Origin of the sequence: Salmonella sp. NW884 (assembly GCF_051700745.1) — a bacterium.
GTDB classification, from domain to species: domain Bacteria; phylum Pseudomonadota; class Gammaproteobacteria; order Enterobacterales; family Enterobacteriaceae; genus Salmonella; species Salmonella enterica.
Map to the genome: position 1 here is coordinate 114702 of NZ_JAMMDE010000006.1, position 56958 is coordinate 171659.

The 56958-nt window shown below is 50.0% G+C and carries 53 protein-coding genes, 1 tRNA gene and 8 pseudogenes (2 of these 62 running past the window's edge); 26 read left to right on the forward strand and 36 right to left on the reverse strand.

Annotated features, from left to right (window positions below):
* A protein-coding gene (gene argF / locus NA197_RS14755) for an ornithine carbamoyltransferase (protein WP_000103041.1) crosses the window boundary here: on the reverse strand, positions 1-724 show its 5' portion. The gene continues 281 nt to the left of window position 1, outside the view; the window shows 724 of its 1005 coding nt (coding positions 1-724); it begins with the start codon at positions 722-724; its stop codon lies off the left edge, out of view.
* Positions 694-873 carry a putative translational regulatory protein ArgL gene (argL, locus tag NA197_RS14760; protein WP_371045364.1) on the reverse strand — a complete coding sequence of 60 codons (180 nt, stop codon included), beginning with the start codon at positions 871-873 and terminating at the stop codon, positions 694-696. The genes argF and argL overlap by 31 nt, the downstream gene beginning before the upstream one ends.
* Before the next feature lie 16 nt (positions 874-889).
* On the opposite strand from argL, the gene rraB reads away from it, so the two are divergent.
* Together rraB and miaE are read left to right on the forward strand one after the other, a co-directional pair.
* Positions 890-1306 carry a ribonuclease E inhibitor RraB gene (gene rraB / locus NA197_RS14765; protein WP_000002940.1) on the forward strand — a complete coding sequence of 139 codons (417 nt, stop codon included), beginning with the start codon at positions 890-892 and terminating at the stop codon, positions 1304-1306.
* An 11-nt stretch (positions 1307-1317) separates the two neighbouring features.
* Positions 1318-2130 (forward strand): tRNA isopentenyl-2-thiomethyl-A-37 hydroxylase MiaE, encoded by an 813-nt coding sequence (gene miaE / locus NA197_RS14770; RefSeq protein WP_064043032.1) that lies wholly within the window; start codon positions 1318-1320, stop codon positions 2128-2130.
* Positions 2131-2373: 243 nt separating this feature from the next.
* On the opposite strand, the gene NA197_RS14775 is transcribed toward miaE, so the two are convergent.
* Together NA197_RS14775 and NA197_RS14780 are read right to left on the reverse strand one after the other, a co-directional pair.
* Positions 2374-2862, reverse strand: a complete 489-nt coding sequence (locus NA197_RS14775) for a DUF3617 domain-containing protein (protein WP_064043033.1) — start codon at positions 2860-2862, stop codon at positions 2374-2376.
* A 106-nt stretch (positions 2863-2968) separates the two neighbouring features.
* Positions 2969-3472 carry a GNAT family N-acetyltransferase gene (locus NA197_RS14780; protein WP_001519079.1) on the reverse strand — a complete coding sequence of 168 codons (504 nt, stop codon included), beginning with the start codon at positions 3470-3472 and terminating at the stop codon, positions 2969-2971.
* Positions 3473-3666: 194 nt separating this feature from the next.
* Here NA197_RS14780 and NA197_RS14785 point away from each other — a divergent pair, with 194 nt between their 5' ends.
* Positions 3667-4854 carry a YjgN family protein gene (locus NA197_RS14785; RefSeq protein ID WP_064043034.1) on the forward strand — a complete coding sequence of 396 codons (1188 nt, stop codon included), beginning with the start codon at positions 3667-3669 and terminating at the stop codon, positions 4852-4854.
* 44 nt (positions 4855-4898) lie between these two features.
* Here the strand turns inward: NA197_RS14785 and NA197_RS14790 are convergent.
* The 4 genes and pseudogenes from NA197_RS14790 to pepA form a co-directional block, all read right to left on the reverse strand.
* A pseudogene (locus NA197_RS14790) lies at positions 4899-4987 on the reverse strand (hypothetical protein); the annotation flags it as partial.
* Between the two features lie 8 nt (positions 4988-4995).
* Positions 4996-7851 (reverse strand): valine--tRNA ligase, encoded by a 2856-nt coding sequence (locus NA197_RS14795; protein ID WP_064043035.1) that lies wholly within the window; start codon positions 7849-7851, stop codon positions 4996-4998.
* Entirely contained in the window at positions 7851-8294 is a 444-nt protein-coding gene (gene holC, locus NA197_RS14800; RefSeq protein WP_001523689.1) for a DNA polymerase III subunit chi, read from the reverse strand. Before holC ends, NA197_RS14795 begins: the two co-directional genes overlap by 1 nt.
* A 136-nt stretch (positions 8295-8430) precedes the next feature.
* Positions 8431-9942, reverse strand: a complete 1512-nt coding sequence (gene pepA / locus NA197_RS14805) for a leucyl aminopeptidase (RefSeq protein WP_000397158.1) — start codon at positions 9940-9942, stop codon at positions 8431-8433.
* A gap of 280 nt (positions 9943-10222) precedes the next feature.
* Between pepA and NA197_RS14810 the strand changes: the two genes are divergently transcribed.
* The 3 genes from NA197_RS14810 (at position 10223) to lptG (ending at position 12519) form a co-directional block, all read left to right on the forward strand.
* The gene (locus NA197_RS14810) at positions 10223-10273 is read left to right on the forward strand and encodes a hypothetical protein (RefSeq protein WP_212724070.1); all 51 of its coding nucleotides are present in this window, start codon (positions 10223-10225) and stop codon (positions 10271-10273) included.
* 63 nt (positions 10274-10336) lie between these two features.
* Positions 10337-11437, forward strand: a complete 1101-nt coding sequence (gene lptF, locus NA197_RS14815; RefSeq protein ID WP_000584132.1) for an LPS export ABC transporter permease LptF — start codon at positions 10337-10339, stop codon at positions 11435-11437.
* Complete coding sequence (gene lptG, locus NA197_RS14820) at positions 11437-12519, forward strand: LPS export ABC transporter permease LptG (RefSeq protein ID WP_001182242.1); 1083 nt, start codon at positions 11437-11439, stop codon at positions 12517-12519. The genes lptF and lptG overlap by 1 nt, the downstream gene beginning before the upstream one ends.
* A gap of 205 nt (positions 12520-12724) precedes the next feature.
* Here the strand turns inward: lptG and idnR are convergent, their stop codons facing one another.
* From idnR to idnD, 4 genes are all read right to left on the reverse strand, one after another.
* On the reverse strand, positions 12725-13723 hold the full coding sequence (gene idnR / locus NA197_RS14825) for a DNA-binding transcriptional regulator IdnR (protein ID WP_001244060.1): 999 nt from the start codon (positions 13721-13723) through the stop codon (positions 12725-12727).
* A 63-nt stretch (positions 13724-13786) separates the two neighbouring features.
* Complete coding sequence (gene idnT, locus NA197_RS14830; protein WP_001128356.1) at positions 13787-15106, reverse strand: gnt-II system L-idonate transporter; 1320 nt, start codon at positions 15104-15106, stop codon at positions 13787-13789.
* A 61-nt stretch (positions 15107-15167) separates the two neighbouring features.
* On the reverse strand, positions 15168-15932 hold the full coding sequence (gene idnO / locus NA197_RS14835) for a gluconate 5-dehydrogenase (protein ID WP_000998688.1): 765 nt from the start codon (positions 15930-15932) through the stop codon (positions 15168-15170).
* 24 nt (positions 15933-15956) lie between these two features.
* Complete coding sequence (idnD, locus tag NA197_RS14840) at positions 15957-16988, reverse strand: L-idonate 5-dehydrogenase (protein WP_064043036.1); 1032 nt, start codon at positions 16986-16988, stop codon at positions 15957-15959.
* Positions 16989-17204: 216 nt separating this feature from the next.
* On the opposite strand from idnD, the gene idnK reads away from it, so the two are divergent.
* Positions 17205-17735, forward strand: a complete 531-nt coding sequence (gene idnK / locus NA197_RS14845; protein ID WP_000896756.1) for a gluconokinase — start codon at positions 17205-17207, stop codon at positions 17733-17735.
* Between the two features lie 27 nt (positions 17736-17762).
* Here idnK and ahr read toward each other — a convergent pair whose 3' ends face one another.
* Entirely contained in the window at positions 17763-18782 is a 1020-nt protein-coding gene (gene ahr, locus NA197_RS14850; protein WP_064043037.1) for an NADPH-dependent aldehyde reductase Ahr, read from the reverse strand.
* A 222-nt stretch (positions 18783-19004) separates the two neighbouring features.
* Between ahr and NA197_RS14855 the strand changes: the two genes are divergently transcribed.
* The 3 genes and pseudogenes from NA197_RS14855 (at position 19005) to NA197_RS14865 (ending at position 21632) form a co-directional block, all read left to right on the forward strand.
* Positions 19005-19089: transfer RNA gene (locus NA197_RS14855), tRNA-Leu, on the forward strand.
* A 186-nt stretch (positions 19090-19275) separates the two neighbouring features.
* Positions 19276-20540 (forward strand): annotated as a pseudogene (locus NA197_RS14860) (tyrosine-type recombinase/integrase).
* A 215-nt stretch (positions 20541-20755) separates the two neighbouring features.
* Positions 20756-21632 (forward strand): annotated as a pseudogene (locus NA197_RS14865) (phosphorothioated DNA-binding restriction endonuclease).
* Between the two features lie 77 nt (positions 21633-21709).
* Here NA197_RS14865 and NA197_RS14870 read toward each other — a convergent pair.
* A complete protein-coding gene (locus NA197_RS14870) occupies positions 21710-22621 on the reverse strand; it encodes a 5'-nucleotidase (RefSeq protein ID WP_001536490.1) in 912 nt (303 codons plus the stop codon).
* Between the two features lie 18 nt (positions 22622-22639).
* On the opposite strand from NA197_RS14870, the gene NA197_RS14875 reads away from it, so the two are divergent.
* From NA197_RS14875 to NA197_RS14915, 9 genes are all read left to right on the forward strand, one after another.
* Entirely contained in the window at positions 22640-22981 is a 342-nt protein-coding gene (locus NA197_RS14875; protein WP_064043038.1) for a type IV toxin-antitoxin system YeeU family antitoxin, read from the forward strand.
* Between the two features lie 43 nt (positions 22982-23024).
* On the forward strand, positions 23025-23366 hold the full coding sequence (locus tag NA197_RS14880) for a TA system toxin CbtA family protein (protein WP_001194750.1): 342 nt from the start codon (positions 23025-23027) through the stop codon (positions 23364-23366).
* Positions 23367-23481: 115 nt separating this feature from the next.
* Positions 23482-24315 carry a DUF4942 domain-containing protein gene (locus tag NA197_RS14885; protein WP_204902444.1) on the forward strand — a complete coding sequence of 278 codons (834 nt, stop codon included), beginning with the start codon at positions 23482-23484 and terminating at the stop codon, positions 24313-24315.
* Positions 24316-24391: 76 nt separating this feature from the next.
* A complete protein-coding gene (locus NA197_RS14890; protein ID WP_000168386.1) occupies positions 24392-24640 on the forward strand; it encodes a CopG family ribbon-helix-helix protein in 249 nt (82 codons plus the stop codon).
* A 3-nt stretch (positions 24641-24643) separates the two neighbouring features.
* Positions 24644-24919, forward strand: coding sequence for a type II toxin-antitoxin system RelE/ParE family toxin (locus NA197_RS14895; RefSeq protein WP_000409331.1), 276 nt, complete (start codon positions 24644-24646; stop codon positions 24917-24919).
* Positions 24920-25035: 116 nt separating this feature from the next.
* Positions 25036-25833 (forward strand): helix-turn-helix transcriptional regulator, encoded by a 798-nt coding sequence (locus NA197_RS14900; protein WP_000940054.1) that lies wholly within the window; start codon positions 25036-25038, stop codon positions 25831-25833.
* 557 nt (positions 25834-26390) lie between these two features.
* The gene (locus tag NA197_RS14905; RefSeq protein ID WP_229023603.1) at positions 26391-26570 is read left to right on the forward strand and encodes an Arm DNA-binding domain-containing protein; all 180 of its coding nucleotides are present in this window, start codon (positions 26391-26393) and stop codon (positions 26568-26570) included.
* A 181-nt stretch (positions 26571-26751) separates the two neighbouring features.
* A complete protein-coding gene (locus NA197_RS14910) occupies positions 26752-27792 on the forward strand; it encodes a ParB/Srx family N-terminal domain-containing protein (protein WP_000617193.1) in 1041 nt (346 codons plus the stop codon).
* 14 nt (positions 27793-27806) lie between these two features.
* Complete coding sequence (locus NA197_RS14915) at positions 27807-28352, forward strand: hypothetical protein (protein WP_000718702.1); 546 nt, start codon at positions 27807-27809, stop codon at positions 28350-28352.
* A gap of 35 nt (positions 28353-28387) precedes the next feature.
* Here the strand turns inward: NA197_RS14915 and NA197_RS14920 are convergent.
* The 3 genes and pseudogenes from NA197_RS14920 to NA197_RS14930 form a co-directional block, all read right to left on the reverse strand.
* A pseudogene (locus NA197_RS14920) lies at positions 28388-28984 on the reverse strand (Gfo/Idh/MocA family protein); the annotation flags it as partial.
* Positions 28985-29119: pseudogene (locus NA197_RS14925) on the reverse strand (PTS glucitol/sorbitol transporter subunit IIC); the annotation flags it as partial.
* Between the two features lie 112 nt (positions 29120-29231).
* Positions 29232-29507, reverse strand: coding sequence for a helix-turn-helix domain-containing protein (locus tag NA197_RS14930; protein WP_001074456.1), 276 nt, complete (start codon positions 29505-29507; stop codon positions 29232-29234).
* Positions 29508-29583: 76 nt separating this feature from the next.
* On the opposite strand from NA197_RS14930, the gene NA197_RS14935 reads away from it, so the two are divergent.
* Together NA197_RS14935 and NA197_RS14940 are read left to right on the forward strand one after the other, a co-directional pair.
* A complete protein-coding gene (locus NA197_RS14935; RefSeq protein WP_001172095.1) occupies positions 29584-29928 on the forward strand; it encodes a helix-turn-helix domain-containing protein in 345 nt (114 codons plus the stop codon).
* Positions 29929-30011: 83 nt separating this feature from the next.
* On the forward strand, positions 30012-30335 hold the full coding sequence (locus tag NA197_RS14940) for a helix-turn-helix domain-containing protein (protein WP_001098042.1): 324 nt from the start codon (positions 30012-30014) through the stop codon (positions 30333-30335).
* A 352-nt stretch (positions 30336-30687) separates the two neighbouring features.
* Here the strand turns inward: NA197_RS14940 and NA197_RS14945 are convergent, their stop codons facing one another.
* The 14 genes and pseudogenes from NA197_RS14945 to NA197_RS15010 form a co-directional block, all read right to left on the reverse strand.
* Positions 30688-31179, reverse strand: a complete 492-nt coding sequence (locus tag NA197_RS14945; protein ID WP_000404200.1) for a GNAT family N-acetyltransferase — start codon at positions 31177-31179, stop codon at positions 30688-30690.
* 201 nt (positions 31180-31380) lie between these two features.
* Positions 31381-32380 (reverse strand): annotated as a pseudogene (locus NA197_RS14950) (hypothetical protein); the annotation flags it as partial.
* Between the two features lie 16 nt (positions 32381-32396).
* A pseudogene (locus NA197_RS14955) lies at positions 32397-32810 on the reverse strand (PFL_4703 family integrating conjugative element protein); the annotation flags it as partial.
* A 108-nt stretch (positions 32811-32918) separates the two neighbouring features.
* Positions 32919-33158: pseudogene (locus NA197_RS14960) on the reverse strand (TIGR03750 family conjugal transfer protein); the annotation flags it as partial.
* 1 nt (position 33159) lies between these two features.
* Positions 33160-33477: a TIGR03745 family integrating conjugative element membrane protein gene (locus tag NA197_RS14965; protein ID WP_064043279.1), complete on the reverse strand. Its 318-nt coding sequence runs from the start codon at positions 33475-33477 to the stop codon at positions 33160-33162.
* A gap of 9 nt (positions 33478-33486) precedes the next feature.
* Complete coding sequence (locus tag NA197_RS14970; protein WP_000132410.1) at positions 33487-33720, reverse strand: TIGR03758 family integrating conjugative element protein; 234 nt, start codon at positions 33718-33720, stop codon at positions 33487-33489.
* A complete protein-coding gene (locus NA197_RS14975; protein WP_001164828.1) occupies positions 33713-34021 on the reverse strand; it encodes an RAQPRD family integrative conjugative element protein in 309 nt (102 codons plus the stop codon). Before NA197_RS14975 ends, NA197_RS14970 begins: the two co-directional genes overlap by 8 nt.
* A 359-nt stretch (positions 34022-34380) precedes the next feature.
* Positions 34381-35967, reverse strand: coding sequence for a hypothetical protein (locus tag NA197_RS14980; RefSeq protein WP_064043280.1), 1587 nt, complete (start codon positions 35965-35967; stop codon positions 34381-34383).
* Positions 35960-40915 (reverse strand): AAA domain-containing protein, encoded by a 4956-nt coding sequence (locus tag NA197_RS14985; protein WP_064043281.1) that lies wholly within the window; start codon positions 40913-40915, stop codon positions 35960-35962. The genes NA197_RS14980 and NA197_RS14985 overlap by 8 nt, the downstream gene beginning before the upstream one ends.
* Positions 40916-41520: 605 nt before the next feature.
* Positions 41521-42153 (reverse strand): DUF4400 domain-containing protein, encoded by a 633-nt coding sequence (locus NA197_RS14990; RefSeq protein WP_000003623.1) that lies wholly within the window; start codon positions 42151-42153, stop codon positions 41521-41523.
* Positions 42150-44168: a type IV conjugative transfer system coupling protein TraD gene (gene traD / locus NA197_RS14995; RefSeq protein ID WP_064043282.1), complete on the reverse strand. Its 2019-nt coding sequence runs from the start codon at positions 44166-44168 to the stop codon at positions 42150-42152. The genes NA197_RS14990 and traD overlap by 4 nt, the downstream gene beginning before the upstream one ends.
* Positions 44165-44683 carry a transglycosylase SLT domain-containing protein gene (locus NA197_RS15000; RefSeq protein ID WP_064043283.1) on the reverse strand — a complete coding sequence of 173 codons (519 nt, stop codon included), beginning with the start codon at positions 44681-44683 and terminating at the stop codon, positions 44165-44167. The genes traD and NA197_RS15000 overlap by 4 nt, the downstream gene beginning before the upstream one ends.
* Positions 44662-45225 (reverse strand): TIGR03759 family integrating conjugative element protein, encoded by a 564-nt coding sequence (locus NA197_RS15005; protein WP_000825592.1) that lies wholly within the window; start codon positions 45223-45225, stop codon positions 44662-44664. The genes NA197_RS15000 and NA197_RS15005 overlap by 22 nt, the downstream gene beginning before the upstream one ends.
* A 90-nt stretch (positions 45226-45315) precedes the next feature.
* Entirely contained in the window at positions 45316-45879 is a 564-nt protein-coding gene (locus NA197_RS15010; RefSeq protein WP_226996210.1) for a pilus assembly protein PilL, read from the reverse strand.
* Positions 45880-46270: 391 nt separating this feature from the next.
* On the opposite strand from NA197_RS15010, the gene NA197_RS15015 reads away from it, so the two are divergent.
* Positions 46271-48316 (forward strand): hypothetical protein, encoded by a 2046-nt coding sequence (locus tag NA197_RS15015; RefSeq protein ID WP_064043284.1) that lies wholly within the window; start codon positions 46271-46273, stop codon positions 48314-48316.
* A gap of 239 nt (positions 48317-48555) precedes the next feature.
* Here NA197_RS15015 and NA197_RS15020 read toward each other — a convergent pair whose 3' ends face one another.
* From NA197_RS15020 to NA197_RS15030, 3 genes are all read right to left on the reverse strand, one after another.
* Entirely contained in the window at positions 48556-49272 is a 717-nt protein-coding gene (locus NA197_RS15020) for a YebC/PmpR family DNA-binding transcriptional regulator (RefSeq protein WP_000532939.1), read from the reverse strand.
* Between the two features lie 559 nt (positions 49273-49831).
* Positions 49832-51463 (reverse strand): class I SAM-dependent methyltransferase, encoded by a 1632-nt coding sequence (locus NA197_RS15025; protein WP_077950663.1) that lies wholly within the window; start codon positions 51461-51463, stop codon positions 49832-49834.
* A 4-nt stretch (positions 51464-51467) separates the two neighbouring features.
* Positions 51468-51725 carry a YjhX family toxin gene (locus NA197_RS15030; RefSeq protein WP_001054380.1) on the reverse strand — a complete coding sequence of 86 codons (258 nt, stop codon included), beginning with the start codon at positions 51723-51725 and terminating at the stop codon, positions 51468-51470.
* Positions 51726-52212: 487 nt separating this feature from the next.
* Here NA197_RS15030 and NA197_RS15035 point away from each other — a divergent pair, with 487 nt between their 5' ends.
* The 3 genes from NA197_RS15035 (at position 52213) to NA197_RS15045 (ending at position 54751) form a co-directional block, all read left to right on the forward strand.
* Positions 52213-52821: a DUF1062 domain-containing protein gene (locus NA197_RS15035; RefSeq protein ID WP_058116253.1), complete on the forward strand. Its 609-nt coding sequence runs from the start codon at positions 52213-52215 to the stop codon at positions 52819-52821.
* Positions 52822-53173: 352 nt separating this feature from the next.
* Positions 53174-54085: an STM4504/CBY_0614 family protein gene (locus NA197_RS15040; RefSeq protein ID WP_064043138.1), complete on the forward strand. Its 912-nt coding sequence runs from the start codon at positions 53174-53176 to the stop codon at positions 54083-54085.
* Positions 54086-54289: 204 nt separating this feature from the next.
* On the forward strand, positions 54290-54751 hold the full coding sequence (locus tag NA197_RS15045) for a DUF302 domain-containing protein (protein WP_064043139.1): 462 nt from the start codon (positions 54290-54292) through the stop codon (positions 54749-54751).
* A gap of 16 nt (positions 54752-54767) precedes the next feature.
* Here NA197_RS15045 and NA197_RS15050 read toward each other — a convergent pair whose 3' ends face one another.
* Entirely contained in the window at positions 54768-55433 is a 666-nt protein-coding gene (locus NA197_RS15050) for a dienelactone hydrolase family protein (RefSeq protein ID WP_064043140.1), read from the reverse strand.
* A 349-nt stretch (positions 55434-55782) separates the two neighbouring features.
* Between NA197_RS15050 and uxuR the strand changes: the two genes are divergently transcribed.
* Positions 55783-56556: a Uxu operon transcriptional regulator gene (gene uxuR, locus NA197_RS15055; RefSeq protein ID WP_000841654.1), complete on the forward strand. Its 774-nt coding sequence runs from the start codon at positions 55783-55785 to the stop codon at positions 56554-56556.
* Here uxuR and trpS read toward each other — a convergent pair whose 3' ends face one another.
* Positions 56557-56958 carry the 3' portion of a tryptophan--tRNA ligase gene (trpS, locus tag NA197_RS15060; RefSeq protein ID WP_023227010.1) on the reverse strand. It continues 612 nt past the right edge of the window, so only the last 402 of its 1014 coding nucleotides appear in the window; its start codon lies beyond the right edge, outside the window — the gene reads right to left on this strand; it ends in the stop codon at positions 56557-56559.

Sequence of the window (56958 nt, forward strand, 5' to 3'; positions counted from 1 at the left end):
CTTTGGGTTCGCCCATAGAGACCCAAACATCGGTATAGATAAAATCCGCACCTTTTACGCCCGAGGCGATATCTTCGGTCAGGGTGATGGCGCCGCCGTTCTTTTTCGCCATGGCGCTGCACTCCGCCACTAACGCGGCTTGCGGCCAGCAGGCTTTTGGCGCGACCAGACGGAGATCCAATCCTGTTAACGCGGCGGCTTCCAGCATGGAGTTACCCATGTTATTACGCGCGTCTCCGGCATAGACCAACGTCATCTCGTTAAAGGCTTTACCCGGCAGATGTTCCTGCATGGTGAGCAGATCCGCCAGTAATTGCGTTGGGTGATACTCATCGGTTAAACCGTTCCATACCGGCACACCGGAATATTCAGCCAGCGTTTCGACGATCTCCTGGCCATATCCTCGATACTGAATACCGTCAAACATCCGGCCCAGGACGCGGGCAGTATCTTTGATGGACTCTTTATGGCCGATCTGGCTCCCGCTGGAACCCAGGTACGTCACGCGCGCCCCCTGATCGTATGCGGCAACTTCGAAAGAGCATCGTGTCCGGGTCGAGTCTTTTTCGAAGATGAGCGCAATATTCTTACCCACCAGCTTTTGTTCTTCTTTACCGTTTTTCTTATCGGCTTTCAGTTTGGCGGCAAGCTGCAACAGAGCAGTGAGCTCGCTGGCGGTGAAATCAAGTAACTTTAAAAAAGGTTTTTGGTAAAACGTAGACATACTTCCCTCACATGGCTTAGGCCTCTCATTGAATTAAAATTCACTTTATATGGATGATTATTCATTTGCAACCCTGTTTGATAAAACTTTTCTCGATAAGGTGGAGGCAACGTCGGCGGTATGTGACAATAAGAGTATCGGCAGGACATCTATGAGGAACGAGCTATGGCAAACCCGGAATTACTGGAAGAGCAGCGTGAAGAAACGCGGTTAATTATTGAAGAGTTACTTGAGGATGGCAGCGATCCGGATGCGCTGTACACTATCGAGCATCACCTTTCCGCTGACGATTTCGAAACGTTGGAAAAAGCCGCGGTAGAAGCCTTTAAACTCGGCTATGAAGTGACGGAGCCGGAAGAGCTGGAAGTGGAAGAGGGCGATACGGTTATTTGTTGCGACATCCTCAGCGAGTGCGCGTTGAACGCCGAACTCATCGACGCTCAGGTTGAGCAACTGATGAACCTGGCGGAAAAATATGATGTCGAATACGACGGCTGGGGAACCTATTTTGAAGACCCTAATGGCGAAGAGGGTGATGACGACGATTATGTCGATGAAGATGACGACGGCGTGCGTCACTAAAGCTGCATAGTATGACGGTACGGCAGCGTCTGCTGTCGTATTTTTTTAACAGGTTACGTATGAATTACCCGCAAATACTCTCTCCGGTGCTTAATTTCCTGCATTGCCCGACGCCGCAGGCGTGGATTGTCCAGGCCCGCGATCCGCAAAATCTTCCTCTTCTGCTTACCGATCACCTGATCTGCGAACTGAAGGCTGCGCAAACCGCGTTGCTGTTGGTGCGTAAATATGTCGCCGATAAATCGGGCGTCGACGCGCTGCTCTCCTGGCTGCAACCTTACGAGGCGTTCGCGTTTCGTCAGGGGCCGGAGCCGGATTTTGTTGCCCTGCATAAACAGATTAGCAAAAGCGCCATGCCGCAAACTGATGACCCCTGGGGACGTCAGCTTATCGACCGTATGGTGTTATTGATTAAAGAGGAGTTGCACCATTTTTGGCAGGTACGCGAGGTCATGCAGGCCAGAAACATTCCTTATGTGAAAATCACCGCCAGCCGCTACGCGAAAGGAATGTTGAAAGCGGTACGCACGCACGAACCGCTCACCTTAATTGATAAGCTGATTTGCGGGGCGTATATCGAAGCCCGCTCCTGCGAACGTTTTGCCGCTCTGGCGCCCTGGCTGGATGAGGATTTACAGACGTTTTATCTCTCGCTTCTGCGCTCCGAAGCGCGGCATTATCAGGATTACCTGGCGCTGGCGCAGCAGATTTCCGCCGAGGACATTTCTGCGCGCGTGCGCTATTTTGGCGAGGTGGACGCTGACCTTATCTTGTCGCCAGACCGCGAGTTTCGTTTTCATAGCGGCGTGCCAGCCGCCGGATAAAGCGTAAAATTAAAGATTAGCGTTTTTATCTTTTACGCTGTCGCCGTCTGCAAAATTTGTGGTGGTCATCCGCCCGGCATCAAGCTGCTGGCGAGCAGGAAAAGTCATTTTCATGATATTCTGTCCTGAGTAAAGCCTGCCCTGCGGCAGGCAAAAAGAACTCACTCAGTGTTATATTCCCGAAAGGTGACCTTGAACAATGCCATTTTTGCATCATCACTACGGGTTCTTGTGTTGAAATACTTACTGTTTCACGCCTTTTGACGCTTCAGAGCAGGTCTTGCCAACAAAGGTTTGTTTAATTTTGTTGATGGAGGTTGTTTTATTACCTCCTGCATCGACATCCGATTTCATGGTCATCGCAAATTCTGTATCGCTTATTTTCGTCGTTTCTACAATAGAGTGCGATTTGACATCAGGATTATTACAGACAGTCTCATTGATCAGTTTGGTATCCGTACTTTCTACAAATGTTGTCGTGCAACCGCCTGCACTGGTAGAAAAACCCTTCACCATTTTCTTAGAATCTTCAGACATTTTAGGGGTGTAACACATAAGCGTCTCTATGCCCGAATTTTTTTCATCCATTAATACTTCTTTTGTATCTGGATTGATGGTGCGCATTTCTATATTTTCCATTTTCCATTCGCCGGGCTGTATATCTAATGCATATACATTAGAGATACTAATAAACATAGCGGGGAAAACAATTGCTGATAATAGGCGTTTCATTTATAACTTCCTTGAATAATAAGTGATTCCCGGATAACAGGATGTTTCCGGGATTACTTATATCAGCAAAAATAATACCTGGCGAGGATAAATAAACGCCTGGCTTTCAGAGATCCTTTAACATCCTCACTTCGCAATCGACATGTCCGGTGCAGCCGAGCGGTTCGCTAATATGTTCAAATCCTAAACGTTCGTATAGCGCAATCGCCTCGCGTAAAAAAGCCGTTGTTTCCAGATAGCAGCGTTTAAAACCCTGTTCACGGGCATGATCCAGCGCCATCAGCGCCAGCTTTTTCGCCAGCCCCTGACCACGAATCACCGGTAAAAAATACATTTTTTGCAGTTCACAAATGTCTGGTTCGCTACAGGATAACGGCGCCACGCCGCCGCCGCCCACCACACAACCGTTTTGCTCTACCACCCAGTAGGCCGCGCCCGGTTGGCTATAAACCTGATACAGTTCATCCAGATTGGGGTCGGCAACGGTATAACCTTTATCGGCGGTAAGTCCGTATTCCGCTGAAACCTGACGGATGACACGGGCAATAGCGGCATTGTCGGCGGTAGTGATTCGGCGCACCGTGAGCGTTGGCGAGGCGACATTATTCATAATATGGCTCAATTTTTAAAATTTATTTATAGATTACTTTAATACCACCGTCTTGAGTTACGCGCAAGGAGATCCTGAATCAGACAAAATAAAAGGCGGAAAAATTAAACAAAAATAGTATCGTAGTCAAATCAGTAACAATTTACTGGTTTTTATTATTAATTCTAATAGATTGTAATTCAGGGATATGATTCATGAATAACGTTATCAGTAGTAAAGATAACCATAATCACACGTTGGTGTTTACAGGCAAGGGCGGAAAGTATTTTGTTATTTGCCTTGTGAATTTCTTGTTGACGTGTATTACGTTGGGAATCTATGCGCCGTGGGCGATGGTGAAATGTCGACGTTATATTTATACTAATATGACGCTAAACAATCAGCCTTTTGCTTACAAAGCTACGGGCAGCGCATTATTTATTAGTGTGTTGTTAGTTTTTATTATTTATATTGTTAGCCTCTCTCTTATTGAACACGGTCATCCCGGTCTCGGTTTTACGCTATTCGGCTTATTAATTGCGATTATTCCTTTTATGGCGGTGAAAGGATTACAGTATCAGGCGATGATGACTTCGCTTAATGGCGTACATTTTGGATTCCAGTGTTCCATGCGGCGCGCCTGGTGGTACATGTTCGCTCTCCCGGTACTCCTGATGGTGGCGCTTTATATTGTTCTTTATATTATCTCACTGGTAACCATCGCCGTCGGCGGTTTAGTGTTCAATATCGTTTTTCTCGGTTTGCTGGCTATTATTGGGATAGGGGTCATTAACGGTATTACCTACAGCAAATGGATGACCTTGTTTGGCAATGGCGCAAACTTTGGCATTCATCGTTTCTCGATTCAGGTTAATGTTAAAACGTGCATCAGAGGGTGCGTGTTGGCAATGTTGACCCTTTTCCCTTTTGCTGTCGTGATTGGTTATCTAATCGCGCCGGTGTTCACCGACATGATTCTTTTGAGTATGATGGGGAATGCGCAGGCAGGAGGGGCGCTTATTCTGCAATATTATGGCCAGATAATGGCATGTTATTTCCTCTATTTTCTCGCGATTATTGTGGTAACCAGTTACTTATATGTGGCGTTACGCAACCTGTTTTTAAACAATTTGTCACTGGCGAGCGATTCGATTCGTTTTCATTCCTCTGTCACTGCACACGGTATGCTGTGGCGGTTACTGGTGGTGTTTGTGATTTCCGGCGTGACCTTAGGGCTGGCTTATCCGTGGTTGAAAATTTGGCTGGTGAGCTGGCTGGCGCAGAATACACAGGTCCAGGGCGATCTGGATTCGCTTGAGTTAACCAATGATGAGAAGCCGCTGGGAAACAGCCTGCTAATGTGGATTTCTCGTGGCATCATGCCTTACTTCCCGTTTATCTGATGTAAAAAGGCCGACGTTTACGTCGGCCCATAATTCATGTTGTCGGATGGCGGCGTGAATGCCTTATCCGGCCTACCGATCGCGCCATGTCAATAAGCGAACGAGTAGGCCTGATAAGCGACGCGCCATCAGGCTTTCAGATTACAGCGCGCTAATAACCGCCTGCTGCTCAATCAGCTTCGCTTTCGCTTCTGCATAGCCTTCCAGCTTCTCACGCTCTTTGGCAATGACCGCTTCCGGCGCGCGGGCAACGAAACCTTCGTTGGACAGTTTGCCTTCGATACGGGCAATCTCGCCTTCGATTTTCGCCACTTCTTTCGCCAGACGCGCCAGCTCATCGTCTTTGTTGATGAGGCCAGCCATCGGGATCAGCAGTTCAGCGCCGTCGATGATTTTGGTCACGGAAACCGGGCCTTTGTCATCGGCTGGCAGTACGGTGATGCTTTCCAGACGCGCCAGGGTTTGCAGGAAGCTACGGTTGTCGTTAACACGACGAACGGCTTCTTCACTACAGCCGCGCAGCAGCAGTTCCAGCGGTTTGCCCGGGGCGATGTTCATTTCCGCACGAATGTTACGTACCGCGACGATCGCCTGCTTCAGCCACTCGGTATCGGCCAACGCGGCTTCATCCACCTGTGCGGCGTTATATTCCGGGAACGGCTGCAGCATGATGGTGTCGGCGGTAATACCGCAAATGACCTTCACGCGCTGCCAGATGGTTTCGGTGATGAACGGGATGATCGGGTGCGCCAGGCGCAGCAGACCTTCCAGTACGGTGACCAGCGTATGACGGGTGCCGCGCAGTTCAGACTCGGACCCCCCGGTCATTACCGGCTTGGTCAGCTCCAGATACCAGTCGCAGAACTGGTTCCAGGTGAACTCGTACAGAATGCCTGCGGCGATATCGAAGCGGAAGCTATCCAGCGCGTCGCGGTAGGCTTTAACGGTTTGGTTGAATTCCGCCAGGATCCAGCGGTCCGCCAGCGACAGAGTCATTTCGCCGCCGTTGAAGCCGCAATCCTGCTCTTCGGTGTTCATCAGCACAAAGCGGCTGGCGTTCCACAGCTTGTTACAGAAGTTACGGTAACCTTCCAGACGCTTCATATCCCAGTTGATATCGCGACCGGTCGAGGCCAGCGCCGCCAGGGTAAAGCGAAGGGCGTCGGTGCCGTGCGGCTCAATGCCGTTCGGGAACTGCTTCTCGGTACGCTTGCGAATTTTCTCCGCCATCTGCGGCTGCATCATATTGCCGGTGCGTTTTTCCAGCAGTTCCGGCAGGGAGATGCCGTCCACCATATCCAGCGGGTCGATAACGTTACCCTTGGATTTGGACATCTTCTGGCCTTCGTCGTCGCGAATCAGACCGGTCATATAGACGGTATGGAACGGCACCTGCGGCTTGCCGTTTTCATCTTTGATGAAGTGCATGGTCATCATGATCATGCGGGCAATCCAGAAGAAGATGATGTCGAAGCCGGACACCATCACGCTGGTGGGGTGGAACTGACGCAGGGCGTCGGTGTTTTCCGGCCAGCCGAGGGTGGAGAAAGTCCACAGCGCGGAGGAGAACCAGGTATCAAGAACGTCTTCGTCCTGACGAAGCTGAACGTCGGCGCCGAGGTTATTTTCCTGACGCACTTCGTCTTCGGTACGACCAACGTAGACGTTGCCGTCGTTGTCATACCATGCCGGGATACGGTGACCCCACCACAGCTGACGAGAGATACACCAGTCCTGAATATCGCGCATCCAGGAGAAGTACATGTTTTCGTACTGCTTCGGCACGAACTGAATGTCGCCGTTTTCAACCGCTTCCACCGCCGGTTTCGCCAGCACGTCTGCACGGACGTACCACTGGTCGGTCAGCATCGGTTCGATAACTACGCCGCCACGGTCGCCGTAAGGGACGGTCAGATCGTGCGGTTTAATTTCTTCCAGCAGGCCGAGCGCGTCAACCGCAGCAACGATGGCTTTACGGGCAGCAAAGCGTTCCAGCTTCTGGAACTCAGCCGGAATCTCGCTGGAATAAACGTCAGACTCTTCACCTTTGGTATCGAACACTTCCGCGCTTTCACGGATGTCGCCGTCAAAGGTCAGGATGTTGATCATCGGCAGGGCATGACGTTTCCCGACCTCATAGTCGTTAAAGTCGTGCGCCGGGGTGATCTTCACGCAGCCGGTGCCTTTTTCCATATCGGCATGTTCGTCGCCAACGATTGGAATGCGGCGGTTAACCAGCGGCAGAATAACGAATTTGCCAATCAGATCTTTATAACGCGGATCTTCCGGGTTCACGGCCACGCCAGTATCGCCCAGTACGGTTTCCGGACGGGTGGTGGCGACGACCAGGTAATCTTTACCGTCTGCGGTTTTCGCGCCGTCGGCAAGCGGATAGCGGATGTGCCACATCGAGCCTTTGGACTCGCGGTTTTCCACTTCCAGGTCAGAGATGGCGGTGCGCAGTTTCGGATCCCAGTTCACCAGGCGTTTGCCACGGTAAATCAGGTCTTCTTTGTACAGGCGGACAAAGACTTCTTTCACGGCATTGGAAAGACCTTCGTCCATGGTGAAGCGTTCGCGCTCCCAGTCAACGGAGTTGCCGAGACGGCGCATCTGACGGGTAATGGTGCCACCGGATTCCGCTTTCCACTGCCAGATTTTGTCGATAAACGCATCGCGGCCGTAGTCGTGACGGGTTTTACCTTCTTCAGCGGCAATCTTGCGCTCAACCACCATCTGGGTCGCGATCCCGGCGTGGTCGGTGCCGACCTGCCACAGGGTGTTTTTACCCTGCATACGCTGGTAACGGATCATGGTATCCATGATGGTTTGCTGGAAAGCATGTCCCATATGCAAACTGCCGGTGACGTTCGGCGGCGGGATCATGATGCAGAAGGACTCTTTGCTTTCGTCGCCGTTAGGCTTGAAATAGCCCTGCTTTTCCCAGTGCTCGTAAAGCGGCTGTTCGATATCTTGGGGGTTATATGTCTTTTCCATTATTTCCAGGTTGCCGTATTCAGGTTAAAACCAGCCACGCGGTAGGCTTTGTAGCGTTCGCGCGCCAGTTGTTTCAAAGTTTCTTCGTAAGGGACGAAGTCTACCACTTCTGTGAAAGCGGTGGCAAAATCTGCAAAGCTTGTACGCAGGCTGATTAAAATATCGCGCGGGCTGCTGTTGCGTTTTTGCGGCCAGGCGATTTCAACCGGCGCGCCGCCGCGTGGGCCTTCGCCTGCCAGATTGTGCGGGACAAAACTTTCCGCCGGTCTTGCCCACAGCGCTTCATCCAGCCGAATGGCCTGCTTCTCATCTTCGCAGGCGATCAGCACGCGCTTGCCGGCGCGCCAACGTTCTGCGGCAATTTCACACACCAGTTGTTCAACGGCGCTTAAACCATTGACGGTAGTGTCATTATCCAGAAGATAGAACGTCGCATTTTTCATATATGGGGCTTCTTGTGGTGGATTTAAATGCGTTGCCATGATGCCTCCCGTAGGCCGGATAAGCGTGGCGCCATCCGGCAAAACGCCTGATGGCGGCGCTAATGCGCCTTATCAGGCCTACGGGGTAATCTCAAACTTACTCTTCGCCGTTAAAGCCCGCACGATTGAGCAGGAACTGCGACAGCAGCGCTACCGGACGACCCGTCGCGCCTTTCGCTTTGCCGGATCGCCAGGCGGTGCCGGCGATATCCAGGTGCGCCCAGTTGTACTTACGGGTAAAGCGCGACAGGAAGCAGCCCGCGGTGATAGCGCCGCCAGGACGACCACCAATATTCGCCATATCCGCAAAGTTGGACTCCAGTTGTTCCTGGAACTCATCGCCCAGCGGCAGACGCCACGCGCGGTCGCCCGCTTGCTCGGACGCGCCGATCAGTTCATGCGCCAGCGGGTTATGGTTCGACATCAGACCGGTAATGTGATGGCCCAGCGCAATCACGCAGGCGCCAGTTAGCGTCGCGACGTCGATAACCGCTTCCGGTTCGAAGCGCTCAACGTAGGTCAGCACGTCGCACAAAACCAGACGGCCTTCGGCGTCGGTGTTCAGGACTTCAACGGTTTGACCAGACATGGTGGTCAGCACGTCGCCCGGACGATACGCGCGTCCGCCCGGCATGTTTTCACAGCCCGCCAGTACGCCGATAACGTTAATCGGTAGCTGAAGCTCGGCAACCATACGCATCACGCCGTAAACCGCCGCCGCGCCGCACATGTCGTACTTCATCTCGTCCATCCCTTCAGATGGCTTGATGGAGATGCCGCCGGAGTCGAAGGTCAGGCCTTTACCCACCAGCACGATCGGGCGCGCGTCTTCGGATGGATTGCCCTTGTACTCAATCACCGACATCAGCGATTCATTCTGCGAACCGTGGCCGACCGCCAGATAAGCGTTCATACCCAGTTCGCGCATTTGCTGTTCGCCGATTACGCGGGTGATGACATTTTTGCTGTAGCTGTCAGCCAACTGGCGCGCCTGTGACGCCAGGTAGGCGGCGTTACAGATATTGGGCGGCATGTTGCCGAGATCTTTCGCTGCCTTAATCCCGGCGGCGATGGCCAGACCGTGCTGAATGGCGCGTTCGCCGCTGGTGAGCTCACGGCGGGTCGGCACATTAAAGACCATCTTACGTAGCGGGCGGCGCGGCTCGCTCTTGTTGGTCTTGAGTTGATCAAAGCTATAAAGCGTCTCTTTGGCCGTTTCGACGGCCTGACGCACTTTCCAGTAGTTGTTGCGGCCTTTGACGTGCAGTTCGGTCAGGAAACAGACGGCTTCCATCGAACCAGTATCATTCAGAGTATTTATCGTTTTCTGAATAACCTGCTTATACTGACGTTCATCAAGCTCGCGCTCTTTGCCGCAACCAATGAGGAGGATTCGCTCGGAAAGAACGTTAGGAACATGGTGCAGCAACAGAGTCTGCCCCGGTTTTCCTTCCAGTTCGCCGCGACGCAGCAATGCGCTGATGTATCCGTCGCTAATTTTGTCGAGCTGTTCTGCAATCGGAGAAAGGCGACGCGGTTCAAAGACGCCCACGACAATGCAGGCACTCCGCTGTTTCTCCGGGCTACCGCTTTTTACACTGAACTCCATGCACTATGCTCCTGAATCTTAAAGACAACAGTGGTGGCTACAGCTATACTCGTCGTCTTTCAAGTTGCAGATGCGTTGGCTGCGCCTGCTCACCCCTGTCACTTACCTGATGTAAGCTCCGGGGCTTCACAGTCTTGCCGCCTGCCTGCAACTCGAAATCCATTAGAGTATAGAAATTGAAAGCTTTCGTAACTCATGTCCGCTGTTGCGGTGACTTCGTGTTAATCTTAACGTTATTACGGCATTGGCACGTCAGAACAAGTTCTGAGAGGTGAATCCGCTGAGTATAATGATCTTAGCGATGATTTCGACGACTCAAGAGAATAAATGACGTTTAAGCCATGAAACAAGCTAAATTCCAGCAAAAAAATGGGTTTTTACGGGCGTATTTAAAGTGATAATCATAAGATATCTGGTGCGGGAGACGCTCAAAAGCCAGCTGGCGATACTCTTCATCTTACTTTTGATCTTCTTTTGTCAAAAGTTAGTGAGGATTCTCGGCGCGGCGGTTGACGGCGATATTCCCGCAAATCTGGTGCTCTCGCTTCTGGGGCTGGGCGTACCGGAAATGGCGCAGCTCATCCTGCCTTTAAGCCTGTTCCTGGGGCTGCTGATGACGCTGGGCAAACTGTATACCGAAAGTGAAATTACGGTCATGCACGCCTGTGGGTTGAGCAAAGCCGTGCTGGTAAAGGCCGCCATGGTACTGGCGTTATTTACCGGTATCCTTGCGGCGGTTAACGTGATGTGGGCCGGCCCCTGGTCGTCAAAACACCAGGATGAAGTGCTGGCGGAGGCGAAAGCGAACCCCGGTATGGCGGCGTTGGCGCAGGGGCAATTCCAGCAGGCGACTAACGGCAGCTCGGTGCTGTTCATCGAAAGCGTTGACGGCAGCGACTTCCACGATGTTTTCCTGGCGCAAATTCGCCCTAAGGGCAATGCTCGTCCTTCTGTGGTCGTGGCCGATTCCGGACACCTTACTCAGTTGCGCGATGGTTCCCAGGTTGTCACCTTAAACAAAGGGACGCGTTTTGAAGGAACGGCGTTGCTACGCGATTTTCGCATCACCGACTTCCAGAACTATCAGGCGATTATTGGCCATCAGGCCGTGGCGCTGGACCCGAACGATACCGACCAGATGGACATGCGCACGCTGTGGAATACCGACAACGATCGCGCTCGCGCCGAGCTGCACTGGCGTATCACGTTAGTCTTTACCGTATTTATGATGGCGCTGATGGTCGTGCCGCTCAGCGTGGTGAATCCACGTCAGGGGCGCGTCTTGTCTATGTTGCCCGCCATGCTGCTTTATCTGCTGTTCTTCCTGATCCAGACCTCCATTAAATCGAATGGCGGTAAAGGCAAACTGGACCCGGTTATCTGGATGTGGGCGGTCAACCTGATCTATCTGGCGTTGGCGATTGGTTTAAACCTGTGGGATACGGTGCCGGTCCGCCGCCTGCGTGCCCGTTTTCTGCGTAAAGGAGCGGTATAATGCAGCCATTTGGTGTACTTGACCGCTATATCGGTAAAACCATTTTTACCACCATCATGATGACGTTGTTCATGCTGGTGTCGCTCTCCGGGATCATCAAGTTTGTCGATCAGCTGAAAAAAGCGGGGCAGGGTAACTACGACGCGCTGGGCGCGGGTATGTACACCCTGCTCAGCGTACCTAAGGATATCCAGATCTTCTTTCCTATGGCGGCGCTGCTTGGCGCGCTGCTGGGACTGGGGATGCTGGCGCAGCGTAGCGAACTGGTGGTGATGCAGGCATCGGGTTTCACCCGTATGCAGGTGGCGCTGTCGGTGATGAAAACGGCTATCCCCCTGGTGCTGTTAACCATGGCGATCGGCGAATGGGTCGCCCCGCAGGGCGAGCAGATGGCGCGTAACTATCGTGCGCAGGCGATGTATGGCGGTTCGCTGCTTTCCACCCAGCAAGGTCTGTGGGCGAAAGACGGGAATAACTTTGTCTATATTGAACGGGTGAAGGGCGACGAGGAACTGGCCGGCATTAGTATTTACGCTTTCAACGATCAGCGTCGTTTGCAGTCGGTGCGTTACGCCGCTTCGGCAAAATTCGACCCGGAGCATAAGGTCTGGCGTTTGTCGCAGGTGGATGAGTCCGATCTGCAAAACCCGAAACAGATCACCGGTTCGCAGACGGTGAGCGGCACCTGGAAAACGAACCTGACGCCGGATAAGTTAGGCGTGGTGGCGCTGGACCCGGATGCGCTTTCCATCAGCGGTTTGCATAACTACGTTAAATATCTGAAGTCGAGCGGACAGGACGCCGGACGTTATCAGCTCAATATGTGGAGTAAAATCTTCCAGCCGCTCTCCGTGGCGGTGATGATGCTGATGGCGCTGTCGTTTATCTTTGGCCCGCTGCGTAGTGTGCCGATGGGCGTGCGCGTGGTGACGGGGATTAGCTTCGGCTTCGTCTTTTACGTCCTCGACCAGATTTTTGGCCCGCTGACGCTGGTATACGGCATTCCGCCGATTGTCGGCGCGCTGCTGCCGAGCGCGTCTTTCTTCCTGATTAGCCTGTGGCTAATGCTGCGTAAGTCGTAATCACAGTAATCGTAGGCCTGATGGCGCTGTGCTTTTCAGGCCTACTCCGGACCCGTAGGCCGGATAAGGCGTTAGCGCCGCCATCCGGCAGACAGCCTGGTATTCCTCGAATGATGTAGCGCGTAACCTGACACGTGGCGCTTTTGGCTACGCGTTAAGCACAGGCAAGCTGCGGGAAAGAGCATAAGCGCAGTAGTTCAAAAAGTTATAATGTGTTGCCGTGATAAATCTGATAACCCAAATCAATCGTATTATGGTTGAGATCGTTATTTTTAATTTTGTTGAGCAACATCTGCGCGGCTCTGCGCCCGATCTCAAAACGAGGGGTAATTACGCTGGCGAGGCTCGGTATCATTTGCCTGCCCATCTCCAGACCGTGGAAGCCGGCGATGGAGATCTGCTCCGGTACGGCCAGTTGACGCTCGCGGCACCACAGTAGAGCGCCCATTGCGATATCGTCGTTAGTACAAAAGACGCCATCCACGTCCGGGTGTGCAGCAAGCGCATCACGCATTAGCTGTATCCCCAGATGGATAGAGGAGATCGCGCGGGGATTGATGCGCAACGGCGCCAGCCCCCGGCGCGTCATCGCATCGCAGTAGCCATGATAACGCTGCTCATCACGGATATCGTCTTTTGAACCCAGATAGAGAATTTTCCGCCGCTGGCGTTTATCCAGCATGGTGCTGACCATATCAAAGGCGGCCTGACGGTTATCAAACCCCACCTCCATATCTAAGCGATCGCCCTGGATATCCATGAGTTCTACAATCGGAAGGGTAGCTGAGCGCAGGAATTTGACGGTTCTGAGGGTATGATATTTTTCTGAAAGAATAATGCCGTCGATATTGTAGGACAATAAATTGATAACGGACTCTTCTTCCGAATCGCGATTGTAATTGTAATTCGCAATGAGAGTTTGGTAGTTATGACCCGACGTTACGGATTCAATCCCGGCAAGAATGTCGGCAAACAACTGGTTCTGGAAAGAGGGGATCAGCACGCCCAGAGTGTAACTTTGCGCGTTTAACAGCATAGCTGGCGCGCGATTTGGTATGTAGTTAATTTCCTCCATGATCTGCGCAATACGCTCGCCTGTTTCCCTGGCGACTTTTTTCGGCGAGCGGATGTAACGGCTCACCGTCATTTTTGTCACGCCAGCAAGCGTAGCGATATCCTGCAAAGAAATTCTGTGATTCCTCATGTTTTCTCCAGTACCGGGGGCGGGAACGTCGCCCCCATGGTTAATTGGGCTGCGGATGATGAATTAATGCAGAACCGCATTCAGCGCCAGTACGCCCAGCAACCCCATGACAGAAATCAATGTTTCCATAACGGTCCAGGTGCGTAGGGTTTCCCCGACGCTAAGATTAAAATACCCTTTAAACAGCCAAAAACCGGGATCGTTAACATGTGATGCAATAACGCTTCCCGCGCCTGTCGCCAGTACCATTAACGCCGGATCGGCGTGGGTTACGTTAATAATCGGCAATACGACGCCCGCTGTGGTTATCGCGGCCACGGTCGCGGAACCTAACGCAATACGCAGCACGGCGGCTACCGTCCAGCACATTAATAACGGAGATAGCGATGTGCCGGTCATTAATTGCGAGATATATTGGCCCACGCCGCTATCCACCAGCACTTGTTTAAACGCGCCGCCGCCCGCGATGATAAAAACAATCATCGCAATAGCGCCAATGGACTCGCCGACGATATCCATCACCTGCTCAACCGTACGTCCGTTGCGTCGGCCCAGCGTAAAAATGGCGATGATAATGGCAATAAACAACGCCACTGCTGGATTACCGATAAATTCGAAGAAAACCCGCACGGCATTCGTTTTTGGCAGCGTGATTTCACATACCGCTGCGATGGCCATCAGAATGACCGGGATCACGGCGGCAAAAATACTGTTCCAGAATGACGGCATCTCTTCTTCACTGAATAGATGAGGATTAAATAATCCTTCAGGCGGCGCTTTCTCAAAGCGCGCCAGCAATTTTGAAAACAGAGGGCCGGCAACAATCACGGTCGGTATGGTAATGATTAACCCATACAGCAGGGTCGTACCGAGATTTGCCTCAAAAATTGTCGCAATAGCGGTAGGGCCGGGATGCGGCGGCAGGAAGCAGTGCGTAACGGATAAGGCGGCGACCATTGGAACCCCGACATACAGCAAGGGCAGTCCCGATGAGGCCACAATCGTAAAAACGAGCGGCAACAGCAGTACGAATCCGACTTCAAAAAACATTGCCAGGCCGACGATAAGCCCGGTGATCACCAGCGCCCATTGCACGCGTTTTTTGCCGAACGTATTAATGAGCGTCGTCGCAATGCGCTGCGCGGCGCCGGTATCGGAAATTAATCTTCCCAGCATCGCGCCAAAACCGAGGATCATGGCGAGTCCGCCCAGAGTACCGCCAATTCCGTTTTGTATGGAGTGCAGGACGTCTTGCGCGCCCATCCCTTCGGCAAATCCCACCACGGCGGCAACCAGAACAAGGGCGATAAAGCCGTTAACTTTAAAGCCAATCATTAAGACCAACAGCAGCGCAACGCCTGCCGCAATAATTATTAATGGCATATTCGTCTCTCTTATTAGCGCCAAAATAGCAGCGCTTACGCGCTGCGTCGTATTTCCCTGGTCAGACGGCAACCAGCATACCGCCATCGACAAACAGCAGATGTCCGTTAACAAAGTCGGAGGCTTTTGACGAGAGAAACACCGCTGCGCCAATAAGCTCCTGGGGATCGCCCCAGCGTGCGGCAGGCGTACGTTTGCATAGCCAGGAAGTGAAGGCTTCATCTTCAACCAGCGCTTTGGTCATCTCCGTTTTGAAGTATCCCGGCGCAATACCGTTGACCTGGATATTATGACGCGCCAGCTCCACGCACATGCCGCGAGTCAGCATCTTCACGGCACCCTTCGACGCGGCGTATGGCGTAATCGTGTCGCGGCCCAGCTCGCTTTGCATCGAACAGATGTTGATCACTTTTCCTGCCTGACGCGCCACCATACGGCGCGTAACGGCCTGAGAGACGAGAAAAACCGCGGTTTGATTTACGGCGATGACGTCATTCCACTCCTGTTCGGGAAACTCAGTAAACGGATGACGGCGCTGGATACCGGCGTTATTTATCAGGACGTCAATGACGCCGATATCTTTTTCGATATGTTCAACCGCAGCTTCAATATCCTGTTTATGAGTGACATTAAAGGGAGCGGCAATAGCTTTTATCCCTTCCTGCTGAAGTTTCGTCACGGCTGTTTCGGCGCGCTCCGGGGTGATATCGTTAACAATAATGCGCGCGCCATAGCGACCAAGACCGGTCGCCAGCAAATAACCAATTCCCTGAGCGGCTCCGGTGATAAGGATATTTTTACCTGCCAGTGAAAAAAGATCGTTCATGATAGTGTCCCTTATTTTACTTTCTCAGAAAACGAGCTGAACTTTTGCCGCCTGTGTTTTGTCTCCGGCAAAGATCAGCGCCGCTTCCAGGTCGGTAAATGGATATTCCGCGCTCAGTAACGGCAGCGGATTGATAACGCGGTTGGCAAGCCAGGAAACCGCAGTATTAAATTCGGTAGTAAAGCGGAAAGAGCCTTTCAGCGAGATCTCTTTGCTTATTAGCATCATCATCGGGAAGTTGGGGACTGCGCCGCCCATGCCAACCTGCACCATCATGCCTTTGGCCCGTGTGACTTCCAGACACGTTGAGATAGAGGAAGGATGCCCAGAGACTTCAAAACTGATATCGAAATACCCTTTTTCTGCTTTCCAGTCATCGAGAGAATCATGCTGTGGGTTCACCAGCGTATCCGCGCCCATCTGCCGGGCCAGCGAGAGAGAACGGGTACTGATATCGGCACATACCACTTCCGCCGCGCCCAGCGTTTTTACCGCGCTAACAATCAGGCAGCCGATAGGACCAACGCCGGAGATAAAGACGCGTTTGCCCTGCAGATCGCCCGCCTCATGAGCCGCATGAATGGCAACCGCCAGCGGTTCGGCAAAGGCCATGGCTTTTTCGTCCGCCTGTTCCGCCCAGGGAATGCACTGAGCGGTATCGACAGCTTTAAATCGGGTAAAACCGCCATCGACATGCGGAAAATACATGGCGCTGCCAAAGAAACGCATTTCAGTACAGTGGTTTTCTTCATGCTGCAGACAGTATTTGCAATGACCGCAAGGCTTCGATGGATTAATTGCTACCTGTTGTCCTTCACGTAATAAATCTGAGTCGCTATGAACGATTTTGCCAATCACTTCATGACCTAAAATCATTGGCGCTTTTACTGTAAAATTGCCGACTTTGCCTTCCTGATAATAATGTAAGTCAGACCCACAAATGCCGCCACGGGTAATTTGTACGAGTGTTCCTTTATTATTCCATTCAATATTTTGTTCCGTAACGGCAACAGCACGCTTACCCGCAACAACGCAGGATTGAGTTTTTACTTCCATAAATTCCTCACTGGTCAGGTAGTTACCCTGAACGCATTTAAGCGGTTTTATTTGTCATTATTTGTGACTTATGTCACGCTGGAAAATTGTTACACTACAATGTTACGCATAACGTGATGTGCCTTAGAGTTCTTCTCTATGGAAATTAAAAAACGTGAAATTGTCGAACGTAGAGGCGTAATATTGTGGAGTGGAATATGACTCAGAGGTATTTAAATGGCCGGGGAAAGCTATATTTTAATGGGTGTTTCAGGTAGTGGTAAGTCTTTAATAGGCAGCAAAATTGCAACATTATTTTCTGCGAAGTTTATTGACGGCGATGATCTCCATCCGGCGAAAAACATTGATAAAATGTCTCAGGGAATACCGTTAACTGATGAAGACCGCTTACCCTGGCTGGAACGATTAAATGACGCTTCATACAGTCTTTATAAAAAAAATGAGACGGGATTTATTGTCTGCTCATCATTAAAAAAACAGTACCGCGATATTTTACGTAAGAGCAGCCCTAACGTACATTTCCTGTGGCTGGATGGCGATTACGCCACTATTCTGCAGCGAATGCAGCGTCGTGCCGGGCATTTTATGCCGCCAGACCTGCTGCAAAGTCAGTTTGACGCGCTGGAGCGACCGTGTGCCGATGAACATGATATTGCGCGTATCGATGTTAATCATGACATCGAGCACGTGACGGAGCAGTGCCGACTGGCTGTACAGGCTTTTCGTCAGGCACTCAGCGCTTCCTGATCATTGTCAAAGCGCTGAGTCAGGCGGTCAGAAATCAGCTTTTAGCACTACACGATAGCGGGCTTTGCCGTCGCGAACGTGCTGAATAGCTTCGTTGATTTGTGACATTGCGAACAGTTCCGTGGTGGGTGCGACTTTGCTGCGTCCGGCGAATTTCATCAGTTTGCGAAGTTCATATGGTGTTCCGGTTGCCGAGCCTGAGATACTGCGATCGCCGGCAATTAATGTAAACGCCGGTACGGGCAGCGGCTTCAATACCGCCCCAACGGTATGGAAGTTGCCGCCATACGTCAGCGCTTCGAAGTAGGGCTGCCAGTCGAGATCGACGTTGACCGTGTTAATAATGAGATCGAACTGGCCCGCCAGTGCTTTTAACGCTTCCGGATCGCGGCTGTTCACCACGTTATTGGCCCCCATTGCCAGCACTTCCTGCTCTTTCGATGGATTTGAGCTGAACGCGGTGACTTCGCAGCCCATTGCATGTAACAGCTTTATGGCGATATGCCCCAGCCCGCCGATACCGATGACGCCAACGCGGCTGGTAGCAGTAATATGGTGCATCAGTAGCGGTTTAAAGACCGTAATGCCGCCACATAACAGCGGACCTGCGGATGCCATATCTATATTCTCCGGAAGAGGAATTACCCACTGCCAGCCCGCGCGAAGCTTCTCGGCAAAACCGCCACGATTGAGGATAGTGGGCACTGCGCCTTCCTGGCAGTTAATTTGATTGCCGCTGATACAGGCATCGCAGTGTCCGCAGCTGCGCGCCGTCCAGCCGATTCCAACGCGCTGGCCGATTTTTAGCCCCTTATCCTGTGCCGCGCTGCCGAGCGCGGCCACCCGACCGATGACCTCATGTCCGGCAACCAGAGGGTATTGAGAGAACCCCCATTCATTGTCGATCATTGACAGATCGGAATGGCAGATCCCGCAGTAGTCGACCCGTACCTCGACATCTTCCGGTTGGAGTTCTCCCGCGTCATATTCATAGAGTTCGAGCTCGCCGCCCGCCTCTTTGGCGGCGTAGCTTTTTATTATCGTCATTGTGTTTCCCTTAATGTGGTGTTGAACTGAAAAGTGTAGAGCATGGAGGCAAGGGACGCCCGGCGTTAATCTGCTGGAGAAGGCGGGAAGTAGCCTGATTATTCTATTTAATACTCAACGCTGCTGAAATTTTCAGCACTTAGCGAAACAGGTGTATGCTCGTGCTTGCATGGCGGCGTATGACAGGTATAATCCACAACGTTTTCCGCATACCTCTTCAGTGCCGAAGTGGCGAAATCGGTAGACGCAGTTGATTCAAAATCAACCGTAGAAATACGTGCCGGTTCGAGTCCGGCCTTCGGCACCAAAAGCATGTAAATGGACCTCAACTGAGGTCTTTTTTTATGTCTGAAATCCAGTATTTACCCACTTTTCCCGCTATATTAACCCTCTCAAGGTCAACCGACATCAATGTACATCTACCAACACATGTTGGTACAGATGATGGTATTTCCGGTTCGATAATGCTTGTACCAACAGGGAGGGGATAAGCATGGCGTTAACAGATATCAAGGTCAGAACAGCCAAGCCAACGATAAGCAATACAAACTGACCGATGGCAGCGGTATGCACCTTCTTGTCCATCCAAATGGTTCTAAGTACTGGCGTTTGCAGTACCGTTATGACGGCAAGCAAAAGATGTTGGCACTTGGGGTTTACCCTGAAATCACACTGGCGGATGCCAGAGCACGTCGTGACGAAGCGCGTAAGCTACTAGCGAATGGCGTCGATCCGGGAGACAAAAAGAAAAATGATAAGGTTGAACAGAGTAAAGTACGGACCTTCAAAGAGGTGGCGATCGAGTGGCATGGCACCAACCAAAAGTGGTCTGAAGATCACGCCCATCGTGTGCTAAAAAGCCTGGAAGATAATCTCTTTGCAGCGCTTGGTGAACGTAATATCGCTGAGTTAAAAACTCGCGATTTATTAGCGCCCATTAAAGCCGTAGAGATGTCTGGACGTCTTGAGGTTGCTGCCCGTCATCAACAGCGCACTACGGCCATTATGCGTTATGCGGTACAAAGCGGGTTAATTGATTATGACCCGGCACAAGAGATGGCAGGAGCGGCTGCTTCTGGCAATCGACAGCACCGTCCGGCGCTGGCGTTAAAACGCATCCCTGAATTGCTCCAGAAAATAGATGGCTATACCGGAAGACCATTAACCCGCTGGGCAACCGAACTTACCCTACTGATTTTTATTCGATCCAGTGAACTACGTTTTGCTCGTTGGTCGGAGATTGATTTTGAAACGTCAATGTGGACGATTCCACCAGAGAGAGAACCTATCCCTGACGTTAAGCATTCTCACCGAGGATCAAAGATGCATACACCGCATTTGGTGCCGCTTTCTAAGCAAGCACTGGCGATCCTGAAGCAGATAAAACAATTCTGTGGCAAGCATGAACTGATTTTTATTGGCGATCACGATCCGCGTAAGCCGATGAGTGAAAACACGGTGAACAGTGCGCTACGGGTGATGGGGTATGACACCAAGGTTGAGGTTTGTGGTCACGGCTTCCGCACGATGGCCTGTAGCTCATTGATTGAGTCAAGGTTATGGTCAAAGGATGCGGTAGAACGACAGATGAGCCATATGGAACGTAACTCAGTGCGGGCAGCGTATATCCATAAGGCGGAGTTTATCGACGAACGCAAACTGATGCTGCAATGGTGGGCTGATTTCCTGGATGCGAATCGGGAGAAAGGGATCACGCCATTTGACTATGCGAAGATCAACCAGGGGCATGGTGAGTGAGACGAGTGCTTTTATTTCTTGATTGATGTTTAAATTAAAACGCCCAACCAGCTCTATTGGGGCTGGTTGGGCGCTGTATTTTTTACCGTTGTTATCGGGTTTTCATCTGCCAGGTACAGAGCTGACAAATAAAAAAGATATCTGCAATAAAGTCTTGAATGTACATATAGTTGCGAGCATCATCGCAAATATGTGCTCATGGATTCTTCAATGTAATGGCCTCTGACAAAACCCTAAAGCAAGCGATATCAAATAATCACTATGTGGCGCAAAGGCGAACAGCGTGCGCCACATAAGCCATTATTGCTGCTGCACGTCCTCTCACACTATCGGCAGGGTCATGATCGCCTGTTTAACTATGGCTCTGAAATCTACGAGCCCCTGTTGGATCTCCTGGAACGTTATGGACCGCAGCGTCGTGACCAGCGCCCGGACATGCCGTTCTGGCGTCTGAAGGGCGATGGCTTCTGGGAACTACAAAACGCAGAACTGTGCTCAACCAAGGGTAGCCGCCAGCCGCCCCGTCGTGAACTCATCGAATATAATGTCGAGGGTGGATTTGATGCCGATAATTTTGCGTTGGTGGCAAAAAATCACAGGTTAATTGATACGCTGGCGCAGCAGCTCCTGGAGGCGCATTTCCCGGTCAGTATTCAGGAAGACATCGCTGACGAGATGGGTTTTGATATTCGCACCTCTCTCCGTCAACGCGATCCGAAGTTCCGCCAGATGGTGCTACGTGCTTACAATTATCAGTGCGCGATCTGCGGCTTCAACATGCGCCACGACAATGCGCCAATTGCTCTGGAAGCTGCCCATATCAGATGGAAGCAGAACCATGGCCCTTGTGAAGTACCTAATGGCCTGGCATTGTGCGCAATCCATCATAAAGCGTTTGATCGTGGTTCGATTGGTTTGGATGAAAATATGCGTGTGATAGTTTCCGACGCGGTAAATGGTGGTGGGGTGGTACAGCGGCTGTTCTGGGATTTTGCGGGAAAGGCGATTGCGTTGCCCCCGGTTAAAGAAAATTATCCGGGCGAGCGGTTTGTGGAATGGCATAGGAAAGAGGTGTTTAGAGGGGAACATTGAGCTGGGGTAGGGCAGTTATTTTGCGTGTGGCATACAAACCATTCAGCCTTGATGACGAAATGGTTTGTCAGCGATAATTACGATGCTTCACGTTCTGCAAGTTCGGAGTTACTGGCATAAGGGACTTTTCCAGAAGATACAACCTTGGCCGCTGCGATCAAATGCACGTCCTGATCGTCGAAGAAAATATGCGGTTTAAACGCCTTCAGAACTTTTGTTTTCTCTACACCGCCAAGAAAAAAAGCTTCATCGACATATACCCCCCAGCTTCTTAGCGTTTTAATAACGCGCATTTCCGAAGGGCTATTTCTGGCTGTCACCAATGCAATACGAACAGGAGAATACTCAACGCGGGTCGGCAATCGCTCCTGAAGCTTGGCTATTTTTTTTAGCAAAGTGGCATAAGGTCCCTCTTCCATAGGGATATCCTGCTGCGCGTCTTCCTGAGCATGAAAGGCAGCCATTCCTTGGGTCTTATAAACCAGTTCGCTTTGATCGGAAAAAAGTACCGCGTCGCCGTCAAAAGCAATGCGCACTTGCCCTTCCGGGATATCAGATGCGTCAGAAGGTGGATCTTTCAGGATTGCAGCGGCGCAGAATCGGGAATCAATCACCTTTTGCGCATCTTCAACGTTAGTTGTTAAAAACAGATCCACATCAAAGGCATCAAGGTAATCGGCAACGGTTTCGCCTGCGGTAAAAGCTGAACGTGTAATATCGAGTTTGTCATGGCGAATGGTATTCAAAACGCGGATACCTGTATCAGGACTGTTACGCGACATCACAACAACCTCAACCAACGGCGATTTATCATCCGGCTGGCGGTACCGGTTCAGACCCAGCAACGCTTTGACTAAGGGGTAGCCTGTTCCGGGCTGTAAAGGCTGGTTTTCGTGTTCCAGCATATAAGCGCGGTATTTTTCAATGGCGCTGTCCGGATCGGCATGGCCCGTATGCACTCCTGCGCTGTGTGACCCTGAATTAATCATATTTACGGAAAATCCAAAATGGACACAAATGAAACACAATCCACGCCAGTATGGGGACTACGGAACGATGTCTTCCCATCATTTGGCGCCCGGTTAGTTCAGGAAGGTAATCACCTGCACTATCTGGCTGACCGGGCGGGTATTTACGGTGAATTTACCCCGGCGCAACTAAAGACTCTGAATATCGTATTTCCAATGTTTATTAAACGCATGGAGGTCGCTTTACGCACTGGCGCACTCAATCCGCGCGAAGCCAGACGCTTTACGACTGCACTCCGGGGCATAACCTGCGAAGCCGACATTCGCGGATCGTTCGGTTACGTTTATCTTTCGCTTTACCCAACCGTCGTTAAAAACTGACCGGCATCCCCCCTCACTATCTGTTTACCAACGGAATTTCATTATGCAAACCCAATACAACCACCCACACCGGGCGACCCCGTCACAGCCGTCGCCTGTCGAAATCTGGCAAAAACTGCTGACCCATTTACTGGCTAAACATTATGGCCTCGAACTCAGTGACACGCCGTTTAGCGTAGAGAAGGTGATTCAGGAACACATTGACGCCGGTATCACGCTGGCTAATGCCGTGAACTTTATTGTAGAGAAATACGAGCTGGTTCGTATCGATCGCAAGGGATTTAGCTGGCAGGAACAATCACCCTATCTTCGGGCTGTAGACATTCTGCGGGCGCGACAGGCTACGGGTCTGTTGCGACGTCAACGCTATCTCGCGGCACACTGAATCTTGCGAGCAGCCTTCCCATATTACATTCCCGATCTTTCTTCCCTGTTAACTCCCTGCATAATGCGCCTGCCATTCCCGGCAGGCGTGTTTGCTTTTATACGGACGGAAAATTATGCAAACAGAAGCTGAAGTGTTAACTAACCATAACGAACTTATCTGCTCGACAAATATTGAACGGATCGTCACCGGGCGGAATGCGGCGCTGCAACAGATTGAAGCCGTCATCTACCAGCTTGATGAGATTTCCCGCCTGACATCCAGTATTGGCGGCAACACGGCGGAGCACTGGGCGATGCGGCAAGGGCGGGCTTTTGACTGCTGGTTGATGCAGGCAACGGACAAAGCCCTGCCAGTTATCGCCCGCAATATCGATCGCAGCATCTGGCGTGACCTGATGCTGAAATCGGGGATGTTGTCGTTGATGGATGCCGAGGCTCGCAACCAGTGGGCAAAGGATCTGGATGAAGGCGATCTTCCGGCCATCAGTAAAGCCAATATTCTGAGTACCTTTAAACAGTTGCACCATAACAAGCAGGATGTTTTTGAACGCGGCATTATCAATGTGTTCAAAGGGTTGTCGTGGGACTATAAAACCAATAATCCCTGCTACTTCAGCAAGAGGATTATCGTCAACAATCTGGTGAAGCATGACCGATGGGGCTACAGCCTGAACTGGGGCTGGCGACGCGATCAGCTCGCCGATCTGGAGCGGATGCTGTACCTGCTTGACGGGAAGACTATTCCCGACAACCGGCATGATGTATCCATCCGGTTTATGGACTTTGTGCGTGACAATCCGCATCAGCAGGTTTTCGAAGATGATTTGTTCACCATTCGCTATTTTCAGAAGGGCAGCGGGCATATCACGTTTAAGCGTCTGGATCTGGTGGAAAAGATGAATGATATCGTGGCTAAACACTATCCGGGGATGTTGCCTGTGAAATAAGATGTGATGTTTTTATAGGCACCTCTATGCTAATCTTAACAGGAGTTATTAAGTATTATTAAACGAGGTAATCCCTATGGCTTCTTCCGCTAAACAGACCATCAGCGCCCAGATTCCAGTTGAGTTGGCTGCTGCTGTTGAAAATCTGGCAATTGAGTTAGATCGTTCTAAGAGCTGGATTATTAAGGAAGCATTGACCAGTATGCTGGCAGAAAGAGAACGGCGTCATCAGAGTATCCAGGCCGGTCTTGCCGATGTGGATGCTGGTCGTGTGGTGAGTCATTCGGATATGGTAGATTTTGCCAACCGTTTAAAGAAAGCTTGATAAATGGAAATTTACTGGACGCTTAAAGCTCAGGATGACTTGGAGCGTATCTACCGTTTTGCCCTTCAGTATAGCCGCCAGCACGCCGATGACGTTTTGGATCGCCTGATTACTGGATGCGCTGATCTTACAGCACATCCAGCAATTGGCGTACAGCAGACTCGGTATGAACCTCGGCAAGTCCGAAAAGTGTTGTTTGATGACTACGAGGTTCACTACGAACTCCGTGACAATGATATCTATATCGTGGATCTCTGGCATACGAAAGAAGAACGATGAAGGAATTTTCTTTTCGTCCATGAGCGTTGATTACTGAGGAAAAAAACACAATTTTGTGTCTTTACTCATTTATGTGTTTTAATGGCACTCTCTGCCCCTTATGAAGGATGGATGCCATGTTACAGAACAACATCAAACAGCTTCGTACCCAGCTATCTATCACCCAACGCGAACTGGCATTTATGGTTGGCACCAGCCAGCAGCAAATTCAACGTATCGAAACCGGAAAAGTTGCCGCAAAGCTGAGTCTCGCACAGGCAATATGCAATGCCCTGGATAAGCCTCTAAATGTCGTGTTCCCGGAAAGCGATCGGTTGATAAACGACTTCCGCAAGAAGCGTCGTAAAACCGATGAAGATCTTGAAGCGATAGCCACAAGCGGCATTGAAATGGACAGTGGTCTCTGGACCGTAAAACTTTGGCTACAGGGATATCAGGACTATTTGCTGTTGCCCATTTCAGCGGCGGATAAGCGGAGGTTTTATTATTATTTTCAGGAAAAAACCGCCCCAAACACAGAGCGCTTCTTCGTTTTTGATTCTTCCGAGTATCGGTATGCGTTAAATATGCGTGAAGTGGTATTTCACCAGTTTTTGTCTGATGGTCTGCGGCCAATCGTTGACGAAGAGGATGATGACTGCGAAGACGATTATTTTAATGTCCATATCACCCTGGTGAACGGAGGGGGTGAGATTCCACTGTGCGTTGAGACTGATGCGCCGCAAAACGAAGAGACGTGTGAAATCGGTCAGTTGAACGCGTTTTTTGAAATGCTGGATTGTGAACCTGAAACAACGGATCGTTACATGCTGACCGATGAGGATGGTGAAGACGCTTTTGTCCGTATTGGTTCTATCGCGATGGTGAGAGTTGCGCTTGACGTGCTGGAACCAGTGGAAGACGATGATGAGTGATTGGTTTAATAACTCGGGCTGGCATTAATCGTCCGGGTTCGATACCGAAAATCAATGAATTTATGTGTTGGTATCTGTGTTGGTATATTATCAATGATGATATTTAAATTATTTATAAATCATGAGGTTTAATGTAATGTGCGAGTTCGGCGTTCGCACCAAGTGATGTAATAATTAGCTACCTAATGGTGGCTTTTTTTGCGTCCATTTCCGTCCAAATTCTTCCATATCCACCTGTAATTCAAAGATAATTTATTTTTCGATAATAACCATATTTATTTAATGGTCTTTCCGTGTTGGTCATTTTTCATCCATTGACATCCACGTGATTTGGGGGCCAAATTGGGGGCTTAGACGTAGTTCGATAATAGTGAGGCCCCCAAATGGCACTAACAGATCGCGCTATAGTCCACGCCAAGCCTTGTGGCAAGCCGTATAAGTTCAGTGACTCGCATGGACTTTACCTGCTGGTTAACCCTAACGGTTCAAAACGCTAGTACATCAAGTACCGCTTTGTAAACAAAGAAAAAAAGCTCGCTTTAGGCTCTGATCCGCTTTTGACGCTTGCACAGGCAAGACGCATGCGTGAAGAGGCCCAATTACTACTGATTTCCGGCATCGATCCGAGTGCGCACCGAAAGGCTGAACGCCTTGCTATAACGCCGGAACATACGTTTGAGCCTGTGGGTGGCACGCGAATGGGTAACCAGCAACGTGAACTAGTCGGTAGAACATAAGAAGCGGGTGCTGCGTTATTTCGAGCTTTACATCTTTCCCACGAACTGTAGCTGTGACATTACCAAAAGCGCTGGTAGAGTCAGAGCACAGATACCATTTTTACTGTAAAACCGCGGCCAATATTACTTGACCACTACAAAAGGTTTTAGACTAACCCTCTGTTTATCAGGGAAGATGATAATGATCCAATATTGGTGGAAAGATCTTTTTGATCGCAATAATAATTGGCAGGGTCTGGAGTTGACACTCAAGAGCAGCCAGAGGACCGACGTGGCAATGGAAATGCTAAGTGGTCGTTATGGGCGGATGGCGCTACAGGTCTCCGGGAAGACATTATTCTGGGCATCGATGTTGAAAGATCATTCTGGTGTCTGGTTGGTGTTTAATGCCGATCATTCCGCTTGCCAGACATTATTACCGGCTGTCACATCTGAAGATATTGAGGGTATTAAAAACAAAGGCGAACGGGCCTGGACAGGTGAATGGTGTCGCTATTTTTCCCGGCAATTAATGAATGCGCCAGTGCCTCTTCTGTCTCCTCGCCGATGGCTGATAAGGCCGATGGAGGCCAAATATTCATTACCGAAATTATCCGGACAGCGTGTTCCTGCAAATAGCTGGCGTTTTGAATCTCCAGAAAGCAGCGGGAATATCGGTTGTAGCTGGACGCTCTACGGCGGAGATTTTCCTGATTTGGTTAATCCTGCCAAAGTCAGATTAGTGGATTGGTGGTGGGGTGGTAGCCTGCTATTCGGACGTTATCCTATACAACCTGATGCCGGAAGGTTAAAATGGTGGCGTAAAAAATGCCGTGAGGGTGCGCTGCCTCCAGTTCTTGTCTGGTATATAGCAGGGCTGGGTTCATTTGTTATTCTTGATGGTCATTATCGTTTACAGGCAGCGATTGCAGAAGATATCCCTCCTTCATTTCTGGTGCTCAGCGAATTACAGGAACGGGATTTTGCTACCGATCAAGAACATCGGGCCCGTATTGTCCGGGCTTTAGAACAGCAGCTCAAAAATCCGAAGTGCAAAATCGATAGTGTAAATCAGACGCTGATTAATCTTTATGATACACGTTATCTTTATGCCTCAACCCATAGCCGCGCGACGCTCGGCGAAGGAACTCGCTGGGCACAGGAGTTAGAAAGCTATCTGCAGCGGCATCAGCTGGAAGACTATCGGGACAGGGTACTTAATGGCGTTAACGATCAATGTTGAATTAAGGATAACAAATGGCGGCATTTTTTAGGGAATACAGAGATACTCTTCTCGCCTTCACCGGAATTATTATCGCGCTGCTTTCCCTGTGGTTTACCTGGTCGCAAAGGCAGGAGCAAATAAAGCATAACCATATTTCTGTTGAGCCGCGGATGAACGCTTATTTTTCAAATGACGGGCGGGTGAACAAATCGGGTATTTACATCATCAATAATGGAATGGGAACTGCATTTGTCTCTGCTATATCTGTAACGGTCAATGGCAAAAAAGTTGAACCTGTTGCCGGGAATATTTTTGTCGGAGCAGTGCAGGCGTTAGGCCTGGATATCCAGTGCTTTGTGATTGGCGGACCCAGACCTAATGATTCATTTAAAGTTGGCGAGGAGATTTTCTTAATTGAAGCAAGGGGGACTGACGAGCGCTGCTCAGGCGATTCACTTATCCTTCGGTCTGCGGCTTTAGACTCTGCCCGCTTGGATTTTGTCCTGGATATTGAATCAATATACGGGGACAGATTCCGGTATGTTTATTCCCAGAATAAACAAATTAAGCGTGATTAAACGGGCTTGCGGATACCAGCATCCCTGCTGGCCGACTATTTTAATGACATTGGTTTTTGACTATCGAGACTCTGGTGTACCGCCTCGCAGATCCGGCTGACCGCCAGTCCGTCCACCGCGGTGACCGGGTACGGCGCTTTATGTATGACCGCCCGCACAAAGTCGTTTATAGAATCGATACCGAAACCGCTGGCAACGCCGTTGCGGTAGTTGATGAAATAGCTGTTGGGCGTGAGCGTCATGCCCGGTGTGGTGATTTCCAGTCCGCGATGCTGTGAAGTGCTGCGGATATACGTTGCCTTGCAGAGAATATCGATACGCCCGTCGTTGTCTTTCGGAAACCCCTCCGGCAGCACCCACGAGTTTTCCATCACCCACGAACTGCCATCGGCCATTGTCAGCAGGCTTTGCACGCTGTCAAAGGTGTCGAGACCGCATTCGACCATCAGCCGCTTCTGCCCGACGGCGTACACCGACACCACTTCCTGGCCGGAGAGGTGGCGCACCAGGTCAAAGCAGTGGGAACCCAGAAACCACACCGGGGAGCTTGCGCCCGCCCAGTCCAGCCACTCCGTCGGCACGCTAATCACGTCGTCCATGCTGATATGGCCGCGCAGGATGCGCCCGGCTTCCAGCTTCATCAGGAAGTTGATGGCCAGCAGCAGGCAGATGAGCATCGGGATTAGCCCGGTCATCATGTCGAGGAAGATTATGCCTGCGGCCTGGAACAGGTGGATAAAGCCTTCAGCCAGGGAGACCAGAAACATGGCGGCCTCCTGCGAGTGGTGCGATGGTGCATGGTTGTGGTTCGGTGTGCATAAACAACTCTCCTGTCAGGTATCGTTGGTTAATGCGTCCTGCCACTCACAGCGCGGGTCGTTATGTCCCGGAGTTGTCGGTTGTTGTCATGGGGTGAAGCGGTTTACGGGGTTCACGTTTGTTACTGGCATTGAGGTAACGGCCGGGCCAGATTTCTGATGGATGCATTTCCAGCGCGATGGCAATCAGCCACTCGCCTTTCGGCCACGGGCGCGTCAGGGTATTCGACAGTGTTGACGAGGCCGGTCCCGCTTCCCGCGATAGTTTCGCCAGACTGGTACCGCGCTTGTGTAAAGCGGCAACGATGCCGGCGGGGTGCCAGTCTTTTTTAGCCATTTCGTTTATCTCTTCAATCCTTATGCTACGTTTTTCGTAGTAACTAAGTCATTAAAAAACTACGAATCTCGTAGTTATGCAAAAACGACTTAGACAAAGGGATGTTTTCATCCGTCGATTAAAAGAAGCCCGACAGCGCTTAGACATTTCTCAGACTGCTGTGGGGATTGCTGCGGCTGTAGAGCCTTCTGTTGCAAGCACCCGTTTCAATCGCTACGAGAAAGGTGTTCATGGGCCTGATATGGAAACCGTTGCACGGATAGCTGATGTGCTGAATGTTCCCCTTCCATGGCTGTTCACTTCTGATGAGAATCTTGCTGAACTGATTCTCAACTTCGCTGCCCTCTCTCCTGATGCGCAACTCCAGTTGCTAGAAACGTCCCGCCAGATGGTAGGTATCTCCCCTAAAGATGATGCTTAAGATACGGCCTCTTTTAACCTGTTACTGTGATACTACGTTAATCGTAGTATCGGCAGCAAGCAAAAACTACGATTCTCGTAGTTATGAATACAAGTAACCATTACAACGATATTTTTTGCCGTCGCCTGAAGCAGGCGCGACTGGCAAGTGGGCTTTCCCAAAAACGACTGGGGATCGCAGCGGGCATTGATGAATTTGTCGCCAGTACACGCATCAATCGGTATGAAAAGGGTGTACATGAACCGGGAACGGAGATAGTGCAAAAACTGGCCGAGGTTTTACGGGTGCCGTTGGCTTACTTTTATGCTGAAGATGATGATTTGGCGGAGTTGATGCTAGTTTTCTGGGCATTATCCGAATCAGAACGTGTTGATATTATTGCTTATGCGAAGAAAAAGGTTATTTGACAGAAAATTTACAATATAATTTGTCTCAAGGGTTATACAAACGTCTGTGTTTATAGAACAGTAAATTGTCAGATGAGGAATTATTTCTTGAAAAATATCAATGGAGAAGGATGGGAATGACATTTAAAGGCGGTGGCTGATTGTAAAAACAACATATTTTATAATTTTTTTAAACTGTGTGATTATATGATCTTTGGGGGGCTAATTAATGGTGGGCTTATGCAAATCAAGAGAGGTCAGACAAGAAAGTAAAGTGAGCGATTCGTAATCGCTGCGCTTACTTAGTTTAATAACATTTAACAATGTCAACTATGAACCTTTGATTTAAAATATAACTATAACAAAGGCATAGCTATACATAGGGTACGTATAGGACAAGGGAATATTCCCCTCTGGTACTGTTGTATGAATGGCCTACTTTTGAAAAACCATGCTTGGCGAATAAACGTTGCATGCCAGTATTATTTTCGCGAACAGTACCAAAGCAAGCTTTGCTAGATGAGTTATTAGATAAATAATTAGATATGGAATCCATTAACATTCCTCCATATCCATTTTCTCTCTCTTCTTCAATGATATAGATCCAGCCTATTTCGTACTCATACTTATCTTCATCAGAAGAACCTGCTTTATAAAAAACATCTGATTTATAAGATTTTTTCGGTCGTTTAAGTGCAGCAATACCAACATATTTATCTTCTTTGATAAAAAAAAGTTGCTCAGCATTTAATATTCTATCTTTCAGACCGTTGGGATCGACTTCGTCACCCATGAGTACGAGTTCCTCAAATAGTTTCAGTTCATCTGCACTACAATTTTTAGGGCTCTTAGCTAATATTTCCATGTAAACCACTCTTTCTATGTGTTTAATCGATTTTATACATGGATATTATGCTTATTCAAAGTGGTTTTAAACATATAAAGGTAACAGAAGATTAGATTGTTCGGCGTAAAACTAAGCATTTAATTATCAGAGGGTACTTCCATTTAAGTGTAAATCTGAGTTTGCCAAGATTACAATCATAATTGATAAACAAACGAAGTATCATCGATAGGCAAAAGAGGTCTTGGTCATTATTTTTGCTGCCTCCACCTCACTACACCCTATCTCCCGCATAATCCGCATCCGCTCGGCCTTCTCATGCTTCTCGGTTATTGCCAGCGCCAGATAGAGCGCTGGCGGCATCACCCGAAACAGCACTTCAACGCGCGGCGAGAGCACCACACCCTCGGTATACTGCCCCGGTGATTTCACCGCCGAGCGCAGCAGTTACCGCTGTTCTTCCGTCAGCGCCTTAAACCGGCACACCTGATCGATCTCTTCCGGCGGCATCACCAGCAGTTCCCACCACTCGATCATATTGAGCAGCTTCTTCGCCTCATCGGGAAAATCCGCCAGGTTCTGCGTCGCCAGCCACAGCCAGATCCCGAGCTTACGCCACATCTTTGAACATTTAGTCAGAAACCGCGCCAGAAGCGGATTGACGGTAATGATATGCGCCTCATCGGTGATATTGACGATAGGCCTCGCCAGATGCTGGTCGCGCTCGCCGAGGTTATTGATATGGTTAATCAGTGAGATATAGCTGATGGCAAGCTGGGCTTCGTAGCCTTCGAGGGCAAAGGTGGCGAGATCCACCAGGGTGATATCCGCCTCCGGCCACATCTGGCCTTCACGGTTAAATAGTTCGCCTTCAAATCTGGCGCAGCCAGTGGCTGAGTGGGGCGACTTCGTGTTGTTCTTGCACCGGAACCAGTCCGGCGTTGAGCAACAGGCTGTGTAGCTGGCGCTGCTGGCGAAACAGGGCATCGATGTCGGGTGCATGCAGGTAAAACGCCAGCGTGCTGCGGTAGAGCTTATGGCCGTCTTTCAGATAGCTGCGCACTTCGTGGCAGTCGCGGCGGGTGTATTCCGAATCGGTATTGTCGCCAATCGCCCGGTCGGAAAGGTGGCTGATGTGCTGCTCCAGTTTGTCCTGCGGATACACCACCACCGTCAGGTTCATTATAGTGCCTGCTGGTAACAGGTCGAACAGGGCGTTTATCGCCGTCATGCACTAGGTTGCTGTAGCTGTGGCCGGGAAGTTCATACACGCCGCGCGTGCGCTCGCGCAGTTCACCGTTGTTGCGCCGTACCTGAAAATCATGCTCCAGACGGGTGTAACAGGCGGGCGTCAGGTAGGCTCGCTGCGAGCGGAGGTTGCGGGAATAGTCTTCCTCGCCGTTATCCGGCCAGCGGTTCAATTGCTGGAAGATATAAAAGGTGAAGGCGTAGACGCTGGCGGGCGGCACCTCCCACCACGGACGAGTGCTGCCGCTGCGCAGATCCGGCGGGAACCAGAGGGTGAGCTTTTGCGGCGCGCTGTACCAGCCGTAGCCGACGCCAGCCAGACACAGGCACAGCAGAACAATCACGGCCCGTAGCGTCAGGATATGGTTATCGCGCTCGGCCAGCGCATGGCGAAAGCGGCTCATCGCGGACTCCTGCGCACCACCCACACGGTGCTGTGCTGGACTAGGTGTACCCCGAAGATGATGGCGCTCCAGCCAGGAGAGGATCGCCTGTGGCAGCCAGCTATCGGGCTTGCCGCGTTTGGCGCGGGCCAGAATCCGCCCACCGCCCTGAATCAGTAACGCCGCGCCCGCCAGCGCCGAACCGGGGATTAACGGCCAGTAGTGGGTTATCAGGGCCAGCAGAATGCCGAACGCACAGCCACCGCCAAGACCGCTCGCCAGCGCCAGAAACAGTTCGCTGGTGGTGAGGCCGCGCCAGACCACGGGCTCGCGGTTGAGGCGGTCGGGGAGAAAGAGGATGGTCGCCATTTCACAGTACGTCCGAGGCCTGGTTGAGCAGCCAGATGATGACCACCAGAAGAATGCTGCCGATGCCCGCCATCGAGCCCAGATCTTTCCACTGCTTGCGCCCGCTCTGGATCTCCGAGTAGGTGGCAATGCAGTTGTTCGCCACCACCAGAAAACCGACGGCGCAGATGGCCAGCGCCAGCAGCACCACGATGTCAAAACCGTAGTTTTGCAGCGTCTCCATAATGCCCTGACCCTGGCCGCGCGACGGGTCTTCCATCGTCGGCAGGTCGGCGAGGGCGTTAAATGTGGCGAACAGCAGTAACAGAAGCCAGCGCATGATTCCTCCTCAGCTCAGTACCAGCCAGAAGCTGACCAGCACCAGTAACAGTGAACGGGCCGCCACCGCGCCAAAACTCTGCCAGCTCAGGCGCTGGCGGCAGACTCCCTGCCAGGCGACCATTAGCGTCCAGGCGCACCACAGCAGCAGGACGCTGGTAAACAGGCCGAGCACCAGCAGGCTGACGGTCTCCGGTTTGCTCAGGCTGGCGGCCTGAAAGGCGGCGATTTGCGAGTCAGTCATCAGGGTTCTCCCGCTGGTAGCTGGTGCTCAGGGGCTGGATGGCGCGTGGCTGTGCTCTTGCTGGGCTAAGGTAGCGGTGGATGCCTTGTTTAACGGCGGAGATGTCCTGCTGCGCCTGTAAGTAGTCGAAGAAGTAGCGCGATTGTGGATCGGTGCTGGAGCTGGTTTGGGCACGCTCCAGCGAGATTTTCACGCCGTCGAGTTGTTTCAGCGCGAGGGCGAGCTGGGTGGATTCCGGGGAGGCATAGGCCTGTGGCCCTATGAGTAAAGTCAACAGTAGAAATAATGGACTATGTTGCATGGCAGCCTTCTCAGGAAGCGTATTCAGGGCAGGGTAGATGAGAGGCTGGAGAAAGATCAGCGAGGAATTGTTTACATCGAATAAAAATTTTCAGAAGTGGCTAGGTTATCAATGCCACTTCTGAAGAGGGTAATGCACCCTGTGGTATGTATAGGCTCAGGATTCATCCGGCTCTGTTCTGTGGCAACAAACGATCAAACTTCACTGTCTGCTATGAGCGAGAAGACACTATTGCCAAGTGCTGCTAATTTTATTGCCCAAAGAGCAAAAGTGGTCTTTCAAGGTTAATGTATTGGAAAGACCACAAATTAGTTGTCACCATGATGCTTGACAACCGTTAACCATCTGGGCGGGAGACGCTAGTGTTGATTGAATCTTTCCACCAGTTTTTTCAGTTTTTCCTCGGAATTGTCGACTAGCATTTGTGCCAATTCTGCAGGAGCACAACCCAGTAGCTTATTAAGATCATCTGTCGCTACCTCGGGCTGGTCGGCTGACCGAACCGGTGACTGGATTCGTTGCTGTACCTGCATCCACAACTGAGCTACCTGCTCAGGGTCCGTCGTGAAGTAGCCGATTGGCAATGTAAGGCCAGCATACCCAAGAGACGGATCCAAAGCAGCATGGTACTGAACCACTGCCATACCGTACTCGCCAGGGAAAACCAATATTTCCAAGTGCGACTCAGAACGGCCTTTTGGGAAAATTCGTAGGCTACCGTCGGTACGGCTATTAAACTGATTGGTGATTAAACGCTGTGCCCGAAATTCCTCATCGCACTGAAATGCCAAATTGAGGCGACTGTTGCGCTCTCCACTTGCGAGCTCGGTGTTCATTTGTTTGAGGAACGACCCGAGACCTAAACTAGCGCCAAATAACTCGTTGGTAGCACCAAGCCAGATTCCTTGATGTACCTGCTGCTGACGTGGCAACCGTTCAGCCCACTTAATTAAAGTGTTACGATTGGGGGCTGCATAGACAGGCCCAATCATCATACGTTGCGTCGTGCTGTTACCATAGCTGGTTTTTCTGCGCTGGCGATCATGGAGTAAACGCCCTAGTTCCAGCTTACCATCACGTCCGATATATCGGCGGATCACCATATCTTTTGCCAGATCACAATAGTCTTCTAGTGTGGAACTAGCGGCCTCTAACTTGCGCTCGTGCAGCCAGTTAATAGCCTCTGTTTTGAGACCGGAGCTTTCCATCAAGCGTGTATGCTCTAAGCTATAGTCCATCAACCGTGAGTCCAGACGTATCCCGTTCAGAGGATCGGAATGGGCGTGGATATCGAGTGAGATCTGCTGTTTCAACCCCGATTGACCAACAGAGGCCCGATTCACTCGGTAGAGTCGGGCCTTCGAGCTACGCAGTGCGCGCTTGCTCTTGGTATCGGGTAAGCAAATCTGAAAGCGACGAAATTGGCTAGCGATCAAATCGGTGAAGTCACTGCGATTGATCTTACGTGGCAACTCGGGCAAACCTTTCTGCAGGTCCGCATTACACTTAGGCTGAATGTGCCCAGTGCAAAGGTCGATGAAGGTGAAGTCACGGTGATTTTCCACGTCCTCAATTGCAATGCCCTCATCCGATGCGCCTTCTCGGCGCTGCATTGTCAGCTTGACTGTAGTCGCGATATCGCCTTCGTCATTGTATCGCACGAGGCCAGTGTCGATCATTTCATCAACCAGAACCTGACGCTCATGGTCAGCGAGTCCGAAAAAGCCTCCTAACTCAGAAGGAGACACGATTTCGAGTTGCGCCACTAGTAGAAGAGCTGACTCAAGAACCGCTGGTAGCGCTGCTTTATGCGTCACATCAATGTCCAGACTGATCTTCTGTACTGGTGCCAGCACGGTAATACTTTGTAGCAAGCGGTCATAATCAGCCGGCAGTTCCACAGGTTGCTGCGCTGTTCTGTTCAAGGTAAGGGTCTTGTTACACATAGTCACTCTCCTGCACCTCGGCGCAAGCATTATGGATCAGGTCAGCTGAACGAATGATTTGGTACTCACTATTATGGTATGAGTACTGTTGGTGGATATAGTCGAAGACACGGGCCAGCGGCTGACATGCATTCGCCTGTTGCCACATACTCCCTGCACCGATGATTAACAGACGCTCTTTTGCCCGAGACAGGGCCACGTTAACTCGGGCATTATCGGTCATGAATCCGCCCTTTTGCTCAGAGTTATGGCGTACTAAACTTAATAAGATGATACGATTTTCAGAGCCCTGATAGGAATCAATGGTATCAACCTTTATCATTGAGCGGATCGGCGCTGCCCAAGATTCAGATTCCAGCCGCATCTGCAGGAGTTCCACCTGCTTGCGGTAACCGGTAATAACCCCGATGGCTGGCGTAGTATCGTTGTCATTCCACTGACGTAGCTGCCCCATCGCCTGCTCATCGTCGACCAATTGCCGCAGCAAGCTGCACAACAGGTTAACTTCAACTTCATTGGCAATTCCCTTGCCGATATTCGTTTCTTGCAACTTACTGTCAGAGGTATCGATCCAAGACACCGTGCGATTCCACGGGGTGGGCAGGGAGGACATCCACTCGGGAGCAGAAGGCCGACCGGTCGCAAGTGTGCCGTCATAGAAGCAGTGGCTAATAATGTCACCTATCGCGGGTGCCATCCGATATTGCTTCAACAACATGTGGCCATCATTCAAGACGTAAGCTCGCTCAAAATCCGTTCGTTTTACATCGACCTCATTCAGGCCTAGATCACGGGCGACTTGGCGTACATGAGCCACATCATAGCTAGGTGCCAATTGGTTGTAGTCCCCCACTAATAGCACTCGCTTCGCACTCTGCATAGCTATGGCTAGCTCGGAAAACGTAGCGCGCGCAGCCTCATCAATTACCACCAAGTCAAAGGCATTTTTATCCAGTTGATATCCGCCATGCCCGATGCCAACCAATGTGCCAACAACCAATTGACGGGTACGAGCAGCAAAGGCGGCATAGCCGGTTTCGTCTGTGGCTAATCGCTGATACCAGTGGTGGGCTACCTTAATTACCTCAGCCATCCGTTCAATGCGCTGCGGATTATTAATCTGGTGTCGCTCGGCAATCATATTAAGTACCGCGAGCAGCGGTTTATTGTGATGCAATACTTGGTCGGGCATATCGGTAAAAGCTGACAACCTGCCAGTTAAAGCGTTCGTCAAATTATCTAGGCGACGCTCAGCCGCCAAGCGAACTATTCGTTCATTATTTGGCAGGTTATCCATATCGACACTATCTTGCTGGAATTCCCTTACTTCATTTCGGGCAGGGGTGAACTCGAACAATTCACGACCGCAGGAACGATACAGAGCGGCAGATTCCAGCACAAATGCCTCAGGCAATTTCAGGCGTGCTGACAGTGCTAGCAGCCGGACTTCAAGATCGCGGTGAAAGGCCGTACGGGCTTGAGCTTGTAGAGCATTAGTGTGAACATCCAGCATACCTTCGCTGACCCGGCGGCGCTCACCTAAGCGTACAATGCTTGGCAGTTTGAAATCCGGGGATTGTTCCTGGCGCTTAAAGCTCAACTCACGCACACGGTTAGCCACTTCGTCGACCGCAGTATGCGATTGACTCACCACCAGTACGCGGCGTACGTCAGCATCATTCAGCAGATAATCTAGTGTTGCGCTAAGTAGTGTTGTTTTTCCCGTACCCGGCGGGCCCATCAACACACTGAGTGGATTTTGTAGCAAATACAGGAATGCGGCGCGTTTAGACTCATCCAGTCCATAGCGGCTGATTTGTTCGTCGGTCGGCATAGGTAATGCTGGAGGCTGGCAACCTCGAGGGCCAATTACGAAGCGGTCGATTAGATCCCCCATCACTGCATCACCAGCAATAATGCGTGATAGTGCCCGGTCTCGTCGCTCCCAGCTAACATCACTACCCGAATTAGACAGAGTCAGGATTGTATCTTCTCGAATGTTTTGCAGGCGGAAGTTATTCCCGCGGTTGTCATCCGAGAGCACCAGCACACCATTGCCGGACTTAGTAACATCCAGTTGGCCGAAGTGAGTTTCATGATCATCTGCTGTCACGTTGATCACGTCATCATCAGCAAACTCTAAAGCGTCGATATTCTCATTAACCTGTACATGAACGATGCCATCTCGCTCCTTAGGGCTTGCAATCACTTTGACGGTGGGCAGTGCTTCGCGCTCTACTTCTACTAGGCGCAGCCAGAGGCGCTTAAGACTTTCCCCTGGAGCATCGGCAACTGCCGTCGGTGGTTCTTCTGCGGGCTTGATGTCCAGGACATGTTGCACTACATGTAATGTTCTGACAAAGTTTAGTAGTTCAGTATTTGTCGCACCATAAGAACCTTTTTTAAGTAAAAAGGGCTGCTTGACCGACATGGCACGATTATCATTCTTGCGGTTATTACGGGTGTCATACACCATCTCCCCCGTACCTAACCGGTCATAGAACATACGATGCACGGTGAGACTCGGCCCATCTACTTTGAGATTCAGTGTCAATTTATGGGACACACCCAAGAAGAATAATTTTAGAATATTACCCTTAGTATAATTGACCGTCAGGTGGTAGATGCCTGAGTCCATCTCGAACAGTTCGCCCTGCTCGTTGGGGAAATACAAACTCTCGATCACCAAGGGCGTAGCCTCAACCAACTCGGGTTCATTTGCATGTATCATTGTGCGCCGTAACATGTCTAGGTTACGAGGTACAGCGTTATTATCTCCCAACGCATTACGGATCTCCCTACGTATTTTATTGGCGCCAGGATGAATGCAGGCAGCAAATATCTCATCTACAATCATGTATACGGCATAGCGGTCACGCGCCGTGGCGCTGACGTCGGTGGTTGGGGAGTATTCAGAATTTGCCGGAGCAAGGCCATCCAGATCTAAGTCAAACATATCAAGCAGCAGAATGCCCAGCTTGCCTCCTTCCGCCTGGACCAATAAATTTTCGGGTTTCAGATCACCATGACTTAGATCCAGATCGTGTAGGTTATGCACTGCACGAATCAGTGCATCAGCTAATTGGAAGCGCTCCTCATAACTATGGTTGGACAGCACCATCCATTGTTCCAAGCTCTCCCCTAGGGCATAAGACTGAACGACATGTGTTCCCATCATGCCGCAGCCGAATTCAATTAATGGCGGAATCGGCAAAACATTATTGGAGGCGACGGCACAGCGTTCAAGAAAGTGCAGAAGCCGCTGGGACTGACCATGGTTATCCTTGTTGGGGCGTGCATTCAAATATATACGCACAGTACAGGGCTGCCCATCAACAGTTGTGGAGCGGAAAGTCATACGTTGGCGCAGAGGATCAGTACTCGGTGCTTCTACCTGAGGATATTGCGTTATCGGCATAGCATCACTATTGAATGCAGCTAACGCATTGAGCACCCTAACCTTATCTTCGTTAGTATCGAGGTTTTGAAAATTCAGGGTTCGCGTAAGCGCCTCCAGCATTGCACCCGCATCTGTGTGGCGCTCTGATGCATCGTGCTCTAGGCTACGCTGGATAAATCTGTCTAGTTTACCTTCGAAGGGGTCATTTAGAGGCTGCTTCCATTGGGGGGGCTCATCTTGGGATAAGGTTAGATGCTCTCCATAGGCAATTTGGTAACACAGTACTCCCAGTTGGAACACATCCACCGCTTGACCCAATACCTCGGTCTCACCAAAGGCATCTTCTGGCAGCACGATACCCGTTGTATCCAACTCCTGACGCATATCACTGATGCTTTTATGCCCCAAATCCGGAAATTTGGCACTTGTCAGGCCACTGACGATGATGGCATTGCGTTCCCGGTCCCACCACAAGCGTTTAGCACTCAAATCGCGGTGATATACTCCCATGGCATGCATACCGGCCAAGGGAGTTAGCAGAGCTCTTAATAATAATGTACGTTTTTCAATCGACAACGGTGTAGATACTAGGTATTCGTCCAAACGCTCGGCTAGCCTAGGAAGTTGGTAGACTTCGGCCATGTCGACGGTAAGTGTGTCTTCTTGAAGGTTGTGCTTGGGTTCCAATAAATAGTCTTTGCCTAGTTGACTATCGGTTCGACGTATATGCCGCTGCGTTCGGTCCTCACGTAAGCCAAAAAAAACGCGCACAGACATATCTGTGCCGACATGGGCCATCTTAGTGAAGTCCCATATTCGTATCTGGCTTTTGTCGTCCGAATCACGCTCATGTTCGCCGTCAAACTCATTGTAGTAATCGTGGGGGCCCTCTAGATGTGGGGTCTTCTCCGTGATTACATAGCCTGCTTCGAGCTTCTGGCGGATCTGGACATAACTCCCTCCACGTTTCCACTTCTCAAAAATGGCAATTTGCCCGGGGGCACATGGGCGCTTTTCAGGATAGCGGCGAAAATACCCTTCAGCCTTGGTGTGGGGCATTTTGTCAAAATAGGTATCTAGATTCGCGATGGTCAAGAACTCATCAAGCGTTAGCACAAAGCCTTTATCCTTTGGCGATAGCTGTGTAATCTTTGCATCGCCAGAGAGAACTACCAACGCTTGGATTTCGTAGAAAGTATTCCCCCACAGCGCGCGCAGCTCTTCATCGAACATGGACTTGATTCGTTGGGCGTGCTCACGCTTGCGGTCGATGGGAGAGCCATGCTTGATTTTACGCCCACTAGGCGTGGTCTGGATCCACTGGTCGTCTTCCATATGAATTTGGCCGTGGAAGTTCTTAAGTTCTATCATCAAGATGCGATCCTCGGCGAAGATCAATACATCAAATTCTAGACTTTTACGATTTTTGTCGAGCAACAAGATACCCGCATACCCAACCCAGTGTGCAGGAAGGGCTTTCTCAATGGCAAGAATGGCATTGTGCTCGTTTTGGTGTAACCCTTGCGTTGCCGCGATATGTATTTTCATTGAGTTGCCTCCGGTTGTGAGTAAACGGAGACGTATAAGACGAAGGCGTTTGTAAATAGCGATGTGCTATAAATGATATTAGACGGCGACATGAGCGCTGCATAGCAATGGTCTATAAGACCAATTGTGAGAAATTTCATATTTTCGTAGAGTTCATCAGTGGGTACGCCCCACAGCCCTCGCCGAATGCGAGAACCACTGACTTACCCCTAAATAGGACTTTCGACTGTAACATCACATCTGTTGAGTAAAAGTGATGCTTATCAAATGCGAACGGAATATGTCACGACAAATGTATCAGTATAAGAAAGCACAATCAGCGCTAGTGGTCGGCTTCTGATAGTGTAGTAATGTTATAAAGTCCCCTTCTTAAGGTAGTCAGTGCCATATTTTTAATATTGTGCTCGACCCAATTTGCCCTCGGCATGAGAACGTTTAGACCTAATAGAAGTTCGCTATTGGCACGAAACTACCCATGAGCTCAGACTTGATCTAATTCAGTCGATAGATTTACAGCGATTCCTGTTGGTGGAAAAGATCGTCTCTCAGCAAATCGATAAAATTAGACTCTGTGGTTGAAAATGGGAAAGTTAGTATTAAGCGGTTTATAACCAGCGCTTAAAGCTACCAGCCACCATCCATACCGTTATCCCAAACCATATGGTGGCTGGTAATAAAACTAACCTCGCAGGTAGAAACAGCGGCTGCGCCAGATAACACACCCAAATCGTTGTGGCGACTAAACTGCCTGACCTGATGACATAACGGTGGAGAAAAACGGATTCCAGCCCGGAGCCAAACCGCCTTAAATCCCGCCGTACTAGGCCTTCTGTCAGCCCGATTAACACGCACAGACAGAGCAGGGGGAACGTGGCGACCAGCCACGTCAGGCGTAGCATAAAACTGACCAATGTATAAGCCAGAACTGTGAGTGGTTTTTGAATGAGTCTGTTGGTTATAAGCATGTGAGATACCCCGTTCTCCAGCAGCATCACTATTTTTTCCCCCTGCGGATGTGGTTGTAACGCAATAACTAGTTCCGACTGTTCCCGCTTCATCACCTGAAAAACATGCCTGCTGCCTTCCTGCGGCCACCAGAAATAGAGCCCCGCCAGTTCCAGCACCACCCGCAACAACAGTGCGCTGATAACCAGCCCGATAAACCTTCCGGCCAGCGACAGCAGCCAGCCGACCGGCCCCTGAGCCGAACGTGAAGGCGGGGATCGCTGTTCACTCATTCCGCCAGTCCCTGCTGGCGCGCCTGCATCCAGGCCACGAGTTGTGCCACAGACTCCGGCAGCGGGCAGTGTTTATCCGCCACGGGTAGGGGCAGGCGGAGTTTCCACAATTGCCCACCTTCGAGCAGGGCAAAGGCCTGGCCTTTGGGAAGCTGGATCAGCGCGGCGGTATCGAGTAGCGGCACATTACTGGTGGTTACCTGCTCGCGGGTATTGCTGGTAAAGCTGTTGATGCCGCCCGGCGTGTCGGTGACGCCGGAACTCACCTGGCGGCTGCGCACTTCGACCTGTGGCAGTTGCTTTGTCAGCAGTTCGGCGGTGGCGGTTTCGCGCACCCGCAGCATAATCAGATTGTTGAAGTTACCTACCACCTGGCCTGCCTTCGGCGCGCTGCCGATGCGGGCCTGAATATCACTCAGCGTCTGCGTGTAGGCAGTGACCTGAATGCCCGCGCCGCCGCCCTTGTTGACCAGCGGAATAAACTCCTCGCCCATCAGTTCATTAAACTCATCGCAATGCAGGTTGATAGGCGGCGGTTTTTCACTGTTGCCGGGCAGTCCATCATTCAGACCAAACTTGTAGAGATGTCCGGCGACGCTCACCAGGTCAGCAAACATTGAGTTGCCGACGGCGGCAGCGACCACCGCATCGGAGAGCGCGTTCAGCCCGACATAGACTACCGCCTTCTGGCGGATCGCCTGCTGCCAGTCGAGGATCGGTCGCTCGTCGTCCAGATCGTGATAGTCCGGGGCGAGCAGGGCGGCAAGCGTGCCGGTGGTCAGCTTTTCCAGCAGCGGCAGCAGCGAGGCGACAATCTTGTCGAAGTAGGTTTTGTCATAGCGCACCGCCGAGAGCAGCCCGTCTAGGATCGGATCGTATAATTTCTCCGCATTGAGATACTGCTCCAGCGCAACCACGTGAGGATCGCGGCCCAGCATATGGCGCGGCATATTCCGGTCATTAAGCTGCTCCGCCAGCTGCGCCACCACTTCCCACGCCCGCGCGTTGTGGCGCGGCAGCACGATGCGGGCATAGTCGATAAACAGGGCGTCGATATTGACGACGTGGCGGGAAATTAACTGATAGTCAGGGCGCTGACCGAGCGCCACCAGGGCGCGGGCGATAATGTTGACGAAGCGCCAGGCGAACTCGCGAAAGGCCGCCGAGTTGCCTTCGCCGGAAAGCTGTCCGGTGAGGCGCGACGCCACCTCCGAGATACGGCCAAAGCGCCCGATGGCGTTGTAGCGGGCGGAGATTTCCGGATATGCCAGATGTAACAGGATAAAGCGGTCGCCGCGTCCGGCGCGCTGCGCCTCTGTCCACAGACGCTTCAGCAGATCGGCGTCGCCTTTTGGATCGAAAACGATCACCACCTCGCCACGGCGGATGTCCTGAGTGGCAAGCAGTTCCGCCAGCCGGGTTTTGCCGACGCGGGTGGTGCCAAGCACCAGCGTGTGGCCGGGGCGTTCACTGAGCGGCAGGGTGACGTCGCACTCTTTCAGTTCCACCCCATGCAACCACGGATTGCCGCCGACGGGCGGCAGCGGGCGTACCGGGTTCAGCCAGCGATCGGCGCTGAGCAGGCGGGCAAGGCCGGGCAGAGTATGTTCGCTGCGTTTTTCGATGTGCCTTGCCAGACGGTGGCACCATCCGGGGCGCAGCCTGTGTGCGGCTTCCGGTTGCAGGCAGTCGTACAGACGCTGGGTGTGGATTGGCAGCCAGCGAAAGCCTTTACCGAGAAACAGCCTCTGGCTGCTGACCGGGATTTTCCGGCTGGTCAGCGCGTAGCGCGGCAGGCGCAGGAGGTTGCGGTGGTAGCGTACGATTTGCCATCCCTGCCAGCCTCGTCGCAGGGCCAGCAGAATCAGGGCGCAGGCCATCAGGCGGGCCTGCCACGGCGTCAGCATCAGCAGTGGGGCCTGCGTCAGGCAGATTAATGCGCCACAGCCTGCGGTGACGGTGCTGTAAAACTCCACGGGTGGGCGCAGCAGCGCTTCCAGCGCGTAGCGGCTCATGGCGGTGCGGCCTGTTGCAGATGGTGGCTGACCAGCTTGCGGTAGCGTGCAGCGGGCGCGCCGCCCGCAGGGCGGTGATAGCGGGCGGCAGCATTGAGCCAGCTTCCGGGACGTTCATCGTAGCGCTGACGCAACAGTTGTGCGGTGAGCGACAGGTTCTGCAGGGGATGCAGGGCATCGCAGGGAGAGTCAAAATATGCCTGGTGCCAGCCGATATTTATTTGCCCGAGCCCCACGTCAATACGCTTTGTGCTGGTGTGGCGGATGGCGGCCAGCAGCGCCTGACAGGCCTGCTCCCGGCTGGCGTAGCGGTAGCCGGTCCCGGCGATATTGAGCGTCCACGGCCACGGGAGATGTTTGCCACTCAGGTTCGCCCCGCTTTCGGTCTGTGTGACGGCCCACAGCAGTTCCGGCGGCACGCGGAAATGCTCTGCGGCGCGCAGGTACGCTTCCGGCAGCGGCTGCGCCAGCGCCAGGCAGGGCAGCAGCAGGATCAGGGCAGGACCTCGCGCCATTGCTCCCCCTTACGCTCCAGCGCCACCGGGATTTTGCTCTGGCCCAACAGCAGCCAGCGGCCCGCGTCATGGTTAAGCGTGATGCTGTGTTCACTCACCAGTTTTGCGTCAATGCCATGCGCCATCGCCCAGCGGCGCACCCGGTTATCATCGCCTTCGCTTCCGACGAGCCAGATATCCAGTGGGCGCTGTTGTGCCAGCAGGGTACGCAGCAGGCTGTCGCAGGGAGGGCAGTCCTCCTGGACGAACAGCGAAACGCGGGAAGTGCTGGCGGAGGTGGTTTTCAGCGGCGTCAGGCCCGGATACAGACGCTGCCAGGCTGCGTCATACGCGCGCTGGAAAGCGAGTTCTTTCTCCAGCCGCCGGTATTCCTGCCTGACCAGCAGTTCGGCGAAGCGCTGGCGTTCATGATCGCTTTCAGCCTCCACGCCCAGGGTGGTCAGCGGTCTGAGAGTGGAGCCCGCGTTCTGGCCGGTCTGCACCTCAAGCGGTTGCGCCCACGCGCTGGCGGTGAACAGTAACAGGAGAATCAGGCGTTTCATCGCTTACTCCGGCATCTTCAGCGTCAGCTGGCGTTTGCCGTGACGGAATATGGCCCGGCGCTCATCAATCCGCTCCAGTCGCCAGCCGTGTCACTGCTCTTCCCTGCGCAGCCATACCACCTGATGGAGGTAAACAGCATCCGGCGGCACTATCACCGCCAGGCGGATATCACCGTGCTGTAGGGTCCCGGCGAGAAAAAACGGGGCCGTTAATGGCCCCAAAGGGCGGAGAGACACGGGATGACGGTAAGCCACCGTCGGGGGGAGGGAATTGTCACTGGCAAAACAAATTTCGCGACGGTTTTCGTCGGTGGTCATCCGCCATGCCGGGCCCGCCAGGAGTTGCAGGGTGGCCTTCAGGCGCAGCGGACCGGTGTTGTACTGGCACGGGAGGCCATAAAGCTGCGCCCGGCGCGCATCGGCGAGACACAAGAACCAGCCGCTGTCGCGCAGCAGGTACTGCAGCGCTTCCCCGACCGTCGGATGAAAACCTGGCGGAACGGACAGGGTGGTAAGCTGCTCCAGAAGTGGCTGTTGCGGTGACGTGTTGACCAGCAGATAGCGGTCGTAGCGAACGACTTCTGGCGTTGCAGGGGAGGCGGCGGCCACGCCGTTGAAAATAAACAGGAGCAGAGCTGTCAGCAGTCGTTTCATCGCATCCTCCACTGTGCTTTTACAGGAGCGTGCAGGATGGGAGGGGAAGGGACTACCGACAATTGTTTTATGTTTTTTTAAATTAGGTGATTGTTGTTAAAATAGTAAAGTAAATAAGCGAATAATAATAGCTTTAAGATTTGGCTACCTTTCATTTTTTTTGTAGAATCATATTGTGTAACTTCCTTATTAAAAATAAATGATTTAGTTTTGAGTTTAATTATATCTTAGTGGGGCAATGTTATTTATATAATTGGTTGGTTTTTTATTTACCTACTGTTGCGGATTTTTTATTTTATGCTCTATAAGGTTTGATATATTCGAGGTAAATCACTTTTTAGCGTGGAGGATTGCTTTAAAATAACCTATAAATATTAGAAGGGTAAAGGTCATGAGTAAGGTTTACGATGTTAATAGAATCATTAATATAGCCAAGGATACCAATGAGTTTTGTTGTTTCTTTGGTGAATATATAAAAAGAAAAGATGTCAATGTTAATATGGCTCTGGATGTTTTAAGAATATCTTCTATTTATTTAAATAGATACTCATTTCAGATCGAGGAAGAATATAATAATACGTTTAAATTATGCGTTAATGGATTGATGAATGTGTTTCCTGAATATATTGATTTAATATCTGAATTTGAACGCCAATGTAAAATAATGCATGATGTCAATAACGCTTTCTTTAAGTCTGCGAAATGTAATAATATTTGGCGTAAAGATATTAAGAGAACACACTCATTAACACTTAATCTTATCCTGTTTTGTGAAATGTTTTTATCTTCACTATCATCACTAATAACGGTAAAAGATATAAACAAAGTAAAGAAAAATTTCCCCTTGTTTATTATCTCTGAAAATATAGATATTAATGCTGAACCTGATATTGAGTATTTCAGAACGTTGAATAGAGCATTTGATGAGGTGGCGACTTATTCTGGGAGAATATTCTCTCATTTACGTACTAATGAACCCTTAAAATTAAATTGTCGTATAGATAAAGAAACTCTGCTTTCAATGAGAAAATATCTTGATGAATGGAATGTTTTTGACTCATTAAGTAGGGTAAGTGACTTTTTTAGATTGAGTAATGCGGAATTTACTAAAAAAGATAATGATACATACTCTCTTGATGTCAATGGTTCTTGTTTATATCAGGACTATGAAATTGCCCGAAATAGATTGATGATGAGAGAATCTAATTTATATAGTGAGATGCACACTTCAAGCAAAAAAGGTCTTAAATTAAGGCAATGGGCTAAGAACCGTATGCCTTCTTATTTAAATCCTGAAGGTGTTTATAGCTCACATCATTTAAGTGAGTTAGAAAATATGTCACCTGACGATCTACATGAAGAATATGGTAATGTATCACTATATAATTGGGTACATGCTTATCAATGTTTAGTTGAGTTATCCAAAGAAGAGTTGAGGAAAAGATTTTCCTCCAAAAAACCTATACCATTACAGGTAGACAGATGGCTGATAATAAAGAGTCGTGAAAATTGGTTATCTTTTTTTAAACGGAAAGGTATGGCGGAGGATGTGGCGAAAAAAGTTATTGGTTATTTTACTTTTAATTCAAAGTCACATGATCTTAATGATTGTCCATTCATTCCCTGTGTAGATGGATTATGCTTAATGCCAGCATTAATAGCACATAGTTCTGCTACACGTTCTTTAATGTCGTTATTTGGATCAAAAAAAATCTCTCAGGCAGGTAAGGGGCGATTCCATGAACAGCAATTTTTAAGACAGGTTCGTGCAGCTGGGATTAAAGCATCTCCCATTGAAACACATGCTAATTTTCAGTGTGATTGCGTAATGCTTATTGATGATCATTTGATTTTTACAGAGCTTAAATCAAATGGGCAGCCGATTTATTATGGCAAGTATTATCAACAATTGTGTAATATTATTGGAGATAGTTCATTAATTTATGATGGTAATAATAAATTATTGCGGTCTTATATTGAACAAATCGACAGAATTTCAACACACTATCTTAACCATCTTGATATCATTATTAATGAGTTCAATCTCCCGGTAGATTGGCAACCGAAAGGTGTTCATAAAATTATTGTCACAACAACTATGCTTGGAGGGAAATATCATTCCGATAATGTGTTTGTTGTCGATAAATATTCGTTATCTAGTTTTCTTCAACGTGTGCCAGGGGTGATTTTCCAAAACAATGAAGAAGGAGATAGAATAAAAAATATTATTGATGGTTATGAGCATTGCACAGGGGAGATAACAATTGAAAAATTTCTTAACTATCTTTATTGTTTGCCTAGTGTAAGCGCAGTGCGTAAAAACATTAAAAAATTAACCTATAGTGTTCGGTTTGATGAAACACTCATTTATCATCCTTATTATGATTCTTGGGCTTTTGGTCCATATATTCGTAAAGAAGATGAGCAGATTAACTAGTTTATATAGTTACAAATTAATCATTATTTGTATCTGAAAAATGGTGCCCGGTTACGGGCGTAAAATCAGTTCAGTAAGGAAATCTTTACCCCATCAGCTTCAGCATGGCGGCGATGGGGATGTAAATAGACCCATTTTAGTTCCAGGCATTTTTTGAGATCCCGGCCAGATAGACTTTTTTATAACAGCTTTATAAATTAAAAAAATCTGCCATAGAGACAGATTTGTTTAATTTATAATTAGAGGTTTGCAACGTTATGATATACTTTTTGCACATCATCATCATCTTCAAGGGCATCAACAAGTCCTTCAAAGATTTCTAAATCTTCTGGTGAAAGTTCAACTTCTGATTGAGCAATCATTTCTAATTCTGTTGTTGAAAATTCAGTAATTCCAGCTGCTTTTAGCGCTGCAATTCCTTTGTGCAGGTCTGTAGCTTCAGTATAAATAACGATGTTTCCTTCTTCTTCGGTTACATCACGAACATCAACTTCAGCATCAAGCAAAATTTCGAAAATATGGTCAGGGTCTGTTCCTTTAAATACAATCACTCCAGTATTGTCAAACATATAGCTGACAGCACCTGCCGCTCCGATATTCCCGCCTTTTTTATTGAAAATTGTGCGGATATTAGCAATCGTACGGTTAACATTAGACGTCAACGTTTCAGCGATAACCATTGAACCATTTGGTCCAAAGCCTTCATAACGCCCTTGCACGAACGTTTCATCTCCGCCACCTTTGGCTTTATCAATAGCTTTATCAATAACATGTTTTGGAACCTGTGCTTGTTTCGCACGTTCAATAACGAATTTTAAAGCTGAGTTTGATTCCGGGTCTGGTTCACCTTGTTTAGCCGCAGCATAGATTTCTACACCAAATTTTGCATATACTTTAGACGTTGCACCGTCTTTAGCCGTTTTTTTAGCAACAATATTTGCCCATTTACGTCCCACTGGAAACATCTCCTCAAAGAATTATTTACATTAATGGCAGGTTAATAACCTGCATGTTTTTCTGCCGTATTATATCATAATATATAAATTCTCGTCTATGAGAAATAAAAAGTTCCAGCTTTTACGGAGGATTACTTTGATTTTAACAATAGCTAATATGGTGGGTAAGTCATTTTTTAATTTTCTTCTGGTTCTTTTTTTATTCTTAATAATTGAATCGCAGCAATAACGTCTTATTGATGGTGGTTTCGCTCAGCAGGTGAGGTGGAACGCTTGCACGTTTTGCGACATATTGTGGCAGAAACTTAATGGCGAAATTAAGAGCCTATCCCATTAGGGCTATTTTACTTGCCATTTTGGACCTGGGCAGTGCTCAAAATCCTCACGTACTACGTGTACGCTCCGGTTTTTGTGCGCTGTCCGTGTCCAAACTGGCTGCGCCAATAACGCCTGGTGGGATAGTCTCTAAGACGATATATTCCCGCCTTGAGCCGCGTTAATTTGTTGAATACTTTTAAATGGAGGTATACCTCTTGTAGGGTATACCTCCTGCTTTACGTTACCGCGCGATTAACGCAAATACGCCCCAGCCAAAGTATTCTCGCGTCCAGGTGACGTGACGTTTGGGGGCTACCGTCAGTTCTGTTCGAACCTCTTGCGCAAACTCATCGTCAGGGTTTTCCTCCAGCCAGCGGCGCATGGTCATCCACTTCGCGGCTTCATATCTGTCCCAGCCTTGCAGGTCCGCCAGCACCATTTCCACTACGTCATAGCCGAGTTGGTCGAAAAAGGCGACCAGCTCGGGCAGGGGGCGAAAATCGGCGACAGATGAGACGCCACAGGCGTGGGCGATCTCTTCCGTTGCGGGGATCTGACGCCAGTACGGTTCACCGATGAGAATGATCCCGCCAGGTTTGAGGCTTTTGGCCAGCAGATCTATTGTCCCCGCGACACCGCCCGCAATCCAGGTCGCGCCTACGCAGGCCGCCACGTCATATTTTTCCTCGTCGATATAACCGGCCGCGTCGTTATGAATAAAATGTACGTATTCACTGACGCCGAGCTCTTCTGCACGTTGTTTTGCCTGTGTGGTGAAGAGCGGGCTTATGTCAATGCCAGTACCTGTAACACCGTAATCGCGAGCCCAGGTGCAGAGCATCTCACCCGAACCGCTACCGAGATCGAGAATCCGCGTGCCTGGTTTCATGCGTAACGCATGGCCCAGCGTGGCGTACTTTTCCGCTGTAAACGGATTATGGATACGGTGTTCGCTTTCGCTAATGGTAAAAATACGTGGGATATCCATTGGGTTATTCCTTTTACTGAGGGCAATACCCTCAGAAGTGGATGCTTTTTCAGCCAGCAGCGCAAACAGCTTGCCTGCAAAAGTCTCGCCGACCGGCCAGGTGTGACTGTCCGGGCGCTGCAACACAGTGAAGCCAGCATCACCAAGCAGGCTGATATATTCATCATCGCGCCAGGCCTTCATTTGACTGCCGAAACGGGTGGTACAGCCGTTTTCCGCTATCGCCCAGAACTGCGTTGAGCTGGTTTGGGCCTCTTCATCCCAGGCATTTTCCGTTAACAGCAGATGAGGCTCGGCAAGAAACAGGCCGTGCGGACAACGCTGCCAGCCTGGCTGCGCCATGCCCTGGCGTTTAACTTCATCGAAGGTATGCACTTCAACAAGCAGTTTGCCGTCCGGTTTCAACCACTGCGCGCAATGACTGATGAGGCTTTGCGCATCCGCAGCGCTAAAGACATTCAGTTCCCCAAACGTCATCATAATGAAATCAAAAGGTTCCGTGGGGTGGTATGTACGAATATCCTGCTGAATGTAGTCAATATTCAGGTTTGCGGCTTGCGCCTGCTGGCGAGCCCATGTGATGGATGCCGGAGAGAAATCTACGCCTGTGCAGTGAAACCCACGCTCTGCTAACAGGCGGGTATAAAAACCGGGGCCACAGCCGAGATCCAGAATGCGGGCGCCTGCGGGTAACTGACGGGTAATCCATGTTACCTGTTGCTCAATCACGGTTAGCCGGCGGCTGGCCCAGTCGTGGTCCTGCGACAGATGATTTTCCAGCATGCGTTGGCTGAAGGCTGGCTCGTCCCAGGGGATTTTGCCTTCATCGGGTAATAGCCGAATGCGATGCGTTGCAAAAATAACGGCGCTGATATCCATCATCATCTCCTTAGCGATTGTCAGGCTGGGCGCGAACGTTGTTCAGCCCGGTTGTATTAATGCGGTAGGGCTGACCGTTAACGGATTTGATCAGCTTTTTGGTTTTGAGTTTTTTGAATACAGCGAGCGTGCAATCGGCGAGCAACAGCCCTTCGCGGCTATAGCACTCAACGGCGGTGACGCGGCCTGACGCATCGCGGATGTGCGTAATGCGTCCGCCTTTGGCGAGAACGTGTAAGGTACGTTGTTCCTGACGGGATAAATTCATACTGAAGAACCTGTTTAATCATCATAGGCAAAACGTGCAAACACACTGCGGTGTCCGCATTCGATTTCGGCGCATTGATAATCAGTCCGGCCTGAAAAGGTCGGGTAACTGATTATCAGATGATGACATTCTCCAGCATCAAAGCCTCGGGTTGAGTTGAAAGGTATTTACGTCGTGAATGATAACACCTGATTTCTGTAAGTGAATAACCGGGAGTGAAAAGTGTGATCTCAAAGGGAGGCTCATGACGTTTAGCGTATCAGATGAATAGCTCCCGCAATTACCATAATGAATATTGATTAAACTCATATACCCGATAATGGCCGCTTTGATAGTCTCGACGTATCTTTTGGCCGTTGACAGGGTTGTAGCGTTGGAAATCTTTTTTTAACCCGCTGAAAAATATCACTTAAATATTTTTCATACACAAACATTTATGGTCCGCTGAGTTCGGATCCGGTTTTGTATGGGTTAAAAAAGGTACGTTATGAAAGTCATATGGACTGTCACTCCTGTGGGGTATCAGCGCATAGCGAAACGTTGCCCTTCATGCAGCGTAAAACGGGACTTCACGCCTTCTGGGGCATTTCGGGTTAATTCGCAAAAGAAGGTACTCGATGTCTGGAGTATCTATAAATGCACACACTGCGATTACACCTGGAATATCTCCCTGTTCTCGCGCCTGCCAGTCAGCAAAATTAACCGCAATCTTTATTGCCGGCTGATGGCGAATGATGCTGCCACGGTGCAATATTTTGCTTATGACAACGCGATCCTGAAGCGAAACAATGCTGAATTATCGGGGCAGCCTGATTTTCACATTCAGGAACGGTGGCTGGTCAGTATCGCCTCCCACAAGCAGGTCAGTGTTAGCGTCAGGATTTCCCGTTCTTTTCAGGTCAGCCTGCTGTCGATTTTGAAGAAGCAACTCCTGCTAAGCGCAGCCGAAATCAAGAGACGGATTGAAACAGGGCAAATAAGTGGCGTCACGGTGAAAATGCTTAAATCGCGAAAACTGAAGAATGCGAAATATGATTTGCAGCTCTCTGTTGAAACACTGTATGACCGGCGAAGGATTGTTCTGACCCGTCGATAAAAACAATAAGCTCACCTTACGTTTAAGTGTGCTGGTATGGCAACGACGCAACGGAATGAAAGAAGGACTAAGGGACAGGTGAGCTTTAGTTGAATAACGCTTGTCTGTGGCATTCAGTGAAGACTGAATCGCCACGGATAATCCAGATTTTCGCACCAGTGACGATCAGCAGAATGACAAAGGGCGATGGGTTACAATTATCTGTAGAGTAAATAAATATTCACGCAACACCATTAAAAAATAAGAAAAAATGACTCACTGTTGAGCTGATATTAATACCTGAACCACTGAATTAGAGTAATGTGGCGCTATTCATAGCGTAATTTTTTCTGCTGCGGTTACAGGGGGAGGAATGCACACCTTTAGACCATACTCACTAAGGCATAGCGATCTGTTATATGAAGATATTCCGTTAGAAATACGCGAGCAAATAATCTTATTGATTATTAATACGTTAGGGAATTGCTCCTCTTTTTATGATATGACGTTATACTGCTATCATAATAGTCATTCTGACGAAGTTTATCGAAGAATATGTAAAACGTTGCGCAAAGAGTATGGCTTATTCACCTTATATGCGCATTCAACGTCATATCTGGATGAAATGAGTAATCTGTTATTAAAAACAGATGATAAAAGAAAACATATTGATACCATTGAGCTTGCTTTTAACTATATAGATACCTACCTTCGAACCTATGAAGTTACGCTTGGGTTAGAACCGGATAAGGCGATTAGTGAATTAAATAATATATTTCATGAGCATAGTTTAAAATATCGCTATGAAAATGGTAGAATTGTAAGGTTGCGCAGAATAAAACGGCTTAAAAACATATGTTATTATTTGTACTCCCCTGGAGAGTATGGCTTTGTCGAATATGATCTTATGGAAGCGTATAATCGCCTGATACTTAATGATTTTGCCAGTGTCGTAAGGGAATGTCATGCAGCCTTCAGAAGCGTTATTCTCAGAATTCATGAGAGAAAAGGTATCGTATATCATGAACAAGATAGTTTAAATACACTAATGGCTAATCTGATGGCGAGAGGCGTTATATCTGCTGAATATGTACATAAATTTCATTTTTTAAGTAACGTGCTGGAGTCAGAAATATTTCTGCCGATGGCGCCAGAAAAATCGCATCATCACTACGCAATGATGCTCCGTATCTCTGAAGAGTTGGCCTGTAGTATTTATTATCTTACTGAGCGGAGTATATTTTTTCTTACCCAGCGGGCTGAAGAAGATGGTGTCGCGCCATAATAATGATCGCGCTGTCGCTCAGTCAGACTGCATCATCGTTATTTAAATTTGTTCAGACGTCGGAATTTTTTGTTCTGCCGTCTGTTTTTTTAGTGATGAGCTGTTCAGTGCAATAATAAGGGGTACAGTACGATGACTGATTTTTAAACTGCATATCATCTGTGTCGCATTTACTCATGGGTATTGGGTCAGGGAGAGAGAAGAATGAGCACTATTTTAAAGCCTTTTTTATTGGCGGTAACCCTGATGTTAATCTTAATAAGGCCTGGCTTTGCAACGGAGGATGGAGCGATAACCATGGTTAAAACCTACAGCGCTTATGACTATTTGCAGACCCGAGCGCGGTTGATACACGCTGTCGCCGATCACGGTCTGGTGTTATTTGGGGAATTTGACCATGCCAGAGCGGCACAGAATGTTAACCTGAAAATGCCGCCGACAACGGTTCTGGTCTTTGGCAATCCTAAAGGCGGAACGCCTCTCATGCTGGCGCATCCCGAACTGGCGCTGGATTTACCGTTTCGGGTGCTCATTAGCCAGCAGGTCGATGGGCGAACGTTGGTCAGTTATCATCCCGCTGAAACGCTGCAACGTTATGGTCTTGATGCCGCAGACATACAGGCTTTGAAAAAACTGGAACAGCTCGTTGAAAAAAGTCTCCACTAAAGCTGAAAATCTGGCTTCAATCGGGCGATGTGTTTGCACAAGTGATGTCGCGAGTAAATGCGCTCACATCGTCCATTACCTGATGAGATAAGGCGGCATCGAAGGTGGCGCTATCAGCATCACAGAACCCGTGTCGCGCATCGTACATTTTACACTGCACCCGGGGGCGCTTTTCCAGCGTCTGTCGCATGGCGAGGGGATCAAATGCCGGCTCATAACGCGCGATAATAACCAGTGTCGGACAGAGAGGCGCAAGATGAAGGTACTGGCGTATACGGGAACCGTAATAGCAAATGACGCCATCGCATAACCCACTGGCTGCACTTAGCCATGCGAGCGTTGCGCCGACGCTATATCCTACGACGATTAACGTCTCATAATGCGTTCTGAGCTCGTGGAGTAACGTGGTAACGACGGCGGGATCAAAGCCGACATTTGCTGAAAAGTGACGGTAAGCCTCCTCCTGCTGTTCATAGCGAAAGGGGGTATGGTGAGGAAACAGCGCGGGAATATAGATGTCGAATCCGCGCGTCATCCATTCATGGCCTGCGCGTTGGATATGAGCGTTAATACCATAAATTTCATGCAGAATAATCGCTGCTCGGCGATGGCGGCTCGACAAACTGGAGGCGTTGCTTCCCCCGGATACGCCTGGGGCGAAAAACACGGTGTCTTTTATCATAACGCGTTCTTGATACAAAGAGAGCGGCTGGATTTTCGCCGATCACGCTATGTCAGAGACATTGTTCCTGTCAATGTACAGACACATTTTATGGCCTGATTTTTGGTTGATAAATTTTATATTGGTAAACCAATGTGCTGTTCATATTCAGGCATCAGGGCTAAAGGTGGAACATCAGTCGTGTATTGTCTACTGCCTTTCCTTTCATCTGGCCTCACTAGCGAAACGGGGCGCATTATTATTTTGTTGGTTGACCAGTTTCGCGTTTTTGGTGTGCTACGCGTGCTATCCCTCTTTACAAATGCTATAGTCTGATACCGGGAAATCGCATCGGACGGGCACGACCAATATGAAATCAAACACTTCTCAGCAAAGACCTTACCAGGAAGTGGGCGCAATGATACGGGATCTGATTGTGCAGACGCCGTACCGCCCCGGGGAGCGCTTGCCGCCGGAAAGAGAGATCGCTGAGAGGCTCAATGTGACGCGTACCGTCGTGCGTGAAGCGCTGATCATGCTGGAAATTAAAGGTCTGGTTGAAGTCCGCCGCGGCGCCGGGATCTACGTGCTCGACAGCGCGGATAATAACGAGATGGAAGGCGCTGACGTCAATCACTGTAATGACGCCGGGCCGTTTGAACTGTTACAGGCGCGTCAGTTGCTGGAAAGCAATATCGCTGAATTTGCCGCTCTGCAGGCCACCCGCGAAGACATCATTAAAATGCGCCAGGCGTTACAACTGGAAGAGCGAGAGCTCGCCTCCAGCGCGCCGGGCGGCTCAGAAAGCGGCGATATGCAGTTTCATCTGGCCATTGCCGAAGCGACCCATAACAGTATGTTGGTAGAGCTCTTCCGTCAGTCCTGGCAATGGCGTGAAAATAATCCGATGTGGCTCCAGCTTCATAGCCATCTGGGCGATACGCTTTACCGTAAGGAGTGGCTGGTCGATCATAAGCAGATCCTCGCGGCGTTAATTAAGAAAGACGCCCGCGCAGCGAAGCTGGCGATGTGGCAGCACCTGGAAAACGTGAAGCAGCGTCTGCTGGAGTTTTCCAATGTTGATGACATCTACTTTGATGGCTATCTGTTTGAGTCATGGCCGCTGGACAACGTTGATGCCTGATTATACCTGGAATAGCGTGGGCAGACCCAGTCCACGTTTTACTTCCTGTAGCGTCTTTTGAGTGACCTCATGCGCCCGCTCGCTACCTTTTTTCAGCAATTCCATTAGCATTCCCTTATCCGCAATAAAGGTTGCCCGTCGTTCGCGTATTGGCGCGATCAGTTCTTGCAGGCAGGTCTCCAGCTCATTTTTACAGACACGATCGCCTAATCCGCCTTGTTGATAATGTGCTTTCATCGCCGCGACTTTGGCTTTATCCGGATGGAACGCATCCAGCCACGTAAAGACGACGTTACCTTCTATTTTTCCCGGATCGCTAATTTTTAAATGATTGGGATCGGTGTACATCGCGCTGACCGCACGGTGGATGGTCTCTTCGCTGGCGGAAAGAAGCAGGGTATT

What these genes read in the sequence shown, in the direction of transcription:
- NA197_RS14890 (WP_000168386.1), top strand. Translation starts at nt 24,392, where the DNA reads ATGGCTTCTTCCGCTAAACAGACCATCAGCGCCCAGATTCCAGTTGAG.
- NA197_RS15000 (WP_064043283.1), bottom strand. Translation starts at nt 44,683, where the DNA reads ATGGCGCGAGGTCCTGCCCTGATCCTGCTGCTGCCCTGCCTGGCGCTG.
- traD (WP_064043282.1), bottom strand. Translation starts at nt 44,168, where the DNA reads ATGAGCCGCTACGCGCTGGAAGCGCTGCTGCGCCCACCCGTGGAGTTT.
- NA197_RS14775 (WP_064043033.1), bottom strand. Translation starts at nt 2,862, where the DNA reads ATGAAACGCCTATTATCAGCAATTGTTTTCCCCGCTATGTTTATTAGT.
- NA197_RS14915 (WP_000718702.1), top strand. Translation starts at nt 27,807, where the DNA reads ATGGCGGCATTTTTTAGGGAATACAGAGATACTCTTCTCGCCTTCACC.
- NA197_RS14935 (WP_001172095.1), top strand. Translation starts at nt 29,584, where the DNA reads ATGCAAAAACGACTTAGACAAAGGGATGTTTTCATCCGTCGATTAAAA.
- uxuR (WP_000841654.1), top strand. Translation starts at nt 55,783, where the DNA reads ATGAAATCAAACACTTCTCAGCAAAGACCTTACCAGGAAGTGGGCGCA.
- NA197_RS14930 (WP_001074456.1), bottom strand. Translation starts at nt 29,507, where the DNA reads ATGGCTAAAAAAGACTGGCACCCCGCCGGCATCGTTGCCGCTTTACAC.
- NA197_RS14990 (WP_000003623.1), bottom strand. Translation starts at nt 42,153, where the DNA reads ATGAGTGAACAGCGATCCCCGCCTTCACGTTCGGCTCAGGGGCCGGTC.
- NA197_RS15010 (WP_226996210.1), bottom strand. Translation starts at nt 45,879, where the DNA reads ATGAAACGACTGCTGACAGCTCTGCTCCTGTTTATTTTCAACGGCGTG.
- NA197_RS14965 (WP_064043279.1), bottom strand. Translation starts at nt 33,477, where the DNA reads ATGCGCTGGCTTCTGTTACTGCTGTTCGCCACATTTAACGCCCTCGCC.
- idnD (WP_064043036.1), bottom strand. Translation starts at nt 16,988, where the DNA reads ATGGAAGTAAAAACTCAATCCTGCGTTGTTGCGGGTAAGCGTGCTGTT.
- idnO (WP_000998688.1), bottom strand. Translation starts at nt 15,932, where the DNA reads ATGAACGATCTTTTTTCACTGGCAGGTAAAAATATCCTTATCACCGGA.
- NA197_RS14945 (WP_000404200.1), bottom strand. Translation starts at nt 31,179, where the DNA reads ATGGAAATATTAGCTAAGAGCCCTAAAAATTGTAGTGCAGATGAACTG.
- NA197_RS15050 (WP_064043140.1), bottom strand. Translation starts at nt 55,433, where the DNA reads ATGATAAAAGACACCGTGTTTTTCGCCCCAGGCGTATCCGGGGGAAGC.
- NA197_RS14875 (WP_064043038.1), top strand. Translation starts at nt 22,640, where the DNA reads ATGGACACAAATGAAACACAATCCACGCCAGTATGGGGACTACGGAAC.
- NA197_RS14870 (WP_001536490.1), bottom strand. Translation starts at nt 22,621, where the DNA reads ATGATTAATTCAGGGTCACACAGCGCAGGAGTGCATACGGGCCATGCC.
- NA197_RS14975 (WP_001164828.1), bottom strand. Translation starts at nt 34,021, where the DNA reads ATGCAACATAGTCCATTATTTCTACTGTTGACTTTACTCATAGGGCCA.
- NA197_RS14910 (WP_000617193.1), top strand. Translation starts at nt 26,752, where the DNA reads ATGATCCAATATTGGTGGAAAGATCTTTTTGATCGCAATAATAATTGG.
- ahr (WP_064043037.1), bottom strand. Translation starts at nt 18,782, where the DNA reads ATGACGATAATAAAAAGCTACGCCGCCAAAGAGGCGGGCGGCGAGCTC.
- NA197_RS15005 (WP_000825592.1), bottom strand. Translation starts at nt 45,225, where the DNA reads ATGAAACGCCTGATTCTCCTGTTACTGTTCACCGCCAGCGCGTGGGCG.
- idnR (WP_001244060.1), bottom strand. Translation starts at nt 13,723, where the DNA reads ATGAGGAATCACAGAATTTCTTTGCAGGATATCGCTACGCTTGCTGGC.
- NA197_RS14785 (WP_064043034.1), top strand. Translation starts at nt 3,667, where the DNA reads ATGAATAACGTTATCAGTAGTAAAGATAACCATAATCACACGTTGGTG.
- NA197_RS14885 (WP_204902444.1), top strand. Translation starts at nt 23,482, where the DNA reads ATGCAAACAGAAGCTGAAGTGTTAACTAACCATAACGAACTTATCTGC.
- idnT (WP_001128356.1), bottom strand. Translation starts at nt 15,106, where the DNA reads ATGCCATTAATAATTATTGCGGCAGGCGTTGCGCTGCTGTTGGTCTTA.
- rraB (WP_000002940.1), top strand. Translation starts at nt 890, where the DNA reads ATGGCAAACCCGGAATTACTGGAAGAGCAGCGTGAAGAAACGCGGTTA.
- NA197_RS14970 (WP_000132410.1), bottom strand. Translation starts at nt 33,720, where the DNA reads ATGACTGACTCGCAAATCGCCGCCTTTCAGGCCGCCAGCCTGAGCAAA.
- NA197_RS15030 (WP_001054380.1), bottom strand. Translation starts at nt 51,725, where the DNA reads ATGAATTTATCCCGTCAGGAACAACGTACCTTACACGTTCTCGCCAAA.
- NA197_RS14900 (WP_000940054.1), top strand. Translation starts at nt 25,036, where the DNA reads ATGTTACAGAACAACATCAAACAGCTTCGTACCCAGCTATCTATCACC.
- holC (WP_001523689.1), bottom strand. Translation starts at nt 8,294, where the DNA reads ATGAAAAATGCGACGTTCTATCTTCTGGATAATGACACTACCGTCAAT.
- NA197_RS15035 (WP_058116253.1), top strand. Translation starts at nt 52,213, where the DNA reads ATGAAAGTCATATGGACTGTCACTCCTGTGGGGTATCAGCGCATAGCG.
- NA197_RS14880 (WP_001194750.1), top strand. Translation starts at nt 23,025, where the DNA reads ATGCAAACCCAATACAACCACCCACACCGGGCGACCCCGTCACAGCCG.
- NA197_RS14985 (WP_064043281.1), bottom strand. Translation starts at nt 40,915, where the DNA reads ATGAAAATACATATCGCGGCAACGCAAGGGTTACACCAAAACGAGCAC.
- idnK (WP_000896756.1), top strand. Translation starts at nt 17,205, where the DNA reads ATGGCCGGGGAAAGCTATATTTTAATGGGTGTTTCAGGTAGTGGTAAG.
- miaE (WP_064043032.1), top strand. Translation starts at nt 1,318, where the DNA reads ATGACGGTACGGCAGCGTCTGCTGTCGTATTTTTTTAACAGGTTACGT.
- NA197_RS15015 (WP_064043284.1), top strand. Translation starts at nt 46,271, where the DNA reads ATGAGTAAGGTTTACGATGTTAATAGAATCATTAATATAGCCAAGGAT.
- NA197_RS15045 (WP_064043139.1), top strand. Translation starts at nt 54,290, where the DNA reads ATGAGCACTATTTTAAAGCCTTTTTTATTGGCGGTAACCCTGATGTTA.
- NA197_RS14795 (WP_064043035.1), bottom strand. Translation starts at nt 7,851, where the DNA reads ATGGAAAAGACATATAACCCCCAAGATATCGAACAGCCGCTTTACGAG.
- NA197_RS15025 (WP_077950663.1), bottom strand. Translation starts at nt 51,463, where the DNA reads ATGATGATGGATATCAGCGCCGTTATTTTTGCAACGCATCGCATTCGG.
- NA197_RS14980 (WP_064043280.1), bottom strand. Translation starts at nt 35,967, where the DNA reads ATGTGTAACAAGACCCTTACCTTGAACAGAACAGCGCAGCAACCTGTG.
- NA197_RS14895 (WP_000409331.1), top strand. Translation starts at nt 24,644, where the DNA reads ATGGAAATTTACTGGACGCTTAAAGCTCAGGATGACTTGGAGCGTATC.
- lptG (WP_001182242.1), top strand. Translation starts at nt 11,437, where the DNA reads ATGCAGCCATTTGGTGTACTTGACCGCTATATCGGTAAAACCATTTTT.
- NA197_RS14780 (WP_001519079.1), bottom strand. Translation starts at nt 3,472, where the DNA reads ATGAATAATGTCGCCTCGCCAACGCTCACGGTGCGCCGAATCACTACC.
- NA197_RS15040 (WP_064043138.1), top strand. Translation starts at nt 53,174, where the DNA reads ATGCACACCTTTAGACCATACTCACTAAGGCATAGCGATCTGTTATAT.
- NA197_RS14940 (WP_001098042.1), top strand. Translation starts at nt 30,012, where the DNA reads ATGAATACAAGTAACCATTACAACGATATTTTTTGCCGTCGCCTGAAG.
- pepA (WP_000397158.1), bottom strand. Translation starts at nt 9,942, where the DNA reads ATGGAGTTCAGTGTAAAAAGCGGTAGCCCGGAGAAACAGCGGAGTGCC.
- argL (WP_371045364.1), bottom strand. Translation starts at nt 873, where the DNA reads ATGTCCTGCCGATACTCTTATTGTCACATACCGCCGACGTTGCCTCCA.